Origin of the sequence: Streptantibioticus silvisoli, assembly GCF_027947535.2 — a bacterium.
GTDB classification, from domain to species: domain Bacteria; phylum Actinomycetota; class Actinomycetes; order Streptomycetales; family Streptomycetaceae; genus Streptantibioticus_C; species Streptantibioticus_C silvisoli.
Window position 1 is genome coordinate 1 of sequence record NZ_JAAGKO020000031.1, and the last position, 57238, is coordinate 57238.

The 57238-nt window shown below is 73.3% G+C and carries 50 protein-coding genes and 1 pseudogene (1 of these 51 cut by a window edge); 13 read left to right on the plus strand and 38 right to left on the minus strand.

Going from position 1 to position 57238, the window contains the following annotated elements; all coding sequences use genetic code 11:
- The 4 genes from POF43_RS20615 to POF43_RS20630 all read right to left on the minus strand — a co-directional run.
- Positions 1–1125, minus strand: a 1125-nt coding sequence (locus tag POF43_RS20615; protein ID WP_282704696.1) for a protein kinase, incomplete at its 3' end; no start/stop codon positions are given.
- 418 nt (positions 1126–1543) lie between these two features.
- Positions 1544–3352, minus strand: a complete 1809-nt coding sequence (locus POF43_RS20620; protein WP_271325212.1) for a serine/threonine-protein kinase — start codon at positions 3350–3352, stop codon at positions 1544–1546.
- 384 nt (positions 3353–3736) lie between these two features.
- Positions 3737–5908 carry a serine/threonine-protein kinase gene (locus tag POF43_RS20625; protein ID WP_282704692.1) on the minus strand — a complete coding sequence of 724 codons (2172 nt, stop codon included), beginning with the start codon at positions 5906–5908 and terminating at the stop codon, positions 3737–3739.
- 74 nt (positions 5909–5982) lie between these two features.
- Positions 5983–7689, minus strand: a complete 1707-nt coding sequence (locus POF43_RS20630) for a glycerol-3-phosphate dehydrogenase/oxidase (RefSeq protein ID WP_271318092.1) — start codon at positions 7687–7689, stop codon at positions 5983–5985.
- A gap of 476 nt (positions 7690–8165) precedes the next feature.
- On the opposite strand from POF43_RS20630, the gene POF43_RS20635 reads away from it, so the two are divergent.
- A complete protein-coding gene (locus POF43_RS20635) occupies positions 8166–9425 on the plus strand; it encodes a nucleotide sugar dehydrogenase (protein WP_271317750.1) in 1260 nt (419 codons plus the stop codon).
- A 553-nt stretch (positions 9426–9978) separates the two neighbouring features.
- Here the strand turns inward: POF43_RS20635 and POF43_RS20640 are convergent.
- The 6 genes from POF43_RS20640 to POF43_RS20665 form a co-directional block, all read right to left on the minus strand.
- On the minus strand, positions 9979–13206 hold the full coding sequence (locus POF43_RS20640; protein ID WP_282704693.1) for a DUF6049 family protein: 3228 nt from the start codon (positions 13204–13206) through the stop codon (positions 9979–9981).
- Between the two features lie 140 nt (positions 13207–13346).
- Positions 13347–14639: a rod shape-determining protein gene (locus POF43_RS20645; RefSeq protein ID WP_271314594.1), complete on the minus strand. Its 1293-nt coding sequence runs from the start codon at positions 14637–14639 to the stop codon at positions 13347–13349.
- Between the two features lie 592 nt (positions 14640–15231).
- Positions 15232–16356: a GuaB3 family IMP dehydrogenase-related protein gene (locus tag POF43_RS20650; protein ID WP_271314595.1), complete on the minus strand. Its 1125-nt coding sequence runs from the start codon at positions 16354–16356 to the stop codon at positions 15232–15234.
- 97 nt (positions 16357–16453) lie between these two features.
- Positions 16454–17968 (minus strand): IMP dehydrogenase, encoded by a 1515-nt coding sequence (gene guaB, locus POF43_RS20655; protein ID WP_271314596.1) that lies wholly within the window; start codon positions 17966–17968, stop codon positions 16454–16456.
- A 362-nt stretch (positions 17969–18330) separates the two neighbouring features.
- Entirely contained in the window at positions 18331–18975 is a 645-nt protein-coding gene (locus POF43_RS20660; RefSeq protein WP_271314597.1) for a sigma-70 family RNA polymerase sigma factor, read from the minus strand.
- A 599-nt stretch (positions 18976–19574) separates the two neighbouring features.
- Positions 19575–20186 (minus strand): response regulator transcription factor, encoded by a 612-nt coding sequence (locus POF43_RS20665; protein ID WP_003948568.1) that lies wholly within the window; start codon positions 20184–20186, stop codon positions 19575–19577.
- A gap of 567 nt (positions 20187–20753) precedes the next feature.
- Between POF43_RS20665 and POF43_RS20670 the strand changes: the two genes are divergently transcribed.
- Positions 20754–21059, plus strand: coding sequence for a WhiB family transcriptional regulator (locus POF43_RS20670; protein WP_271314598.1), 306 nt, complete (start codon positions 20754–20756; stop codon positions 21057–21059).
- 338 nt (positions 21060–21397) lie between these two features.
- Here POF43_RS20670 and POF43_RS20675 read toward each other — a convergent pair whose 3' ends face one another.
- Positions 21398–22435, minus strand: a complete 1038-nt coding sequence (locus tag POF43_RS20675) for a LysR family transcriptional regulator (RefSeq protein WP_271323465.1) — start codon at positions 22433–22435, stop codon at positions 21398–21400.
- Positions 22436–22517: 82 nt separating this feature from the next.
- Here POF43_RS20675 and POF43_RS20680 point away from each other — a divergent pair, with 82 nt between their 5' ends.
- From POF43_RS20680 to POF43_RS20695, 4 genes are all read left to right on the plus strand, one after another.
- On the plus strand, positions 22518–23567 hold the full coding sequence (locus POF43_RS20680) for an aminotransferase class V-fold PLP-dependent enzyme (protein WP_271323466.1): 1050 nt from the start codon (positions 22518–22520) through the stop codon (positions 23565–23567).
- A gap of 252 nt (positions 23568–23819) precedes the next feature.
- Complete coding sequence (locus POF43_RS20685) at positions 23820–24395, plus strand: MOSC domain-containing protein (RefSeq protein WP_271314601.1); 576 nt, start codon at positions 23820–23822, stop codon at positions 24393–24395.
- A 210-nt stretch (positions 24396–24605) separates the two neighbouring features.
- Complete coding sequence (locus POF43_RS20690; protein ID WP_271323467.1) at positions 24606–25274, plus strand: MOSC domain-containing protein; 669 nt, start codon at positions 24606–24608, stop codon at positions 25272–25274.
- A gap of 426 nt (positions 25275–25700) precedes the next feature.
- Positions 25701–26474, plus strand: a complete 774-nt coding sequence (locus POF43_RS20695) for an SDR family NAD(P)-dependent oxidoreductase (RefSeq protein ID WP_271318849.1) — start codon at positions 25701–25703, stop codon at positions 26472–26474.
- A 277-nt stretch (positions 26475–26751) separates the two neighbouring features.
- On the opposite strand, the gene groL is transcribed toward POF43_RS20695, so the two are convergent.
- Positions 26752–28377 (minus strand): chaperonin GroEL, encoded by a 1626-nt coding sequence (groL, locus tag POF43_RS20700; RefSeq protein ID WP_271325691.1) that lies wholly within the window; start codon positions 28375–28377, stop codon positions 26752–26754.
- A 148-nt stretch (positions 28378–28525) separates the two neighbouring features.
- Positions 28526–28834 carry a co-chaperone GroES gene (gene groES, locus POF43_RS20705; RefSeq protein ID WP_271318343.1) on the minus strand — a complete coding sequence of 103 codons (309 nt, stop codon included), beginning with the start codon at positions 28832–28834 and terminating at the stop codon, positions 28526–28528.
- A gap of 638 nt (positions 28835–29472) precedes the next feature.
- Between groES and POF43_RS20710 the strand changes: the two genes are divergently transcribed.
- Positions 29473–30672, plus strand: a complete 1200-nt coding sequence (locus POF43_RS20710) for a class I SAM-dependent methyltransferase (protein WP_271316166.1) — start codon at positions 29473–29475, stop codon at positions 30670–30672.
- 21 nt (positions 30673–30693) lie between these two features.
- Here POF43_RS20710 and POF43_RS20715 read toward each other — a convergent pair whose 3' ends face one another.
- The 5 genes from POF43_RS20715 to tsaB all read right to left on the minus strand — a co-directional run bounded on the left by POF43_RS20715 (position 30694) and on the right by tsaB (position 35590).
- Entirely contained in the window at positions 30694–32718 is a 2025-nt protein-coding gene (locus POF43_RS20715; protein ID WP_271324363.1) for a cell wall-binding repeat-containing protein, read from the minus strand.
- Positions 32719–33086: 368 nt separating this feature from the next.
- Positions 33087–33350, minus strand: coding sequence for a hypothetical protein (locus POF43_RS20720; protein ID WP_271324364.1), 264 nt, complete (start codon positions 33348–33350; stop codon positions 33087–33089).
- Entirely contained in the window at positions 33350–34426 is a 1077-nt protein-coding gene (gene tsaD / locus POF43_RS20725; RefSeq protein WP_271324365.1) for a tRNA (adenosine(37)-N6)-threonylcarbamoyltransferase complex transferase subunit TsaD, read from the minus strand. The genes POF43_RS20720 and tsaD overlap by 1 nt, the downstream gene beginning before the upstream one ends.
- Positions 34419–34898 carry a ribosomal protein S18-alanine N-acetyltransferase gene (gene rimI, locus POF43_RS20730; protein WP_271316173.1) on the minus strand — a complete coding sequence of 160 codons (480 nt, stop codon included), beginning with the start codon at positions 34896–34898 and terminating at the stop codon, positions 34419–34421. The genes tsaD and rimI overlap by 8 nt, the downstream gene beginning before the upstream one ends.
- Before the next feature lie 29 nt (positions 34899–34927).
- On the minus strand, positions 34928–35590 hold the full coding sequence (gene tsaB / locus POF43_RS20735; protein WP_271324366.1) for a tRNA (adenosine(37)-N6)-threonylcarbamoyltransferase complex dimerization subunit type 1 TsaB: 663 nt from the start codon (positions 35588–35590) through the stop codon (positions 34928–34930).
- 256 nt (positions 35591–35846) lie between these two features.
- Between tsaB and POF43_RS20740 the strand changes: the two genes are divergently transcribed.
- On the plus strand, positions 35847–36410 hold the full coding sequence (locus tag POF43_RS20740) for a L,D-transpeptidase (protein WP_271316171.1): 564 nt from the start codon (positions 35847–35849) through the stop codon (positions 36408–36410).
- Positions 36411–36555: 145 nt separating this feature from the next.
- Here POF43_RS20740 and POF43_RS20745 read toward each other — a convergent pair whose 3' ends face one another.
- The 5 genes from POF43_RS20745 to POF43_RS20765 form a co-directional block, all read right to left on the minus strand.
- Complete coding sequence (locus tag POF43_RS20745; protein ID WP_271324367.1) at positions 36556–36783, minus strand: hypothetical protein; 228 nt, start codon at positions 36781–36783, stop codon at positions 36556–36558.
- 158 nt (positions 36784–36941) lie between these two features.
- Entirely contained in the window at positions 36942–37457 is a 516-nt protein-coding gene (gene tsaE / locus POF43_RS20750; protein ID WP_372516085.1) for a tRNA (adenosine(37)-N6)-threonylcarbamoyltransferase complex ATPase subunit type 1 TsaE, read from the minus strand.
- 328 nt (positions 37458–37785) lie between these two features.
- Positions 37786–38949: an alpha/beta fold hydrolase gene (locus POF43_RS20755; RefSeq protein WP_271325359.1), complete on the minus strand. Its 1164-nt coding sequence runs from the start codon at positions 38947–38949 to the stop codon at positions 37786–37788.
- Positions 38946–40136 (minus strand): alanine racemase, encoded by a 1191-nt coding sequence (gene alr, locus POF43_RS20760; protein WP_271317851.1) that lies wholly within the window; start codon positions 40134–40136, stop codon positions 38946–38948. Before alr ends, POF43_RS20755 begins: the two co-directional genes overlap by 4 nt.
- Before the next feature lie 212 nt (positions 40137–40348).
- Entirely contained in the window at positions 40349–41068 is a 720-nt protein-coding gene (locus POF43_RS20765) for a peptidoglycan-binding domain-containing protein (RefSeq protein ID WP_271325360.1), read from the minus strand.
- Positions 41069–41578: 510 nt separating this feature from the next.
- Between POF43_RS20765 and POF43_RS20770 the strand changes: the two genes are divergently transcribed.
- The 4 genes from POF43_RS20770 to coaA all read left to right on the plus strand — a co-directional run bounded on the left by POF43_RS20770 (position 41579) and on the right by coaA (position 44828).
- Positions 41579–41710: a hypothetical protein gene (locus tag POF43_RS20770; protein WP_271325752.1), complete on the plus strand. Its 132-nt coding sequence runs from the start codon at positions 41579–41581 to the stop codon at positions 41708–41710.
- Positions 41707–42075, plus strand: coding sequence for a holo-ACP synthase (locus POF43_RS20775; RefSeq protein WP_271325753.1), 369 nt, complete (start codon positions 41707–41709; stop codon positions 42073–42075). The genes POF43_RS20770 and POF43_RS20775 overlap by 4 nt, the downstream gene beginning before the upstream one ends.
- 66 nt (positions 42076–42141) lie before the next feature.
- Positions 42142–43677: an NAD(P)H-hydrate dehydratase gene (locus tag POF43_RS20780; protein ID WP_271325754.1), complete on the plus strand. Its 1536-nt coding sequence runs from the start codon at positions 42142–42144 to the stop codon at positions 43675–43677.
- A gap of 170 nt (positions 43678–43847) precedes the next feature.
- Entirely contained in the window at positions 43848–44828 is a 981-nt protein-coding gene (gene coaA, locus POF43_RS20785; protein ID WP_271324943.1) for a type I pantothenate kinase, read from the plus strand.
- Positions 44829–44920: 92 nt separating this feature from the next.
- Here the strand turns inward: coaA and glmM are convergent, their stop codons facing one another.
- From glmM to POF43_RS35335, 5 genes and pseudogenes are all read right to left on the minus strand, one after another.
- Positions 44921–46279, minus strand: a complete 1359-nt coding sequence (glmM, locus tag POF43_RS20790) for a phosphoglucosamine mutase (RefSeq protein ID WP_271324942.1) — start codon at positions 46277–46279, stop codon at positions 44921–44923.
- A 138-nt stretch (positions 46280–46417) separates the two neighbouring features.
- Positions 46418–46927: a 30S ribosomal protein S9 gene (gene rpsI / locus POF43_RS20795; protein ID WP_271317105.1), complete on the minus strand. Its 510-nt coding sequence runs from the start codon at positions 46925–46927 to the stop codon at positions 46418–46420.
- Positions 46928–46966: 39 nt separating this feature from the next.
- Positions 46967–47413, minus strand: a complete 447-nt coding sequence (rplM, locus tag POF43_RS20800; RefSeq protein WP_271317106.1) for a 50S ribosomal protein L13 — start codon at positions 47411–47413, stop codon at positions 46967–46969.
- Between the two features lie 296 nt (positions 47414–47709).
- Positions 47710–48486 (minus strand): ATP-binding cassette domain-containing protein, encoded by a 777-nt coding sequence (locus POF43_RS35330; protein ID WP_443732107.1) that lies wholly within the window; start codon positions 48484–48486, stop codon positions 47710–47712.
- Positions 48487–48771: 285 nt separating this feature from the next.
- Positions 48772–49275, minus strand: a pseudogene (locus tag POF43_RS35335) (ATP-binding cassette domain-containing protein); the annotation flags it as partial.
- A gap of 432 nt (positions 49276–49707) precedes the next feature.
- Between POF43_RS35335 and POF43_RS20810 the strand changes: the two are divergent.
- Positions 49708–50901: a hypothetical protein gene (locus tag POF43_RS20810; protein WP_282704694.1), complete on the plus strand. Its 1194-nt coding sequence runs from the start codon at positions 49708–49710 to the stop codon at positions 50899–50901.
- Positions 50902–50974: 73 nt separating this feature from the next.
- Here the strand turns inward: POF43_RS20810 and truA are convergent, their stop codons facing one another.
- The 10 genes from truA to POF43_RS20860 all read right to left on the minus strand — a co-directional run.
- Positions 50975–51817, minus strand: coding sequence for a tRNA pseudouridine(38-40) synthase TruA (gene truA / locus POF43_RS20815; protein ID WP_271323676.1), 843 nt, complete (start codon positions 51815–51817; stop codon positions 50975–50977).
- A 75-nt stretch (positions 51818–51892) separates the two neighbouring features.
- Entirely contained in the window at positions 51893–52387 is a 495-nt protein-coding gene (rplQ, locus tag POF43_RS20820; protein WP_271323677.1) for a 50S ribosomal protein L17, read from the minus strand.
- A gap of 127 nt (positions 52388–52514) precedes the next feature.
- Entirely contained in the window at positions 52515–53534 is a 1020-nt protein-coding gene (locus POF43_RS20825) for a DNA-directed RNA polymerase subunit alpha (RefSeq protein WP_271315002.1), read from the minus strand.
- Positions 53535–53662: 128 nt separating this feature from the next.
- A complete protein-coding gene (gene rpsD / locus POF43_RS20830; RefSeq protein WP_271315003.1) occupies positions 53663–54289 on the minus strand; it encodes a 30S ribosomal protein S4 in 627 nt (208 codons plus the stop codon).
- 26 nt (positions 54290–54315) lie between these two features.
- Positions 54316–54720, minus strand: a complete 405-nt coding sequence (rpsK, locus tag POF43_RS20835) for a 30S ribosomal protein S11 (protein ID WP_003948617.1) — start codon at positions 54718–54720, stop codon at positions 54316–54318.
- Positions 54721–54789: 69 nt separating this feature from the next.
- A complete protein-coding gene (gene rpsM / locus POF43_RS20840; RefSeq protein WP_271315004.1) occupies positions 54790–55170 on the minus strand; it encodes a 30S ribosomal protein S13 in 381 nt (126 codons plus the stop codon).
- A 181-nt stretch (positions 55171–55351) separates the two neighbouring features.
- Positions 55352–55465, minus strand: a complete 114-nt coding sequence (gene rpmJ, locus POF43_RS20845; protein WP_003956441.1) for a 50S ribosomal protein L36 — start codon at positions 55463–55465, stop codon at positions 55352–55354.
- 41 nt (positions 55466–55506) lie between these two features.
- Positions 55507–55728: a translation initiation factor IF-1 gene (gene infA, locus POF43_RS20850; RefSeq protein WP_003956442.1), complete on the minus strand. Its 222-nt coding sequence runs from the start codon at positions 55726–55728 to the stop codon at positions 55507–55509.
- A gap of 173 nt (positions 55729–55901) precedes the next feature.
- Positions 55902–56738, minus strand: coding sequence for a type I methionyl aminopeptidase (gene map, locus POF43_RS20855; protein ID WP_271315005.1), 837 nt, complete (start codon positions 56736–56738; stop codon positions 55902–55904).
- Between the two features lie 110 nt (positions 56739–56848).
- Positions 56849–57238, minus strand: the 3' portion of a protein-coding gene (locus POF43_RS20860; protein WP_271315006.1) for an adenylate kinase. Its footprint extends 270 nt past the window's final position; the window shows 390 of its 660 coding nt (coding positions 271–660); its start codon lies off the right edge, out of view; its stop codon occupies positions 56849–56851.

The window sequence follows — 57238 nt, forward strand, 5'->3', positions numbered from 1 at the left end:
GACGAGTTCGCCCTTGCGGCGCACGATCGGCAGCCGCTTGGGGTCGTCGGTGGGCAGCGACACCGCACCGCCCAGGTCGGGTTCGGGTGCGGAGCGCACCAACGACCGCAGCCAGCCGTTGAGTTCCTCGACGCCGGGGCGTTCGGCCGGGTCGGCGCGCAGCAGCGACTCCACGACGGGCCGCAGCGGGCCGCACTCCTCGGCCGGCGCGGCCGGTTCGCAGCAGACCAGGTGGGCGAGTTCGGCGGCGTTGTCCTCGGGGAAGGCGGCGTGGCCCTGGACGCTGCGGAACAGCAGCGCGCCCAGTGCCCACAGGTCGGCCTCCGGGCCGATCGGCGGCGCGAGCTGCCAGTTGCCGCGCACGGGGGTGGCGGCCTGCTCGGGCGCCCAGCGTTCGGTGACCGGGCCGACCACCGACAGCCGGGCCGTGCGGGCGCGTTCACCGGCCAGTGCGGAGTCCGGGCCGCCGGCCCAGCCGCCGGCCGGGGCCTCGTCGGTGCCGCCGGCGCCGGTCAGCACCTCCAGCGGGACCGGGTCGTAGCCGCACAGCGCCTCCTGCGCGGCGCCGAACGCGAGTCCGTCGAGCATGGCGCGGCCGTCGTCGCAGACCAGCACGGTGCTCGCGGTGATGTTGCGGTGCGTCCAGCCGTGGGCGTGCAGGGCGCGCAGTCCGGCGAGCAGGTCGGCGGCGATCTCGGCGGCCCGGTAGGCGGTCAGCGGGGCGAAGCCGGTCATCGCGGCCACCGGCCGTGCGCCGGGCACGAGTTCGGAGACCACCCACAGGCTGCCGTCCTCGACCAGCACGTCGAAGACCTGGACCAGCCGCGGGTGGTCGGGGAGCGCGGCGGCGGCGCGGGCCGCGCGCAGCGCGCGTTCGGCGGCGTCGTCCGCGTGGGCCGGGGCGCGGCCGTACCCGTCGTACCCGTCGGGGTCGCCGTCGGGGTAGCCGTCCGGGTCGCCGTCGAACTCGGCGGGCACGACCTCGGGCAACAGCAGCTGGCGGACCAGGACTTCCTGACCGCTGTAGGTGTCGAAGGCGGGGGTCTCGACGAGTTCGAACTCGTCGGCGGGTGATCGCGGCAGCCGGTAGCGTCCGGCCAGTACCCGCCCGGCGTACTCGTCCACGGTTCCTCCCATGGGCGCGGTCGTCAGACCGTGGTCATCCCGCGGTCAAGCTCGGTCGGTCGCAGTCGGCTGCGGACAGGCCGCGTCCTTTTACGATACGTGCTGAACGTATTTACGATACGTGCTGTTGACCCGCGACAAGGCCGCTTTACCGCCAACGGACGTGAATCAGACGCACGTTCGATGACGTACCGGGCCGCCGGGAACCGCCGTCCGCCCGCACGTCCCGGGTCCGCCGGGCGCCGGCCCGGGCCCGGCGCCGCAAGTCACCCGGGTGGCGGGGCCGCGCCCGGGGCCCGGCCGCGAGCGGTGGGCCGGGCGGGCGCCGGCCGCGCTCACGGCGTCGGTCGTCGGCCATGGTCACGGCGTCGGTCGTCGGCCGTGCTCACCCCGCCGGGCGCCGACCGTGGTCACGCCGTCAGTCGTCGGCCTTGAACGTGGCGAAGAACGTGTGCTCCAGCAGCTGGCAGGCCGATCCGTTCCACTGGGCGGCCGGGCAGCTGAGCATGATGGCGTAGCCGGACTTGTGGTCGGCGAACCCGCGGTTGATGACGTGGACCTGCTCACCGTGGTCGCTGCGGGTGAACTGCCAGTCGGCGGCGGTCACGAACGGCGGGAAGGAGACCGGGTGGATGCCCAGGTTGTGGTAGTCGCTGCTGGTCCGGGCGACCGCGGGCTCCTCGGCACGCCAGAGGGCGGCCGCGTCCTTGCCGGGGGTGGGGCTGTAGTCGACCAGGACCTGCGGGTAGCTCGACGACGACGTGCCGAAGTACGCACCGGAATCCTGGCCGGATATCGCCGTCTGGTGCCAGCCGGCGGGCATCGCCATGGAGAAGTGGAACTTCGCGTCGTGGTGCGTGACGTACCCGGCCGGCACCGCGCCCGAGCCCGGCGCCGGCGCCTTCGCCGAACCGGAGGCCGCCGCGGACGCCGGCCCGGACGCGGACGGCTTCGAGGCGGATGTGCTGGGCGAGGCCGCGCCGGACGCCCGTCCGGTCGTACCGCCGTCGGGCGAACCACCGTGCGGGGAGGCGGACCCGGCGACCGCCGGTGCGGAGGCGTCCGCCTTGCCCTTGCCCTTGCCCCCGCCGCCGCCCGAGGTCAGCACGGCGACGAGCACCGCGACGACGACCACGACGACCACGGCCGCCGCCGCGAGCGCCAGCTTGCGCCGCGAGTTGCCGCCGGCCCGGATCACCCCGGAGGAGGCCATCAAGGTGGCCGCGTTGCCCGGCCCACCGCGCGAACCGCCGGACAGCGGCACGCCGCCGGCGTTCACCGCGCCGGCCGGGCGGGCGGCGGCGCCACCGCTGTCGGCCGGCGGCAGGTCGGTCGGCCGCGGCTGCGGGTCGGCCGGTATGACCATGGCCCGGGTCTGCTCGACCTCCGGTACGTCCGCGGCGTGCAGGGCGCGCGTCAGCAGGTCGCGCACCCCGGCGTCGTCCAGCCGCTCGGCCGGGTCCTTGATCAGCAGTCCGTTGATCGCCTCGGCCAGCGGCCCGGTCACCCCGGGCGGGTCGAACGGCTCGGTCATCACCGCGGTCAGCGTGGCGATCGCCGACCCCTTGTCGTACGGCGGGCGGCCGGTGACCGTCGCGTACAGCAGCACGCCGAGCGACCACAGGTCGGCGGGCGGGCCGGGGCGCTGGCCGCGGGCGCGTTCGGGCGAGATGTAGGAGGGGGCGCCGACCAGCATGCCGGTGGAGGTGACCGACGGGTCGCCCTCGACCTGGGCGATGCCGAAGTCGGTGAGCACCACGCGGCCGTCGGCGGCGATGAGCACGTTGGACGGCTTCACGTCGCGGTGCAGGATGCCCTCGCGGTGCGCGGCGCGCAGCACGTCGATGATGGCCAGGCCCACCTCGGCGGCGCGCCGGGGCGGCAGCGGTCCGTCGGCGCGGATGGCGTCGGACAGCGAGCGGCCCTCGACCAGTTCCATCACGATCCAGGGCCGGTCGTCCTCCTCGACCACGTCGAAGACGGTGACGGCGCCGCTGGTGCGGATGCGGGCGGTCGCCTTGGCCTCGCGCAGGGTGCGGGTCACCAGGCGGCGCTTCTCGTCGTCGTCGACGTCGCCGGGGAAGCGCAGCTCCTTGACGGCGACGGTGCGTCCCAGGGTCTCGTCGACCGCCCGCCACACCGTGCCCATGCCGCCCTTGCCGAGCACTTCGCCGAGGCGGTACCGGTCGGCGAGGAGATGGCCGGTGCTGACTTGCTCCTGGGTCATCGGTGTCCTTCTCGAACTGCTCGATCTCTTCGGACTACGGGAATTCTTCGCACTGCTCGCAACCTTCGAACTGCGCCGCCCGCGCGCCGCGGCCCCGCCGCGGTCCGTCCGCCGCGAGCCGCCGGGCGGACCGGTGCGCCGGAACGCGGTACGGCCGGCCGCGGTACGGCCTGACGGGGCGTGGCCTGAGGCGGTGTGACCTGGTGGTACGACTGCTGCGGTGTGGCGTGCCGCGGCCTGGCCCGAGGTGGTGCGGCCTGCCGTGGTGCGGCGGACCGGCGTTGCGCGGCACGGTGGGTGACGCGCCGTCCGGCACGACCGCGACACGCCCGTACCGGTGTCATTGTCCCCCGAACCGGTACGTCCGCCACGCCCGCCCCCGGGTCAGCCGGCCGGCCGGAAGGTGCGGGTGGCGACCGTGAACACCGGCAGCTCCTGATTCCACTGCTCATCGGGCGCGGACAGGTACAACGCGTACCCGGTGCCGCCCGGTTTGCCGAACCCCAGATCGATGGCGTGATACTTACGGACCGCGCCGTTCCACGTCCACTCCCAGATCGCGCCCTTTTCCGTGCTGTCGCCGACCGTCACGGGCGTGGCGTTCATCCGCAGCTGGTGGTACTGGGGTTCCTGGGGCTCGATGACCTTCTCCAGGTCGATCCAGTGCTGGAGCGCCGGCCCGGCGTAGTCCAGGATGCTGATCTTCAGACCGGACCTGCCGTCCGGGGAGATGTAGTCGGTCTCGTCCGGCGGCTTGGCCTCGCGCTTCCAGTCGGCCGGCACCGCCATGGTGAACCCGGCCGGGTCGTGGACCATGCGGTACCCCGGCGGCGCGGTCGGCGGCGGCGCGGGCGTCGTGCTGCGGCTCGGCTCCGGTGACGGCGAACCACCACCGCCGCCGCCCAGCCTCTGCCACGGCAACGCCCCCTGCTGCGCCAGCAGTACGCCTCCGCCGGTGACCACCGCGACGACGATCACGATGGCCACCGCCCACGGTGCCCGGCTCCCCCGCCGCCCCCGCCCGCGCCCACGCTGCCGCGGCGCGCTGTAGGGGGGCGTGCGGCCGGAGTCGGCCCGGGAAGCGTCGGCGGCGGGGGCGTCGGGGGTTTCGGGGGCGTCGGCGGAGTGCGGGGCGTCGGCTGAGTGCGGGGCGTCGGCTGAGTGCCTGGTGTGGCCGGCGTGGCCGACGTGGCCGGCGTGCGGGTGGCCGGCGGGGTGGACGGTGGTGCCGGTCTGCGGGTCGCCGGGGTCCGCGGACGCGTGCGCGGCGTGCGCGTCCTGCGCGTCGGGGCCGGTGGACTGCCGGGGGAAGCTGGTCGTGGGGCCTTCGAGGAGGGCGTCGTCCCGGACCGCCCAGGAGGGCGCGGACCTGCGGGGGGCGGGTGCGGCGGGGTCGCCGGAGCCGGAGCCCGTGCCGGTGCCGGGGGTGCCGGAGGGGGAGCCGGTGCCGGGGGTGCCGGAGGCTGAGCCGGGGGCGCCGTAGCCGGAAGCGGAGCCCGTACCGGTGCCGGAGCCCGTGCCGGGGGTGCCGTAGCCGGAGCCCGTGCCGTTTGCGCCGCCGGGGCCGGGTGTGCCGTTCGTCTCACCGTCGGCCGCGGGGACGTTCGTCACACCGGTGGTCGGCGCGGCGTTCATCGCACCGGCGGTCGGCGGCCCGTTCACCGCACCGGCGGAACCGGCGTGGGGCCCTGCGGGATCGCGGGTCAGGACCGTCTCGACGGAGGAGACCAGCAGCCGTTCGACCTGCTCGCCGGTCATGCGCTGCTCGGGCTCCTTGGCCAGCAGCGATTCGATGAGCGGCACCAGCGGTCCGGCGTTGCGCATCGGCACGAGCGGTTCGGAGGCGATCGCGTACGCCGTCTCGATCGGCGTGTCGCGGTGGAACGGCGCGACGCCCTCCACCGCCTGATACAGCGTCGCGCCCAGCGCCCACAGGTCGGAGGCCGGGCCGGGGGTGCCGCCGGTGATCCGTTCCGGCGCCAGGTAGTCGAACGATCCGATGAGCTCACCGGTGCGGGTCAGCGTCGAGGTGCCGCTGGCGGAGGCGATGCCGAAGTCGGTCAGCACCACCCGGCCGCCCGGCCAGCCGTCGTCGCCGTGCGGCGCGTCCGTCCCGAGCAGCACGTTGGCCGGCTTGACGTCCCGGTGCAGGACGCCCGCCCGGTGCGCCGCGCGCAGCGCCGCCACCATGCCCCGGCCGATCCGGGCCGCCTCCTTGGGGCTGATCGGCCCCTCGTTCTTCAGAACGTCGGACAACGTGCGCGAACGGACGTACTCCATCACCACGCAGGGCAGGCCGTCGTCCTCGACGACGTCGTGCACCACGACGACGTTCGGATGGGTGATCCGTGCGGCGCTGCGGGCCTCGCGCCGGGTGCGTTCGTACAGCCGTTCGCGCTCGTCGTCCTGAAGCTCCGGGGGCACCCGGAGCTTCTTGACGGCGACCTGACGTCCCAGCAACTCGTCCTCGGCACGCCAGACGGTGCCCATGCCGCCCCGGCCTATGGGCTCGGCCAGCCGATACCGCCCGGCCACCAGCCGCCCCTGGTCGGACACCCTGCGCCCCTCTCGCTCCCCCGGCACGCCCGATGAACGTATGGACGTTCAGAAGTCGCTCGGCCGTTCCGCTTTCAGAGGGGAACGATATCCGGCGCCCCCAGCCTGGCCGCGTCCGCGGTCAGATCATCGGGCTGCAACTGCGATTCGCGCTCCGCCTCCACCCGTTTCTGGTAGTGCTCGACCTCCCGTTCGATCTGTTCCTTGTCCCATCCGAGCACGGGTGCCATCAGTTCCGCCATCTCCCCGGCACTGCGACTTCCGCGATCGAACGTTTCGATGGAGATCCGGGTACGCCGGGTCATCACGTCGTCCAGGTGCCGGGCGCCCTCGTGCGAGGCGGCGTAGACCACCTCGGCGCGCAGGTAGTCGTCGGCGGCGGCCAGCGGCTTGCCGAGCGAGGGGTCCGCCTCGATCAGGTCCAGTACCTCCTGGGTCAGCGACCCGTACCGGTTCAGCAGGTGCTCGACCCGGGCCACGTGCAGTCCGGTGCGCGCTGCCAACCGCGCGCGGGCGTTCCACAGCGCGTGGTAGCCCTCGGCGCCGGCCAGCGCGATCTCCTCCGTGCAGCAGTCGGCGACCCGCCGGTCCAGCCCGTGCACCGCCGCGTCCACCGCGTCCTTGGCCATCACGCGGTACGTCGTGTACTTGCCGCCCGCCACGACCACCAGCCCCGGCGCCGCGTGCGCCACGGTGTGCTCGCGCGACAGCATGCTCGTCGCCTCCGACTCCCCGGCCAGCAACGGCCGCAGGCCCGCGTAGACGCCCTGCACGTCGTCCCTGGTCAACGGCACCGCCAGCACCGAGTTGACATGTTCCAGCACGTAGTCGATGTCGGCGCTGGAGGCCGCCGGGTGCGCCTTGTCCAGGTCCCAGTCGGTGTCCGTCGTGCCGACGATCCAGTGCCGGCCCCACGGGATGACGAACAGCACGCTCTTCTCGGTCCGCAGGATCAGGCCGGTCGAGGAGTGGATGCGGTCCTTCGGCACGACCAGGTGCACGCCCTTGGACGCCCTGACGTGGAACTGGCCGCGCTCCCCGACCATGGCCTGCGTCTCGTCGGTCCACACCCCGGTCGCGTTGACGACCTGGCGGGCCCGGATCAGGTACTCCTCGCCCTGCTCGCCGTCCTGCACCCGGGCGCCGACGACGCGCTCGCCCTCGCGGAGGAACCCCACCACCCTGGCCCGGTTCGCCGCCAGCGCGCCGTACTCGCTCGCGGTGCGCACCAAGGTGGCCACGTAGCGCGCGTCGTCCATCTGGGCGTCGTAGTACTGCAACGCTCCGACCAGCGCGTCCTTCTTCAGACAGGGTGCGATCCGGAGCGCGTGCCGCCGGCTGAGGTGCCGGTGGTGCGGCAGGCCCCGGCTGTTGCCCGACGACATGCTCATGGCGTCGTACATCGCCACGCCCGCCCCGGCGTAGACCCGCTCCCACCCCCGGTGCTGCAACGGGTACAGGAACGGCACCGGCTTGACCAGGTGCGGCGCGAGCCGCTGTATCAGCAGCCCCCGCTCCTTGAGCGCCTCGCGCACCAGCGCGAAGTCCAGCATCTCCAGATAGCGCAGCCCGCCGTGGATCAGCTTGCTGGAGCGGCTCGACGTGCCCGACGCCCAGTCGCGCGCCTCCACGATCCCGGTGAGCAACCCGCGGGTCGCCGCGTCCAGCGCGGTGCCGGCGCCCACCACACCGCCGCCCACCACCAGGACGTCCAGTTCCTGCTCCGCCATCCGGGCCAGCGCGTGCGCGCGCTCCTTCGGCCCAAGCTGTGCCGTTTTCACGTGTGCCTCCCGATCCGGCCCGGTCGCGCAGCCCGTCAGTTCGATGGTGACCGGCTGACGGGACTCGCGCCACACGAGGCGTCCTACGGCCTCAATACTGAATGTCAGTCATATTTCCGCTTAGCCTGAAAAAGATCCATCCGGCCAATTACTTGCCGTCATCGGTCGCCCTTACCCGTCCCCGCGCCCTTTTCCTCTCCCACCGCTGCCCGCCCTCGCCTGTCCCGCGCCCGTCCCGCACCGCTCAACCCGCTGCCCGCCCGGCCACCCGCCGCGAACCGGCCGAATCCCTGTGATCATCACCACGCCCGGCGGCCCCGCCCGCCGCCGGTCCGGCCGGCCTCTGCCACCGCCGGCGACCACTCCGGGCCGACGGATCTTCTTTTAATCGCCTTTTTGATCGCCCTTTTGATCACAGCTGACCATTCCTGATCACCGACGACCCCGTTGCGACACCGGGGAGGGAACTGAACTCCATGCCCGCAGATCTCGCCGTCATCGGACTCCGCCACTTCGGCCTGCCCCTCGCCCACGCCGCCACCGCCGCCGGGATCGGCGTGATCGGCTACGAAACCGACCCCGCCGTCGTCGACGGGCTGAACCACGGCCGCGCCCCCGCCGACGGCCTCACCGCCGCCGAAGTGCGCCGCATGCTGTCCGCCGGCTTCCGGGCCACCGGCGACCCCGCGGTCCTGGGCCGGGCCCGCACCGCGGTGATCTGCGCGCCGACCGCGCTGGGTGAGGACCGCACGCTCGACCTGACGGCCATCGCCGAGGCGGCCCGCACCCTCGCCGCGCACCTCCGTCCGCACACCACGGTCGTCCTCGAATCAACGGCTTACCCAGGAACCACGGAGGAATACCTGCGCCCCATCCTGGAAAGCGGTTCCGGCCTGCGCGCCGGACGTGACTTCCATCTCGCCTACTCCCCGAACCGGGTCGACCCCGGCAACCACCGGCACGGCATCGCCAACACCCCCAAGGTCATCGGCGGCCTCACCCCGGCGTGCACCGAGGCCGCCGCCGCCTTCTACGGCCGCCTCGCCGAACGCGTCGTCCGCGCCCGCGGCCCCCGCGAGGCCGAAGCGGTCAAACTGCTGGAGACCAACTTCCGCCACGTCAACATCGCCCTGGTCAACGAGATGGCCGTCTTCTGCCACGACGCCGGCATCGACCTGTGGGACGTGATCCGCTGCGCCGAGACCAAGCCGTTCGGCTTCCAGCCGTTCCGCCCCGGCCCCGGCGTCGGCGGCCACGACGTCGCCCTCGACCCGAACTACCTCTCCTGCACCTCCCGCACTCTCGGTTACCCCTTGCGCATGGTCGAGCTGGCCCAGGAGGTCAACGCCCGCATGCCCCGCTACGTGGTGCAGCGCTGCGCGACCCTGCTGAACGAGCACGGCAAGTCCGTCCGCGGCGCCCGGGTCCTGCTGCTCGGGGTCACCTACAAGGCCGACCTCAACGACCAGCAGGGCTCCCCCGCCCGGGAGATCGGCTCCCGCCTGATGGAACTCGGCGCGAGCCTGGGCTACCACGACCCCTACGTCCCCGAATGGCGCCTGCACGACCGCCCCATCCCCCGCGCCGACTCCCTCTGGGAAGCCGCCGGCCACGCCGACCTCACCGTCCTCCTCCAGCACCACCACACGTACGACCTCCAGGGGCTGGCCGTGAAGGCGCAACTCCTGCTGGACACCAGAGGAGCGACTCCGGCGGGGGCCGCTGCGCGGCTTTAGGGCGTGTTGGGCGGTGCGGTGCGGTGCGGTGGATGACGGTGGGATCCGGTTGCCGGTGAGGTGGCCGACCGGGCGGTGCGGTGGACGGCGGTGGGATCGGGTTGCCGGCGAGGTGGACCCCCTCAGGGTGCGGTGGGCTGCCGGTGCGGGGGACGGCGGTGGATCCGGTTGCCGGTGAGGTGGCCTCCTTCGGGGTGCGGTGGATGACGGTGCGGTGGGCTGCCGGTGCGGTGGCCGACCCGGCGGTGCGATGGATGACGGTGCGATGAATCTGCGGCCAAGCGGCCTCCACGGGCGTTGAGACGGATGACGGTGAGACGGGCTGCCGGTGCGGCCGACCGGGCGGCGAGGCGGCCTCCCCGGGAGGTGTCTCACGGTGACGGCGCTGACCGGACGTTGACGTGGTCGACCGGACGGTGTCGTGGTCGGGCGGTGTCTGGCCGACCGGGGGCGTGGCAGGCGGACGGTGTCGTGGTTGGCCAAGCGTCGCCCCGGTCCACCGGACATCGTCGTGGCCGACCGGGAGCCGGTGTCCCGGGGAGCGCACGCCCAGCTACCCCCGGCCCCCTGCCGATGCCGCCGGAGGCCTGCCGTCGCGGCGGCGGACGCGGCGGGCCTGGACGGCTCCGGCGAGCAGGACGAGGAAGGCGCCACTGGCGATGACGCCGACGACCAACGGGGACAGCCGGCTGACCTGCACGCGAAAGGTCACCGGGCGCCCCCAGGGGCGGTGGTTGGACGTGGTGTAGAGCTGGGCGGTCATCTCGACCGGCCCGTTGGCGTACGCGCGGACCTTGACCTGCTCGGTGTGGTTGGAGGCCGGCGGCGCCTCCACGAGCGTGGCCGGGTGCGCGAGGGTCACCCGGTTGGGAGCCGAGGAGACGACCTTGAGCTCCAGCCCGCCGAGCGGCTGCTGCAACCCGTTCGACACGGTGATGGGGACGCTCGCGGCGTCACCCGCCAGCGTGACCGTGCCGTGCTTGGGATACAGATGGACGGAAGCGATTGAATTGTCGACATAAGCACGAACACCCCCTGTATAGGACCTCTGGTCGTCGGCGTCACCGCCCACCGCCGCCACCCGCCACCCGGTGGAGACCGCACGAAGCATCGCCCGGTGCACCGCGTCCGTGGTCCGTCCCGGGTCGGACAGCACCCTGCTGAGGGTGCCCAGGTCCGGCTGGATCGCGGCTACCGCGGACAAATCGTCCGCCGAGAGCTCCCCGGCCCGCAACCCCTGTGGATAACTCCTGGTTCGCCCCTCTTTTCCCCCGGTCGATCCTCGCCCCCCGCCCGACACCGCTTCGGGACCGGGACGCTCCGCACGGATGGGCTGCTCTCGGATGCGCTCTTCACGGATGCGCTGCTCACGGAGGCTCTCGACGGCGGCGCCCTCGTCGGTGACGCCCTCGTCAGCGACGCGCTCCCCTGCGACACGGGACCGCCCCGCGGCACGACCCTCCCCCGCAGCACGGACCTCCCCGTTCTTGAAGGCCCCCCCGCCCGAGAAAGCCCCCCTTGCCGAGAAGGCGCCCGTGCGGGCCGCGCCGGTGAGAAAGCCTCCCGGGTGCTCCTCGCCGGTGCGTTCGGCGCCGGTGTCCCCCTCGGTCGGGCCGGCGCCCGTTCCGCGGTGACCGGCCTCCGCTCCGTTCGGGCCGGGCCGGTCCGGGCCGGCCGGGCTCCGCGCTCCCGCCACCGCGGCCACCGTCAGGTCGCCCGACGTCCCCGAGCCGAGGTCGTCCAGGCCGACCAGCCGCACCCAGCCGGCGTCGCGGGCCGACTCCAGGACGGAGGAGAGGACCCGGGCCATCGATCCGGTCATCTGGCGCGGCGGTACGACAAGCAGCCCGCCCCCGCCCGCAGCGCCACCGTCCGTCAGCGCCAAGTCATTCGCGACGGCACCGAAATCCGGGTCACCGAAATCCGTGTCCCCGGAATCGGAGTTCCCGGAATCGGAGTTCCCGGAATCCGTGACACCGCTCCCCTCACCGGCGGCGCCCCAATCACCGGCGGCGCCCGAACCGTCCGCACCACCGGTCCACGCCGCGCCGCTCCCCGACGTTCCCGAGCCGTTCCCCACCGACAGGCGGGCCTTCAGCAGGGCCGCCATCAGACTTTGCCGGGCGGAGAGGAGATCGGAGGCGTCGTCGGACGGGCCGGAGAGGGCGGTGGTGGCGGCGGGGTCGCCCACCAGCGCCGAGGCGCCGCCGCCGAGCGAGACGCGCGACAGCGAGCTGCCGGTGCTCAGACCGCGCCCCGATGCGATGAACACACTGGATCCCATCGACGCGGCGACCCCCGTGATGCCCGCGTCCAGCGCGCCCCCGTACGGCCACACGACGTCGTCCCGCACCCGGCCGCCCAGTGCCGCGGCGGTCGCCGCCCCGCCCCAGCGCACCGACTGGCGCAGGACGGAGGCCAGCGCGCCGTTGAGTGCGCCGGCGCCCGGTCCCGACGCCGCCGAGCCCTCAGCGCCCCCGGCACGCCCACCGCGCCCCACCCCTCCACGAGCCCGGTCCGCATCCGTCAGCCCCGCCCGCTCCACCGGCCCCGCAGCCCTCGCCGGCTCCGCCGATCCCGCAGACCGCGCCGCGCCCGAAGACCTCTCCGGCCCGCCGGCCCTCGTCGATCCCGCTGACCCCGCCGCGCCCCTGGACCCCGTTTCGCCCCTGGAACCCGCCGCGCTCGCTGACCCCGCCCTCACGGACGCCACAGCCCCCGTCCCGCCGCCGCCCCCACCCCGTCCGCTCCGCGTCGCCGCCTCGGCCGTCCAGGTTGCGCTCGTCGTTCCGCTCCGCGCGCCGCTGTGGGCCAGGGCGGCCACGTCGGGGTCGGCGTAGGGGAGCGCGACGACATCCTGGTCCTTGACGGCGGTGCGCAGGGCGCCGAGCCAGCTGGTGGCCGCGGCCCGGCCCGCGCCGGGGCGGCTGAGCTGGGGGTCGCCGGCGTCGCGGACACCGGCCACCCGGTAGCCGCCCGCCATGCTCCGCGCCTCGTCCAGCAGGGCCGGGTCGACGGTCCAGGTCACCGGCAGGCCGTCCGCCGCGTCGACGAGTTCGCGCAGCCTGCCCGCGGTGCCGAACGAACCGGCCAGCGCGTCGTCCCGGAAGACGGGCTGCGCGGAGTCGCCCCAGCCGAGCGAGACCGCCTCGGCGTGCGGTTCGTCGGTGACCGGCCAGAGCACGGCGACGTCGAGCGGGTCACCGTCGACGCCGTCCGGCGCCCACGGGAACCGCGTCGATCCGAGTCCGGAGAGCACGTCGTCAGCGGTCGTCAGAGCGACACCGAACGAGTGAATGCCGGCGTTCCCCAGCCGGAGGTCGCCGGCCGGGACATGCAGGGTGAAGGACCGCTTCTCCCCCGGGCCCAGCGGATCGAGGTCCTGATCGTCGAAGGCCGCGCGGGCCACGCCGTCCACCCGGACGCCCAGCCGCGCGCCCGTGATCCGCTGGGGCGTGGTGTTGACCAGTTGTCCGCGGACCGTCAGCGTGTCGTCGCCCTTGGGCCATAGGGGTGACAACGCCTCCAGCGTGACGCGTACGGGGTACGCGTCGGCGTCCGACGTACCCGAGTCCGTCGTACGGCCCGAAGCCGGCGTGCCGGACGACCGGGCGGACGGCGGGGCAGACGTACTCATACCGGCCGACGTACTCGTACCGGCCGACGTAATACCCGACGACGCGGTGCCCGCCACGTTCCGCGCCCTGGCGTCGTCCCTCGCGTCGTCCCTGGCGTCGGCCGGTACGGCGGCCGCGGCCAGCAGCCCCAGCAGCAGTGTCACCGCCGCCCACCGGTACGACCGCGGCCCGGCCGTCGGTGACGCGTACCGCGGGGAACGCCGCCCGTTCCACCGACGGGTACCCGACCGTGCGGCGCCGCCGCGTTCCCGGCGCATGGGTCAACGCTCCCCGGGGCGCCGCGTCATACCTTGAACGCCAGGTACGAGTGCGGGGTGGCGTCCAGCACCGTGCGCAGCGCCTCGTAGTGCTCGACGCACTTGCCGGTGCCGAGGGCGACGCAGTCCAGTGGCGCGTCGGCGACGATCACCGGGATCTCGAAGGCGCCGCCGATCCGCAGGTCGAGGCCGGGGAGCAGCGCTCCGCCGCCGGTGAGGACGATGCCGCGTTCCATGACGTCGCCGGCGGCCTCGGGCGGGCAGGCGTCGAGGGTCAGCCGGACGGCGCTGATGATCGCTTCCAGGGGGTCGTCGATGGCCCGCCTGACCTCCGAGGCGTCGAGTTCCAGCGTCTTGGGCAGTCCGCTGGCCTGGTCACGGCCCCGGATGCGGCACCGGGGGCCGCTGTCGCCGGTCGGCCCGACGCGGGTGACCAGGCCGACGCCGGCGACCCGATCGCGTTTGCCGGACGGGGACCGGCGCCGTTCGACCGCGGTATCACCGCCGGATTCGGGGCCTCCGTCACCGGCGACGGGCGCGGGACCGGGGTGCGGGGCGTCGTCCGGTGGGGTGCCGTCGCCGGTGGCCTGCTCGGGGCAGTCGCGTTCGAACTCACGGTCCAGGGCGCTGAGCCGGTCGGTCCAGTACCCGGGGGGCGCGGCGGAACCGATGGCGAGTTTGATCTGCTCGGCCGTCTGCTCGCCGATGACCAGTGCGTGTTCGCGGCGGACGTGCTGCGCGATCGCCGCGTCGATGGCGTCGCCGCCGACACGTGCCGATCGTGACGTGACCGTGCCGCCCAGCGAGAGCACCGCCACCTCGGTGGTGCCGCCGCCGATGTCCACCACCATGGAGCCGGTCGGTTCACTGACCGGCAGGCCGGCGCCGATCGCGGCCGCCATCGGTTCCTGGATCAGGTGGACCTCGCGGGCGCCCGCCGTGGTGGCCGCCTCGATGACCGCGCGGCGTTCGACCGACGTGATACTCGACGGTACGCAGATCACCATCCTGGGGCGGGAGGCACGGCGGCCGCCGACCGCCACCTTGCGCAGGAAGTGGGCGATCATGCGTTCGGCCAGCTCGTAGTCGGCGATGACCCCGTCCCGCATCGGGCGCAGTGCCACGACGTGGGACGGGGTCCGGCCCATCGTCGACTTGGCCTCCGTGCCGACGCTGATGACCTCACGGCTCACGGCGTTGACCGCCACCACTGACGGCTCGTTGAGCACGACGCCCTCACCGCGCGCGTACACCAAGGTGTTGGCGGTGCCGAGGTCCATGCCCAGATCACGTCCGGCGAATGACTTCCTGTGCCCCATACATCCCGATTATTGGGTCGGCACGCTCAGGGTGCCCGTCGAGCGGCAAATGGCCGAACCGTGGTCCGCCGACCCGGACGGCGGCCACCGGATCACGGTCCACCACCTGCTGAGGCACTGTCAGCATCCGGCAGCGGCCACGAGACGGAGGCGGGGCTGGGCAGGGGGCAGCGCCGTGGGACTCCATCCGGGGGGCGAGAGGCTGGAGGCGCGATCGACGCGAGGTCCCGTCCGCGGCCGCAGGCGGGCGCTGGAGCCCCCGGGACGGCGGCACGGCCGAGAGGGGGCTTGCCGGCTCCGCAGGCGTCGAGCGGCCCCCAGGAGCCCGGGAACGGCCGCTGAGCGGCCCCGGCCCACCTGCCCCGGGTCTTCGGCCCCGGCTTCAGGGCGGCAGTCCGGCCGCGGCAGTCCGGCCGCGGCAGTCCGGCCGCGGCTGGGCCAGCGACATCGGCTACGGCAGCGGGTTCGGCTACAGCACCGGGACCGGTACGGCTACGGCTAACGGCTACGGCGAACGCGCGGCCGAGGGACGAACGGCAACGGTCCCGGGTTCGCGGGGAACCCGGGACCGTGTGTGCCGTGCGGCGGGACGTCAGTGGTGGACGGCCGTCGGGGCGACGGTGACCTCGACTCGCTGGAACTCCTTGAGGTCGGAGTAGCCCGTGGTGGCCATCGCGCGGCGCAGCGCGCCGAAGAAGTTCATCGAGCCGTCGGGGGCGTGGGAGGGGCCGAGCAGGATCTCCTCGGTGGTGCCGGCCGCGCCGAGGTTCATCCGCTTGCCGCGCGGCAGCTCCTCGTGGACCGCCTCCATGCCCCAGTGGAACCCGCGGCCGGGCGCGTCGGTGGCGCGGGCCAGCGGCGAGCCCATCATCACGGCGTCGGCACCGCAGGCGATGGCCTTGGGCAGGTCGCCGCTGGAGCCGAAGCCGCCGTCCGCGATGACGTGGACGTACCGGCCGCCGGACTCGTCCATGTAGTCGCGGCGGGCGGCCGCCACGTCGGCGACGGCGGTGGCCATCGGGACCTGGATGCCGAGCACGTTGCGCGTGGTGTGCGCGGCGCCGCCGCCGAAGCCGACCAGGACGCCGGCCGCGCCGGTGCGCATCAGGTGCAGGGCGGCGGTGTGCGTGGCGCAGCCGCCGACGATGACGGGCACGTCGAGTTCGTAGATGAACTGCTTGAGGTTCAGCGGCTCGTGCGAGCCGGAGACGTGCTCGGCGGAGACGGTGGTGCCGCGGATGACGAACAGGTCGACACCGGCGTCCACCACGGCCTTGGAGAACTGCGCGGTGCGCTGCGGGGAGAGCGCCGCGGCGGTGACCACTCCCGCGTCGCGCACCTCCTTGATGCGCTGGCCGATGAGTTCCTCACGGATGGGGGCGGCGTAGATCTCCTGGAGGCGCGCGGTCGCGGCGACGTCGTCCAGTTCGGCGATCTCGGCCAGCAGCGGCTCGGGGTCGTCGTAACGGGTCCACAGGCCTTCGAGGTTGAGCACGCCCAGCCCGCCGAAGCGGCCGATGCGGATCGCGGTCTCGGGCGAGACGACGGAGTCCATCGGCGCGGCGAGGAAGGGCAGTTCGAATCGGTAGGCGTCGATCTGCCAGGCGATCGAGACCTCCTTGGGGTCACGGGTGCGCCGGCTCGGGACGACGGCGATGTCGTCGAACGCGTACGCCCTGCGGCCCCGCTTGCCCCGCCCGATCTCGATCTCAGTCACTGTTCGCCTTTCTTGGTGGCCTGCCGCCCAGTATCCCAGGGCGACACGCGGAGGGGTACGCGGCGGTGCGCACCCCTCCCGCGGCCGGCCGGCCCGCTCAGCGCCCGTGGTAGTTGGGCGCCTCGGTGGTCATCTGGACGTCGTGCGGGTGGCTCTCCTTCAGGCCCGCCGAGGTGATGCGGACGAAGCGGCCCTTCTCCTTCAGCTCCGGCACCGTCGCCGAGCCGACGTAGCCCATGGAGGACCGCAGGCCGCCGATGAGCTGGTGGGCGACGGCCGACAGCGGGCCGCGGAACGGGATCTGGCCCTCGATGCCCTCGGGGACCAGCTTGTCCTCGGAGAGCACGTCGTCCTGGAAGTAGCGGTCCTTGGAGTACGACCGGCCCTGGCCGCGGCTCTGCATGGCGGCGAGCGAACCCATGCCGCGGTACGACTTGAACTGCTTGCCGTTGATGAACAGCAGCTCGCCGGGCGACTCCTCGCAGCCGGCCAGCAGGCTGCCGAGCATGACGGCGTCGGCGCCGGCCGCGATGGCCTTGGCGATGTCGCCGGAGTACTGCAGGCCGCCGTCACCGATCAGCGGTACACCGGCCGGGCCGGCCGCGAGCGACGCCTCGTAGATCGCGGTGACCTGCGGGGCGCCGACGCCGGCGACCACGCGGGTGGTGCAGATGGAACCGGGGCCGATGCCGACCTTGATGCCGTCGGCGCCGGCGTCGATCAGCGCCTGGGCGCCGTCACGGGTGGCGATGTTGCCGGCCACGACGTCGACCTTCAGGTTGGCCTTGACCTTGGAGACCATGTCGAGGATGCCGCGGCTGTGGCCGTGCGAGCTGTCGATGACCAGGAAGTCCACGCCGGTCTCCACCAGCGCCTGGGCGCGTACGAACGCCTCGTCGCCGACGCCGACCGCGGCGCCGACCAGCAGGCGGCCCTCGGCGTCCTTGGCGGCGTGCGGGTACTTCTCGGCCTTGACGAAGTCCTTGACGGTGATGAGGCCCTTGAGGCGGCCCTCGCCGTCCACCAGCGGCAGCTTCTCGATCTTGTGCCGGCGCAGCAGTGCCATCGCGTCGTCACCGGAGATGCCGACCGTGCCGGTGATCAGCGGCATGGGGGTCATGACCTCGCGCACCTGGCGGCTGCGGTCCGCCTCGAAGGCCATGTCACGGTTGGTGACGATGCCCAGCAGCTTGCCGGCCGGGTCCGTCACCGGCACGCCGCTGATGCGGAACTTGGCGCACAGCGCGTCCGCCTCGGCGAGCGTGGCGTCCGGGTGCACGGTGATCGGGTCGGTCACCATGCCGGACTCGGAGCGCTTGACCAGGTCCACCTGGTTGACCTGGTCCTCGATGGACAGGTTGCGGTGCAGTACGCCGACGCCGCCCTGCCGGGCCATGGCGATGGCCATGCGGGCCTCGGTGACCTTGTCCATGGCGGCGGAGACCAGGGGGATGTTGACCTTGATGTTGCGGCTGATGCGGGAGGCGGTGTCCACCTGGTTCGGCAGCACGTCCGAGGGGCCCGGCAGCAGCAGGACGTCGTCGTAGGTGAGCCCCAGGAAGCCGAACTTCTCCGCGATCCTCTCGGCCACTCCGTCGGCGTTTGCGGTCATGACATCTTCCCCAATGCTCTTGCCCGGCGTGGCATCCAATGCTACTGGGCCACTCGGACCAACCCTTCGCACCGTCCGCGTGGTCCGGACGTCCGGACGGCACCACCACCTTGCCCACCACGGGCGTTGATGCGGCACCTCGAACAGACGTGACACACACCACCCCAGGGGGAATCACGCCGTACGGGCTGCGGCGTGCGGTGCGGCAGCCACGTTTACGTGACGTGTACGTGCGGCGCCGGCTGTCTTCGTGACGTAGTCCGTGCGGCGCCAACGCGATCGTGACGTACACATGCGGCCGCCGGCGTCATCGTGACGTCCGGATGCCCGCCGCAGCGCAGGAGGCCAGCGGCGGGCTCGCGTCAGGCGGACAGGCCCCGCGCGCCGTCCGCGCGCATGACCTCGGCCTGTTCGGCCAGGGCCCGCAGCCGGCTCAGCGCGCGGTGCTGGGCGACCCGGACGGCGCCGGGTGACATGCCGAGCATCTGGCCGGTCTCCTCGGCGGTGAGGCCGACGGCGACGCGCAGCAGTACGAGTTCGCGCTGGTTGGCCGGGAGGTTGGCCAGCAGGGCCTTGGCCCATTCGGCGTCACTGCTGAGCAGGGCGTGCTCTTCGGGGCCGAGTGAGTCGTCCGGCTTCTCCGGCAGGTCCTCGGACGGCACGGCGGTCGAGCCGGGGCCGCGCATGGCGGAACGCTGGAGGTCGGCCACCTTGTGCGAGGCGATGGCGAAGACGAAGGCCTCGAACGGCCGCCCCTGGTCGCGGTAGCGCGGCAGGGCGCACAGCACGGCGAGGCAGACCTCCTGCGCGAGGTCGTCCACGAAGTGCCGTGCGTCACCGGGCAGCCGCGACAGCCGGGTGCGGCAGTAGCGCAGGGCCAGCGGATGGACGTGCGCCAGCAGATCGTGGGTGGCCCGTTCGTCCCCCTGGGCGGCTCGACGCACCAGGGCGCGGATGGTTCCCGCACCTCCGGCCGCGGCGGACCCCGGCGTCTCGTCGTCGCGCATCGGTCCATGGTGCCCCGTGCCCTCGGAATCCGTCGCACCGCGTCCCGAGTTGTGCACCGAAGCGTTATGGGGTGGAGCGTCGGCCGCCGTCATCTCTGTCCCCCGAAACTTCTCCGTCCCGGTCACTCGCACGGCGTTCGCCGTGGCCGACCCGGCCGCCACCGCCTCTGACGCGGACGCCGCACGGCGCAGCTCTCGTCGTTCCCCGAGGAAGTCCATACCTCAAGCATGCGTCCTCGCGCGGGCATCCGGAACTTCAAGGAGCCGTCCACTCTGCCGCCGTTCCCGTTCGCCACCCGTCCGGCAGGAAGCGCCGAAGACGCAACGGCGACGGGAAGCACATTGAAACGGCAGGTCCGGACCGCTTTCGGCACTGTACGCGTTCCGTGGGCGCCGGACCGAAACGGGTCCGTGTACGTCACGATTCCGATGCGCGATACCGGTGAACGCGGTACGCCGCTCCGGGTGAACGTCCCACGGAGCGGGACGCGGATGCACGCCGGCCGGGGGCGGCGAGGGCCGCGCCCCGACATCGTCGCGCGGTGCGCGGCGGTGAGGCGGTGCGCCGCCGTGACATCGCACAGCGCACCACACGTCCTTCAGCGCACCAGGCCCCAGCGGAAACCGAGCGCGACCGCGTGGGCACGGTCGGAGGCGCCGAGCTTCTTGAACAGGCGTCGCGCGTGGGTCTTGACGGTGTCCTCGGAGAGGAACAGCTCACGCCCGATCTCCGCGTTGGAGCGGCCGTGGCTCATGCCCTCCAGCACCTGGATCTCACGGGCTGTGAGGGTGGGAGCGGCTCCCATCTCGGCGGACCGCAGCCGCCGGGGGGCCAGCCGCCACGTGGGGTCGGCGAGCGCCTGCGTGACCGTCGCCCGCAGTTCGGCGCGCGAGGCGTCCTTGTGCAGGTAACCGCGGGCACCGGCCGCCACCGCGAGGGCGACGCCGTCGAGGTCCTCGGCCACCGTCAGCATGATGATGCGGGCCCCGGGATCGGCGGACAGCAGGCGCCGCACGGTCTCCACCCCGCCGAGTCCGGGCATCCGGACATCCATCAGGATGAGGTCGGAGCGGTCGGCACCCCAGCGGCGGAGGACTTCCTCGCCGTTGGCCGCCGTCGTCACGCGCTCGACGCCGGGCACGGTCGCGACCGCGCGGCGAAGCGCCTCTCGGGCAAGCGGGGAGTCGTCGCATACAAGGACGGATGTCATGACCGCCCTCCGCAGCTGATCCGCGTCACGTTGAGCCTCCAGGCTGGTACGAATCGTCACCGGTGGGGCTGACGGCGTCGGGCCTTCACCCACAGCCACGCCGTACAACCTCCTCCGCACTCACAACGATGCTCACTCGAAAGAGTTACGGAGTCTGGCAGCCGTCGCCGACACTCTACGTGATCACCTCGACACGATTCAGCCACACCGCACCGCCAACTGGTGCATCGCCACTAAACCGGAGCACGACCGGCGCACGAGATCACTTCGGGCATCGCCCCCGGAGCGCCCGCCGGACCGCTCCACGGAGCGCCGGCGCGAACGGCGGCGGCCACCAGCGGGACATCCCGTACGACGTTCACATACGCCGACACCCCGGGCGTGGCATCGATGGATGTCCCTCCTTGAACTATTTGGTCCCTTTTTTCCGCATAGGCGAGTGTTGAGGCTAGATTGGCAATGAGTCATATTTACATCCAGTTACACAAAGAACGGGCGCAACTGCGCCCTCATCCGCTCGCGGTCGGGCGGCCGAACCTCAGGAAGAACCTTTCGAGGGGATGAGCAATGGCAGATTTCTCCCGACTCCCTGGCCCCAACGCCGATCTGTGGGACTGGCAGCTGGTGGCCGCCTGCCGGGGAGTGGACAGCTCGCTGTTCTTCCACCCCGAAGGTGAGCGCGGGGCCGCCCGAAGTTCGCGGGAGGCGGCGGCCAAGGAGGTATGCATGCGATGCCCGGTGCGCGCCGCCTGCGCGGCGCACGCGCTGGCGGTCCGCGAGCCCTACGGCGTGTGGGGCGGCCTGACCGAGGACGAACGCGAGGAGATGATGGGGCGCTCCAGAAACCGGTTGACCGGCACCGCGAGCCCATAGCGCGGACCGTCCGGAACGGTCGAAGAATCGTTTCTTCAGGCGGCGGCCGACGAGGCCGCCGCCCCGCCTTCGCACGGATCGCGAGGCGTCCGGTCGCCGGTGAGCGGCGGTCCGCGCAGGCGGCTGGCGCGACGCGGGCGCGGGCGACGGAACGCGCGTGTCGGCGCTACGCGGGCGCGGCCGATGGAACGCGAGCGCGGCCGGCGCAACGGGAGCGTGCCGGCGCAACGCGGACGCGCTCGGCGCAGCGGGAGCGTGCCGGTCGGCAGCGGAGGCCGAGAGGTGCGCCGACGCCGGGCTCGCCCCGCCTTCGCCTTCACGCCCGTGGCGCGCGGGGCTCAGCCCTGGGCGGCCTCAGCCAGACGGGCCATGAGCTGTTCGACGGCGGGGACCTTCGCCAGGTCCGGCAGCGTCAGCGCGACGACCTCGCGTCGCACGAACGGGTGCACGTCGACCAGCGCGACGTTCCGCAGGCGCAGTGAGCGGACGGCCAGCTCGGGGAGCAGGGCGACGCCGAGGCCCGCTCCGACCAGGCCCGCCACCGCCGGCGAGTCGTCGGTGGCGAAGTCGATGCGCGGGGAGAAGCCCTCCTCGTCGCACACCTGGATGAGATGACGCCGGCAGCGCGGGCACCCGGCGATCCACGCCTCGTCCGCCAGCGAAGCCAGCGGCACCGGCCACGGCGTCCGGCTCTCCCGGGCCACGACCCCCTCGCGCCTCAGGCCCGGCGCGCGCCCGTCGCCCGGGCTGCCGGAGCCGGAGAGGCCGCTGTGCCCGTCGTGGGCGGCGGGAGCGTCCTGCCCGGTGGCGGCGGGCGGGGCGAGCGGGTGGGCCGCCGGGAGCAGGCCGACCAGGCGGTCGGTGAGGAGCGAGGTCACCACGAGGTCGTCCCACTCGGCCAGGTCCACATGCCCGTGCCGACCGACGTAACGAAAGGCGAGAGCGACCTCGCAATCACCCGAACGGAGCAACTCGACCGAACGTGGCGGCTCGGCGTCCTCCAGGAAGACCTGGGTTCCCGGGTTCTCGGCCCGCATTCGGGCGATCGCGACCGGCGCGATCGTCGAACTGCCCGAGGGGAAGGAGACCATCCGCACCTTGCCCGAACGCAGACCGGCGATCGCGGCGACCTCCTCCTCGGCCGCGGTCAGCCCGGCCAGGATCCCGGCGGCGTGCCGGGTCAACGCACGACCGGCCTCGGTCAGCCGGGTGGAGCGGCCCACGCGCACCACCAGCGGCGTGCCGGCGACGTGCTCCAGGGCTTTCATCTGCTGGCTGACGGCCGGCTGCGTGATCCCCAGTTCGCGGGCCGCGGCCGAGAACGACCCCGTGCGGGAAACAGCGCGCAGTACCCGGAGATGGCGTGCTTCGATCATTTCTTAAGTATAAGCAATCCTTAGGGGTGAATACCACTTACCACCCATGGACTTCTGGGTTGCCGAGATGCACGCTGAGTCCATGGACAGTTTGTCGAGCGCCGAGTTCACCCATCCGACCACCTATCTCAACACGGCCTCGTCCGGTCTGCTCCCTGCCCGGACAGCCGCCGCACTGCACCGCGCCGTCGACGAACTCGCGGCCGGGGACTTCTCCGGACCCGAGAGATGGATCGACACCGCGCGAGCCGGCTACGCCCGGCTGGCCGGCGTGTCCGCCGACCGGGTCGCCGTCGGCTCGTCCGCCAGCGTCCACGCCGGACTGATCGCCTCCGGACTGGCTCCGGGAGCCGAAGTCCTCGTCGCGGACGGTGACTTCAGCTCGCTGGTGAACCCCTTCGCGGTGCGCCGGGACCTGAGCCTGCGGATAGTTCCCCTGAAGCGGCTGGCCGAGGAGATACGCGCGCAGACCGCGCTGGTCGCCGTCAGTACGGTGCAGTCCGCCCACGGACGGGTGGCCGACCTCGCCGCGATCCGGGAGGCCGCCACACGGTGCGGAGCACGCGTGTTCCTCGATGCCACCCAGTCGGCCGGGTGGCTGCCGCTGGACGCGGGCGCCTTCGACTACGTGATGTGCGCGCCCTTCAAGTGGATGCTCTGCCCGCGGGGGGCGGCGTTCCTGACGGTGGCCGAATCGGTCGCCGACGCGACGACGCCGGTGTTCGCCGGATGGACCGCCGGGGAGTCCCCCTACGACTCCACCTACGGACCGATCACGCGACTGGCCTCGTCGGCGCGGCGGTTCGACGCCAGTCCGGCCTTCCTGGTCTACGCGGGGGTGATGGCCTCGCTGAGCGTCATCGAGGAGATCGGCGTGGCGACGATCGGCGAGCACAACAAGGCGCTGGCCCGGCGGTTCGAGGAAGGAGTGCGGTCGTTGGGGTACGAGCCCGTGCCGACCGGCGGTTCGGCCATCGTCTCCGTCCCCGGCCTCGACCACGCGGTGCCGGGGCTGGAGAAGGCCGGGATCACGGTGGCCGGCCGCGCGGGAAATCTGCGCGCCGCCTTCCACCTCTACAACTCGTCGTCGGACGTCGACACCCTGCTGGAGGCGCTGCCGGCACGACGGTGAGGTGGACGGAGGCGGAGTGCCGCTCGGCGGCGGGGCGGTGTGCCGCTCGGCGGCGGCGCGGCGAGGTGCGGCGCGACGGGTGTGGTGCCGAGCGGCATGGTGCCGGTGCGGTGCGGTGCGACGGTGCGGTGCGGCGCCGGGCGGCGCGGCGCCGGGCGGTGCGGTGCCGGTGCGGCGCGAAGTGAACGGTGGCAGGGGCGGCGGGCGGTTAATCGATCGCGGCGGGAGCGGGGCGGTCGTACCGTCGGTGGCGTGAAGTTGCTGTCAGTGAACATCGGCGTGCCGCGACCCAACCCGTGGAAGGGGGTCAGCACCACCGGTATCGACAAGCGGCCGGTCGAGGGGCCGGTGGCGGTGAGCGCGCCGGGGCCGAAGGGCACCGGCGCGGTGGGCCTGGCCGGCGACCGGGTGTACGACGTGGACCACCACGGCGGCGACGACCAGGCGGTGTACGCCTACGCGAGGGAGGAACTCGACGATTGGGAACAGGAGTTGGGGCTGAGGCTGGCCAACGGGGCCTTCGGCGAGAACCTGACGACGGCCGGGGTGGACGTCACCGGCGCGGTCATCGGTGAACGCTGGCGGGTGGGACCGGAGGTGGTGCTGGAGGTGACGGCACCGCGGATCCCGTGCGGCACGTTCCGGGGATGGCTGGGGGTGCCGGGGTGGCTGCGGCGGTTCACGCTGGCCGAGCGGCCGGGGGCATACCTGCGGATCGTGACGCCGGGCGAGATCCGGGCGGGCGACGCGATCGAGGTGGTCGCGCGGCCGGCGGACGGGGAAACCGTGGCGGAGGCGTTCCACCGGTTCATGCACCGGGGCGGCTGACCGGCTCGTCGGTGCGGTCGGGGCGGTCGGGGCGCTCGGGGCGGCTGACCGTTTTATCCGCGTGGCTGACTCGGCGGGACAGTTGACGGCGACAACCGCTCGTCGGGACGACCGGCGGGAGCCGACCGGCGGAACGGTGGGCGGATCGCGCAGGGGCGACGGGGACAAAGGTTCTGCGCGGGTGTGCGGGCGGGACGTAGGGTGCCGGGCATGTCACGCATTCTCTCGGTGAACGTGGGCACTTCCATGGTCACCGATTACAGCGACGCCGGCAGCACGGGCATCGACAAACGGCCGGTGGACGGGCCGGTGCGGGTCGAGGCGCCCGGTGAGCGGGCGTTCGGGGAGGTCGGGGGCAGCGGGCTGGCCGGTGACGCGATCAGCGACCGCAGGTTCCACGGCGGGAACGCGCAGGCGGTGTACGCGTACGCGAGGGAGGAACTGGATGGCTGGGAGCGGGAGTTGGGCCGGCCGCTGAGCAACGGGATGTTCGGGGAGAACCTGACGACGTCCGGCGTCGTGGTCTCCGACGCGCTCATCGGTGAGCGGTGGCGGGTCGGCGACGGGCTCGTGCTGGAGGTGACGTCCTGCCGCATTCCGTGCCGGACGTTCGCCGAATGGCTGGGCGAGAGGGGCTGGGTGAAGCGGTTCACGCAGGCCGCGCTTCCCGGTGCGTACCTGCGCGTCATCACTCCCGGCGAGGTGTGCGGGGGCGACGCGGTCGAGGTGGTGAGCCGGCCGGCGCACGACGTCACCGTCAGCGTGCTGTTCCGGGCGATGACCACCGAACCGGCTCTGCTGCGGCGGACGTTGGCGGCGTCCGGCACGCTGAACCCCGACCACCTCGACGCCGTCCTGCGCCGCCTCACCCGCACGTGACCGCCGCACCGCCGACCACCGCACCCTCCACGCATCGAACCGCACCGCCCGCCCACCGCACCGGCCACCCCACCCTCCGGGACCTCCGCGCCGCCCGCCACCGCCCCGTCCGCCTGAACCAACTACACCCCCAGCCACCGCACCCTCCGCACACCAGCCGCACCGCCCACCACCTCACCGCCCGCGTGAACCAGCCGCACCCCCAGCCACCGCACCCTCCGCACACCAGCCGCACCCCCAGCCACCTCACCGCCCGCGTGAACCAGCCGCACCCCCAGCCACCGCACCCTCCGCACACCAGCCGCACCCCCAGCCACCTCACCGCCCGCGTGAACCAGCCGCACCCCCAGCCCACCGCACCGCCCGCGTGAACCAGCCGCACCGCCCGCCCCATCACCCCCTCCCCGTCGGCAATAGGCTGCGCGCATGACGACTTCACTGATCACGGGGGCGACGGCGGGGCTGGGGGCGGCGTTCGCGCGGCGGTTGGCGGGTGACGGGCACGCGTTGGTGCTGGTGGCCCGGGACGAGCGGCGGCTGGAGTCGTGCGCGGCGGAGCTGGGCCGGCGTTACGGGGTTCCGGTGGAGGTGCTGGCGGCGGATCTGTCGGCGCAGGACGGGATCGCGGCGGTCGAGGCGCGGCTGGCGGACGCGGACCGGCCGGTGGACGTGCTGGTGAACAACGCCGGGTTCGGCAACCGGGGCACGTTCCTGAACGTGCCGGTGGCCGACGAGTTGACGATGCTCACGCTGCACTGCGAGGCGGTGCTGCGGCTGACGTCGGCCGCGGCGGCGGCGATGCGCGAGCGGGGACGCGGGTTCGTGGTGAACGTGGCGTCGGTGGCGGCGTTCGTGCCGCGCGGGACCTACGCGGCGAGCAAGTCGTGGGTGCTGCGGTTCTCCGAGGGGGTGGCGCTGGAGCTGGCCGGGACCGGGGTGCGGGTGATGGCGCTGTGCCCGGGGTTCGTGCGCACGGAGTTCCACGGGCGCGCGGGGATGGACGTCAGCGGGTTGCCCGGTTTCGCCTGGCTGGACGCCGACAAGGTGGTGGCCGCGGCGATCCGGGATCTGGCGGTCGGCAAGACGGTGAGCGTGCCGGACGTGCGGTACAAGGTCGCGGTGGCGCTCGCGCGGGCAGTGCCGAGCAATGCCTTCGGCCGGCTGTCCTCCGGTCTCGGCCGCAAGTACGGACCGCGCTGACCAGCTGACCGTAGGAAGAAAAGACCCTGGGACGATACGACCGCCCCACCCCGGCCGACGCCCGGCCCCGGTCAACGCCCACCCGGCCGACGACCACCCCGGTCAACGCCCACCCCGTCACCCCCCGGGGGGAAAACGCCGGTGAGGCCCGGCTCCGCTGTTCGCGGTGCCGGGCCTCACCCGTGGGGCGTCGTCGGATGCCGTGCGGCAGCCTCGGAACCCCGTGGGGCGTCGTCAGTTGCCGTGCGGCAGCCCCGGACGCCCCGGACGCGTCGCGTCAGTGCGAGTGGCCGTGGCTGTGACCGCCGGCGGCGGGCTCCTCCTCGGCCGGCTTCTCGACGACCAGGGTCTCGGTCGTGAGGAGCAGGGAGGCGATGGAGGCCGCGTTCTCCAGGGCGGAGCGGGTGACCTTGACCGGGTCGATGACGCCGGCCTTGACCAGGTCGCCGTACTCGCCGGTGGCGGCGTTGAAGCCCTGGCCCTTGTCCAGCTCGGCGACCTTGGAGGTGATGACGTAGCCCTCCAGGCCGGCGTTCTCGGCGATCCAGCGCAGCGGCTCGACGGCGGCGCGGCGGACGACCGCGACACCGGTGGCCTCGTCGCCGGTCTTGCCCAGGTCGCCCTCGAGCACCTTGACCGCGTGCACGAGCGCGGAGCCGCCGCCGGAGACGATGCCTTCCTCGACCGCGGCGCGGGTCGCGGAGATGGCGTCCTCCAGACGGTGCTTCTTCTCCTTCAGCTCGACCTCGGTGGCCGCGCCGACCTTGATGACGCAGACGCCGCCGGCGAGCTTCGCCAGTCGCTCCTGGAGCTTCTCGCGGTCCCAGTCGGAGTCGGTGGAGGTGATCTCCGCCTTGATCTGGGCGATGCGGCCGTTGAGCTCGGCCTTGTCACCGGAACCGTCGACGATGGTGGTGTCGTCCTTGGTGACGGTCACGCGGCGGGCGCTGCCGAGCACGTCCAGGCCGACCTGGTCGAGCTTGAGGCCGACCTCCTCGGCGACGACGGTGGCACCGGTGAGGGTGGCCATGTCGCCGAGCATCGCCTTGCGGCGGTCGCCGAAGCCGGGGGCCTTGACCGCGACCGCGTTGAAGGTGCCGCGGATCTTGTTGACGACGAGGGTGGAGAGCGCCTCGCCCTCGACGTCCTCGGCGATGATGAGCAGCGGCTTGCTGGCGCCGGCCTGGATGACCTTCTCCAGCAGCGGCAGCATGTCCGCGATGGCGGAGATCTTGCCCTGGTGGATGAGGATGTAGGGGTCCTCCAGGACCGCTTCCATCCGCTCCTGGTCAGTGACGAAGTACGGGGACAGGTAGCCCTTGTCGAAGGCCATGCCCTCGGTGAAGTCCAGCTCCAGACCGAAGGTGTTGGACTCCTCGACGGTGATGACGCCGTCCTTGCCGACCTTGTCCATCGCCTCGGCGATCAGCTCGCCGACCTGCTTGTCCTGGGCGGACAGCCCGGCGACGGCGGCGATGTCGTCCTTGGAGTCGATCGGACGCGCGGTGGCGATCAGCTCTTCGGAGACGGCCTTGACCGCGGCGTCGATGCCCTTCTTCAGGGCGGCCGGGGAAGCGCCGGCGGCGACGTTGCGCAGACCCTCGCGGACCAGCGCCTGGGCCAGCACGGTCGCGGTGGTGGTGCCGTCACCCGCGATGTCGTTGGTCTTGGTCGCCACCTCCTTGACGAGCTGGGCGCCCATGTTCTCGAACGGGTCGTCGACCTCGACCTCACGGGCGATGGTGACACCGTCGTTGGTGATGGTCGGGGCGCCGAACTTCTTGTCGATGACGACGTTGCGGCCCTTGGGGCCGATCGTCACCTTGACGGTGTCGGCGAGCTTGTTGACACCGCGCTCCAGGGCGCGACGGGCATCCTCGTCGAACTTCAGGATCTTGGCCATGCCTGCGTGCTACCTCGTCATTCCTCGTCAAAGACCGCCGCCCCGGTCTTCCCCGGGTCCGTAGGACGCGGAAAGCCGGGGCGGGGGCGCGGCTACATGTGTGGAGCCGGTGGTCCGATCCCCGCCGGAGCGGGGAACGCGCCGTGTGTTACTTCTCGACGATCGCGAGAACGTCGCGGGCCGAGAGGACGAGGTACTCCTCGCCGTTGTACTTGACCTCGGTGCCGCCGTACTTGCTGTAGAGCACGACGTCACCGACCTTGACGTCGAGCGGAAGACGGTTGCCGTCCTCGAAGCGACCCGGACCGACGGCGAGGATGACGCCCTCCTGGGGCTTCTCCTTCGCGGTGTCCGGGATGACCAGGCCCGAGGCCGTGGTCTGCTCGGCCTCGAGCGGCTGGACCACAACGCGGTCCTCAAGCGGCTTGATGGCAACCTTGGTGCTGGCGGTCGTCACGATCCGACCTCCCCCTTCGGAGAGCTGACGGGAGTAAATGTCTTGGGTGGCGACCTGGTAGGCCCGTCGTCGCGGGTGCCGGACCTGCCCGTCGCTGTGCTGGCACTCCCTGGCGGAGAGTGCCAACGCCGAGACTAGGACGGTCTTAGCACTCGGTCAAGCGGAGTGCCAGCGCGCCGCGATCGGGATCCGGCGCGAAGGCGCACTCGACCGCCCGCCGCACGCCCCCCACGAGCGCCCGCCGGCCCCCTCGGCGAGACCCCCGCCGACCCCGCGCGCAGCCCCCTGTTGACCCCTCGGCACGCCCCCGCGAGCCCTTCCGTGCGGCCCCACGGGCCGCCTTCGCACGGTCCCGTCAGCCACCTTCGCACGGTCCCGTCAGCATCCTCCGTACGGCCCCGCCAGCCCGGCCGTACGGCGCCGTCAGCCCCTCTGTACGGCGCCGTCGGCCCATCCGCGCGCCCCCGAGGCCCCGTTGGCGCCGGACGCGCCGGCCCCTCAGCAACGCCCCTGGGCAACGCCTCTCAGCAACGCCCCTGGGCAACGCTCCTCGGCACCGCCCCTCCGCTCGGCCGCGCCCGGCGGACCCCGCCCCGGCCGGCGGCCCCCGCCCCGGTTTCCGCTGACACAATGGCCGGGTGAGCACCGCACCCCGGGACGACGTGCCCGACGACGACGCGTTCGGGTTTCTGCTGACGGCTGAAGGCACGGAACTGCTCGCGTCGTTGCGGGACTTCACGCCCGAGCAGGAGCTGGCGACGGCGACGCGGCTGCGGCGCGGCTATCCGGCGCCGGTGGTGTCGGAGGCGGTCGGGCAGGCGGGGCTGCGGCGGCGGGCGGTGGCGAAGTTCGGGGACGACGCCTGGCGGATGTTCTTCACCCCGGACGGCGTCGAGCAGGCGACCCGGGCCGGCGTGGCGGAGCACCGGGCGCGGCGGCTGGCGGGGCTGGGGGTGCGGCGGCTGGCGGACCTGTGCGGCGGGATCGGCGGCGACGCGATCGCGCTGGCCCGCGCCGGGATCGAGGTGCTGGCGGTCGACCGTTCACCGCGTACCTGCGCGGTCGCGGCGGCCAACGCGGCGGCGCTGGGGCTGGCGGACCGGATCACCGTGCGGTGCCAGGACGTGGCCGCGGTGCCGCTCGACGGGTTCGACGCGGTCTTCGTGGACCCGGCCCGGCGTGGCGGGCGCGGCCGGATCTTCGACCCGGAGGCGTACTCGCCGCCGCTGTCGTGGGCGGTGCGGGCGGCCCGTTCGGCGCCGCACGCCGCGCTGAAGGTGGCGCCGGGCATCCCGCACGAGGCGGTGCCGCACGACGCGGAGGCGGAGTGGGTCTCGCAGGGCGGCGACGTCAAGGAGGCGGTGCTGTGGTTCGGTACGCGGCCGGGCGCCCGGTGCGCGACGCTGCTGCCGGCCGGGGTGACGCTGACCGGTGCCGGGCTGCCCGATCCGCCGGCCGGGCCGGTGCGGCGGTACCTGTACGAGCCGGACGGCGCGGTGATCCGGGCGCATCTGGTGGCCGAGGTGGCCCGGGAGACCGGCGGCACGCTGATCGACCCGACGATCGCCTACGTCACCTCGGACCGGCTGGTGGCGACGCCGTACGCGAGCGCCTACGAGATCACCGACGTGCTGCCGTTCAACCTCAAGCGGCTCAAGGCGCTGCTGCGCGAGCGCGAGGTGGGCACGCTGACGGTGAAGAAGCGCGGTTCGGCGGTGGAGCCGGAGGAGGTGCGCCGCCGCGTCCGCCCGAGCGGGCCGAACGCGGCGACGGTGCTGCTGACCCGGGTGGCCGGGGCGCCGGCCATGCTGATCGGCGCCCCGGCCGCCGCGGAGTGATCCGGCGTTACCGGCGGACCGTCAGCGGACGATGCCGACCGGCGAGCCCAGGGCGTGCGCCTGCGGGCCGGCGGTGCCGCCGTGCGACGCGGCGGTGGCCGCGCGGCGGGTGGTGAACGCCTCCGGCGTCCGCGCCGGCTTGATCGGGGTCGCGCTGGCGCCGTTGAGGAACGTGTCGTAGACCCAGTTGCCGGACACCGCCAGGGAGTTGGCCAGGCCGTCGAAGGCGTTGGTCGTGACGTTGGAGGTGCCGCTGAAGGTGACGATGTCCTGCACGGAGGCCGACTCGTCCTTGAGGTAGGTCTCGTCGACCGCGTCGGCCGCGGTGGGCGTGACCCACATGACCGGGCCCCAGCCGGCCATCGAGGAGTAGCCGTCCAGGCCGTCATGCCAGTTGTCGTCGTCGACGAAGGTGGCGGTGTACGGGCCGCCGGCCCACCACATGCGGGCCAGCGCCACCGAGGTGCCGGTGTTGCCGCTGCCGGAGACCGGGTAGGCGTAGACCGTGCTGCCCCAGTTGGACAGGTGGCCGGCCCTGACCGCGCCGGCCAGCGCGGTGGACGCGCTGCCGATCGGGATCAGTACGGTGCTGGGCGACAGCGAGTCGAGGTACTGGTAGACCGAGGCGGTCATGGTGGAGCCGTCGGTGTAGACCGCGGTGGCGTTGCTGTCGGCGCCGGCGGAGCCCGCGGCGGCCTCGGCCTCCAGGATGGAGTGGTAGTCGCCGCCGGTGGCGAGGAAGACGTAACCGGGGGCGCTCGCGGTGGCCTTGGCGATGTCGACCGAGGTGACGTAGCGCGAACTGCCGGAGATCCGCACGGCCTTGTAGCCGAGCGAGGTCACCTTGGTGGAGACCGCGGAGCTGAGGACGCTGGTGCCGCCGACCAGGTAGACCGTCCTGCCCTGCGGCAGCACCCGCTGGAGTTCTGCCTGCACCGCGCTGTCGAGCGAGGTGGCGGTGGTCATCAGCGCCGGGCCGTTCTTCTTGGCGGCCAGCGCCGGGACCAGGCCGGCGTCGGTCTGGTCGCCGCTGGCCACCAGGACCGCGGAGTCGGCGGTCTGCAGGCCGGGTGCCGACTGCCCGGCGGTGTTCCAGTTCCAGCGGGACGCGGCGATGTTGGTGGCCGCCGCGCTGCTTCCGTAGACCCGGCCGGCGTGCACGGCGTTGTCCGGCTGCCAGGCCAGGTAGCCGGCGCTGCGCCCGACGTCGGTGACCGTCGGGGTGGACGCGGTCAGGTCGATGCTGACCTCGGTGTGCGTGGAGCCGCTGGTGGCGACCGCCAGGACGGTACCGCCGTCCGGCGCCCAGGTGTACGACCCGTAGGTGCGGCCGTCGCTGGTGAGCTGCTGGGCGTTGCCGCCGTCGGAGTCGGCCAGGTAGGCCTGCCCGTCGGATCCGGTGTAGACGAGCTGGTCGCCGGCCTGCGACTGCACGGCGTCGGAGCCGGCCGCGATGACCTGGCTGACGTCGTAGGTCTGCTCGTCGTACCGCCACACCGACAGGTTGTGGCCGCAGCCGCCGCTGGACCGGGTGAAGTACACGGAGTCGCCGCCGGCCGAGGCCGACGCCTGGGTGTCGCAGTTGCCGCTGGACATCTGGGCGGCGCTCAGCAGGTTCTGCGGGCCGGTGGCACCGTCGGCCGGGGCGATCTGGAGCTTGCCGGCCGCGGTGTAGACGACGGACCGGCCGCCGAAGGCGAAGGCCGGGCCGGTCGGCGCCCCGGTGCTGGCGGCGGTGGTGTGCACGGTGTGCAGGCCGCTGCCGTCGTACCGCTGGGTGACGACGCTGTTGCCGGTGATCGACACGAGGCGGGCGCCGGTCGGCGACCAGGCCGGCTGGGTGCCGGAACCGGTCAGGGTGCGCACGGTGGCACCGGCGGCCGTCACCTCGGTGACGGTGCCGGAGGTGCCGCTGCTGGCGATGACGGTGCCGGCCGAGGTGCTGCCGGCGTAGGCGGACGACGGCAGGGCCGCCAGGACCGTGCCCGCGGCGACCGCGATCGCCACGGAGAGCGCCGCGGAGGTGCGGCGGGTGGAACTGTTCACTTGTGCCCCCACGAAAGGTGTGCGCGGCCGTCGCGTCCTCCCCTTGAGTCCCCCGGCGTCGGCGCACGCGGATTCCCCACGCGTGGCCGGCTGGTGCGACGGCAGCCGGGTCACTGTAACGCGCGGAAGGTGTGATGGGAATGTGAAATATCTCCATCCGCTTCACAGCCGCCACCGGGCGCCCGGCAGCGTTTTCCGCGGGTTCGCGGCACCCGCCGGCGCGTCATCCGGCCCGCCGGCACACCGTCCTCCGGCCACGGCACGCTGTCACCGGCTCGACGGCACGCCGTCATCCGGTCCGACGGCACACCGCAAGCCGGACCGCCGGCACGCCCCCACCCGGTCGCCGTGGCGGGGCGGTTGAGCGGTCAGGCCGCGCCGCCGGCCTGGACGAACCGCCAGCGGTGCACCGGACGGGCGATCAACTCCCCCGGCGGGTCCGGCAGTTCGGGTACGTCGGCGTCGTAGCCGCCGGGCCACCAGGTGATGACCAGCACCCGGTCGCCGGGCGCGGTCAGCGTCTCGCGGCGCGACGGTTCGGCGCCCAGCGTGCACTCGCGCGTCCAGGCCAGCAGGTCGGCGCCGCGGCCGTCGGCGGCGCGGGCCTCCCACATCAGCGCGACGGTGGCCATCAGTGGTGGTGGCCGGGCGCGGTGGCCGGGGTGCGGCCGGGGACGTGCGGTTCGGTGACCGGCAGCGAGGAGTCGGCCGGCAGGTCCCAGTCGGAGGCGGACCGGCCGCGGGCCACCATCTCGGCGCCGAGAGCGGCCACCATCGCGCCGTTGTCGGTGCACAGCTTCGGCCGCGGCACGCGCAGTTCGATGCCGGCGTCGGCGCAACGCCGCTGGGCCATCGCGCGCAGGCGGGAGTTGGCGGCGACGCCGCCGCCGATCATCAGGTGCTCGACGCCGTGGTCCTTGCAGGCCCGGATCGCCTTGCGGGTCAGCACGTCGGTGACGGCCTCCTGGAAGGACGCGGCGACATCGGCGATCGGCACGTCCGCGCCCTCACGGCGGCGTTCCTCCACCCAGCGGGCGACGGCGGTCTTCAGGCCGGAGAAGGAGAAGTCGTAGACCGGGTCGCGCGGTCCGGTCAGCCCGCGCGGGAAGCGGATCGCCTTGGGGTCGCCGTCGCGCGCGTACCGGTCGACGGCGGGGCCGCCGGGGAAGCCGAGCCCGAGCACCCGGGCCACCTTGTCGAACGCCTCACCGGCCGCGTCGTCGATGGTCGAGCCCAGCGGCCGCACGTCGGAGGTGATGTCGGTGGTCAGCAGCAGGGAGGAGTGGCCGCCGGAGACCAGCAGCGCCATCGTCGGCTCCGGCAGCGCGCCGTGCTCCAGCTGGTCCACGCAGATGTGCGACGCGAGGTGGTTGACGCCGTAGAGCGGCTTGCCGAGCGCGTACGCGTACGCCTTGGCCGCCGACACCCCGACCAGCAGCGCGCCGGCCAGGCCGGGGCCGGCGGTGACGGCGATGCCGTCGAGGTCGGACGCGGCGACCCCGGCGTCCTTCAGGGCGCGCCGGATGGTGGGGACCATGGCCTCCAGGTGGGCGCGGCTGGCGACCTCGGGCACCACGCCGCCGAACCGGGCGTGTTCCTCGACGCTGGAGGCGACCGCGTCGGCGAGCAGGGTGTGGCCGCGCACGATGCCGACGCCGGTCTCGTCGCAGGAGGTCTCGATGCCGAGGACGAGGGGTTCGTCAGCCATGGTGCAGTCCTTGGTCCGGAACGGAGGTGGGGTCGGTCAGTCGCATCACGAGGGCGTCGACGTCTCCGGGCTGGTAGTAGCCGCGCCGCACCCCGATCGGCTCGAACCCGAAGCGCCCGTAGAGGCGCTGGGCCGGCGCGTTGTCCACCCGGACCTCCAGCAGGACCTCGTGGCACTCGAACGCGGTGGCCTGCCGCAGCAGTTCGGTCAGCAGCCGGGCGCCGAGGCCGGTGCCCTGGTGGCCGGCGGTGACGCCGATGGTGGTGACGTCGCCGGTGCCGGCGATCGCCGACAGGCCGGCGTACCCCGCCAGGCGGCCGTCGTTGCCGTCCTCGGCGACCACGTAGTACCGGTTGGCGCCCGGGTGGCGGGCGTTGGCCAGCTCCGACCAGAACATCCCGCGCGACCAGGCGTCGTCGGGGAACAGTTCGGCCTCCAGGTCCATCACCTGGTCCAGGTCCCACCAGCGCATCTCGCGCAGCGCCGGGGCGGTCGGCGCGGTCACTTCGGCAGGACCTGCTTGTAGCCGGCCGGCACCTGGGCGTCCGGCCGGCGCAGGTAGAGCGGCAGCGCGGGCGGGAACTCCTCGCCGCGCGCCAGCTTCCCGGCGGCCAGCGCGGCCAGCGCGGCGGCGTCCTGGTGGGCGGGCGGCCGTACGTCGGGGAAGACCTCCGGGTACAGCGCGGCGCCGGCCCCGACCGCGGGCGCCCCGGCCACCTGCGCTGCGATGTCGGCGGGCCGGTCGACGGCCGGTTCGGTGACCCGGGCGCCGGCGTCGTCGTACCGGGCCCAGTAGACCTCCTTGCGGCGCGCGTCGGTGGCCACGGTGAACGGTCCGGTCAGACCGCCGTCGCGGGCCGCGTACGCCAGGCCGTCCAGCGTGCACAGGCCGTGCACCGGCACGCCGAGGGCGTCGCCCAGCGACGCCGCGGTGACCAGTCCGACCCGCAGCCCGGTGTACGGCCCCGGCCCGACGCCGACCACGATCCCGGTCAGGTCCCCCACCACCGCCCCGGCCCGCGTCAGCACCCGGTCGACGGCGGGCAGCAGCAACTCGCCGTGCCGCCGGGCGTCCACGACGGTGGAGTGCGCGACAGCGTCCCTCCCGTCGTGCAGCGCGACGGTGACGGCGGGGGTGGCGGTGTCCAACGCGAGCAGCAACACGGGGTCAGCCTAACGGCGCCGCTCATCCGGCGTTCGCCGGTCCTTGCGGGCGTTCGCCGGCTCTTACGTGCGTACGCCCGCCGCCGGGCGGACGTCACCGGGTGCGCCGGTCCTTGCGGGCGTTCGCCGGCTCCTCCGTGCGTACGCCCGCCGCCGGGCGGACGTCACCGGGTGCGCCGCCGCCGGACGTTCCTCCGCGATCGCGGGCACCGGTGGCGATCCGAAGGACAGACAAACACCTACTAGTCTTATCGCCATGGCCAAGGTCAGCTCCGCAAGCATCGTCACCGCTCTCACCACGGCGGCGCTCGCCGCTGTCGGCGTGCTGGCGTGGCAGGCGTCGGCCGCCCCGGACCATGCCGGTTCCGCGCCGCGGCCGAGCGCGTCGGCGAGCCGGCACAGCGCGCCGCCCGGACCGTCGGCGGCGCAGAAGAAGGCCCTCGCGCTGCCCGCGGCGTCCGGCACCGGCAAGCGGGTCGTCTACTCGCCCGGCCGGCACCGGGTCTGGCTGGTGGCGGCCGACGGCACGGTGGCGCGGACCTACGCGGTCGCGCCGGGCACGGTCTCGCCGGTGGCGGGCACGTACAAGGTGACCGGCCACAGCGCGCTCATCACCGGCAGCGACGGCGTACCGGTCAACCACATCGTGTACTTCGCGGTCTTCCAGTCGGTCTCGATCGCCTTCGACGCGGCGTCCGACGGCTCGTTCCCGACACCGGACCCGGCCAAGCGCACCGGTGCGATCCGGGAACACGTGGCGGACGCGGGCGCGATGTGGTCGTTCGCACCGGTCGGCACGAAGGTCGTCGTCGTCGCCTGACGCGGGCGCTCGGACCGCCTGACGCGGGTGCTCGGCGTGGCGTGGCGCCGTGGGACTTCACCGTGGAACGTTGCCGTGGCACCCCCTCGGCGTGGCACCGGCGTCACGCTGACGTGCCGCAGGTTCAGCCGATCGGGCTACCCGCTCAGGCGGCGTCGCGTTGACCGCCGGGACGCCGGCGGGCGGAACGGTGGTCCGCGTCGGGCTGGTCCGCGCGGTTGTCGCCCCGGCGGTCGGGGCCGGGGCGGTCCGCGTCCGGGCGGTCCTCGTCGGGGACGGCCGGCGGGGTGGACAGCACGCGGGCGGCGTCGCAGGCCGCCAGGAGAACGCGCATCGGGGGCGTCGGCGGCAGGGTGCCGCGGTCGTCGGCCATCCTCGCCTCCTGGGCTCGGCGGTCCGGCCGGGTCGGGCGACGCGGCCGCAGGATCGAAGTTAGGTAGCCCTAACCATCCTCTGACCTCCAGCACACCACGCCCGGCGCCCCGCGCGCAACACTTTACCGACAGCCTGTCGGAACCTCGCCCCGGACGTTCACCCGCAGGCCACCGACAGCCCGGACAGCCCGGCCGACCTCCAGCGCGCGCCGACACCGGTGACCACCACCTGCCGCACGTCGTCCGCCGCAGTGCCGGTGCCGCGGTGGATCGCGATGTGCAGCCGGTCCTCCGCCAGTTCCTCCACCTTGCCGTCGCCCCACTCGACGACCACCACCGACTCGGTCAGCGACACGTCGAGGTCGAGGTCCTCCATCTCGTCCAGGCCGCCGCCGAGCCGGTAGGCGTCCACGTGGACCAGCGCGGGGCCGTCGCCGAGCGGCGGGTGCACCCGGGCGATGACGAACGTCGGCGACGTCACCGCCCCGCGCACGCCGAGCGCCTCACCGAGCCCCCGGGTCAGCGTCGTCTTGCCGGCGCCCAGCTCACCGCTGAGCAGCACCAGGTCCCCCGGCCGCAGCAGCCCCGCCAGCCGCCCGCCCAGCTCCCGCATGGCCTGCGCGGTCTCCACCGTCAGCCGCACCCGTACGTCCAGGTCATCCATCGCACCCATGCCTGTGGATGCTACGCGGACGACGCACCGCCCGGCCCCGGCGACCGGGCGAGCGGCGCGGTTCCCGCGCGGGAGCGGGGCGGGCGGGGGCCACGCGGGGGGCGGGACGGAGGCCGGGATCGGGGTGCCGCCCGCCGGGGGCCGTGACCGGAGCCGGAGCCCCGGCCGCGACAAGCCGCCGGACCCGAAGCCGACGCCGGAGCACAGGCCGAAGCCGGGACCGGTGCCGCCCGTAAGGCCGAAGCCGGCACCGGAGCACAGGCCGCAGCCCGGACCGGAGCCGCACAGCCCGCCGTCGATCCTCCGGCAGCGCGCCGCCGGTCCTCCGTCAGTCCTCGGGCGCCAGCCGCGGAGCGGGCTCTCCGGAGGCCACGGCGCGTACCGCCGGAGGCAGCGGCACGCCGGCCCGGTCGGCGGCGCGGACCAGCAGGGCGGCGAACCGGGCGTTGACCACGTCGGGGTACTCCAGCAGCACCAGGTGGCCGGCCTGCGGGACGATGACCAGTTCGGCGCCCGGCAGGTGGTCGGCGATGTCCGCGCTGTGGTCCGACGGCGTGAGCAGGTCCTTGTCGCCGGTGAGCACCAGGGCGGGCAGGCCGTCGAAGACCGCCAGCGACTCGCCCTTGTCGTGCGTGGTGAACGCCGGGTAGAACTCGGCGACCACGTCGATCGGCGTGGACTCGATCATCCGTTCGGCGAGCCGGGCGACGGCCGGGTCCACCTCGGAGGCGAACGAGTAGTGCTTGACGATGCCGGCGAACAGGTCCGCGGTCACCCGCCGGCCGCGTTCCACCAGGCCGGCCTGCGCGCCCATCGCCTTCAGCACGCCGGGCGCCAGCACCCGGAACGCCTTGGCGCCCATCGTCGGCAGCCCCAGCGTCACCGCCGCCAGCTTGCCCGCCGAGGTGCCGGTCAGGAACACCCCGGCCACCCGCTCGGCCACCAGCTGCGGGAACTGCTCGGCGAACGCCATCACCGTCATGCCGCCCATCGAGTGGCCGGCCAGCACCAGCGGGCCGTCGGGGGCCGCCGCGTCGATGACCGCCCGCAGGTCACGGCCCAGCTGGTCGATGGTGGCCGGCTCGCCGGCCGCCTGGTCGCGGCCGTGCTCGGAGCGGCCGTGCGAGCGCTGGTCCCAGTAGACGGCGCGGACCGCGCCGCGCAGCAGCGCCCGCTGGAAGTGCCAGGAGTCCTGGTTGAGGCAGTAGCCGTGGCTGAAGACCACCGTCAGCCCCGGCGTGGTGCCGTCCGCGAGTTCCTCGACCTCGTAGGCCAGTTCGGTGCCGTCCGCGGCCACCGCGGTGCCCGGTTCGCCGCGCAGCGTGCCGAAGGGGCCCGCCGCGTCCAGCGCCTGGCGGGCCTTGCGGCGCATTCCACGTCCCACGGTCATCCGTTCTATCGCGACCCCGGCCGCCGCGCCCGCCGCCAGCACGCCGATGGCGGCGCCGACCAGCCCGGCGGTGCGGCCGACGGACGTGCCGCCCGCGCTCATCCGGTACCCGCCGCGTCGTCCGCGTAGACCCGGGGCACCCGGGCGCCGATCCGGGTGACGATCTCGTACGCGATCGTGCCGCACGCCGACGCCCAGTCCTCCGCGGTCGGCTCGCCGTGCTCGCCGGTGCCGAACAGCACCGCCTCGTCGCCGGCCCGGGCGGTGTCGCCGCCGAGGTCGACCACGAACTGGTCCATCGCCACCCGTCCCGCGACGGTGCGCCACTTGCCGGCCACCAGCACCGGCCCGGTCCCGGAGGCGTGTCGCGGCACGCCGTCCGCGTAGCCGGCCGGGACGAGGGCGAGGGTGGTCTCGCCGGGCGTCGTGTAGTGGTGGCCGTAGGAGACGCCGTGCCCGCCGGGCACCCGCTTGACGTTGGCCAGCGTGGCGCTGAGCGTCATGACCGGGCGCAGCCCGAAGTCGGCCGGCCCGCCGAGCTGCGGCACCGGGGAGACCCCGTACATCGCGATGCCGGTGCGCACCAGGTCGAAGCGGGCCTCCGGCAGGGTCAAGGTGGCCGGCGAGTTGGCGATGTGCCGGACCTCCGGGCGGACGCCGGCCGCCTCGGCGACGGCCAACACGCTGTGGAACTCGGCAAGTTGGGCCGCGATCGACGGGTGGCCGGGCTCGTCGGCGCAGGCGAAGTGCGACCACAGGCCGGTCACCTTCAGCAGGCCGTCCGCCTCGGCGGCCATCGCGGCGGCCACCAGGTCGGGCCAGTCGGCGGCCGGCGCGCCGTTGCGGCCCAGGCCGGTGTCGGCCTTGAGCTGGACGCGGGCCGGGCGGCGGGCGGCGCGGGCGGCGCCGATGACCTCGCGCAACGCCCACATGCCGCTGACCGTCACGTCGACGTCGGCCTCGACCGCCTCGCGCCAGGGGCCGCCCGGCGTCCACAGCCAGCACAGCACCGGTCCCCCGATCCCGGCGGCGCGCAGCGTCAGCGCCTCCTGCGGGGTCGCGGTGCCCAGCCAGGCGGCGCCGGCCTCCCGGGCGGCGCGGGCGCAGGGGACCATGCCGTGGCCGTAGGCGTCGGCCTTGACCACGGCCATCACACCGGCGTCGCCGGCGCGTTCGCGCAGGGCCCGGACGTTCGCGCGCAGGGCGGCGAGGTCGATCCGGGCCCGGACACGGTCTGCCGCGCCGGTGGTGACCGGTGCGGCGCTCGGGGCTGTCTCGTTCTCAGGCATCACCGACAGTCTCTCAGCACGGACCCGGTGCCGGAGGCGATCGCGGGGACCGGCCGGGGACGCCGGGAAGCCCCGCGGTCACCGCCCCCGCGGCTGTACCGGTAGCGGTCCCCGCGGCCGAACCCGCATCCGTACCTGTACCCGTACCCGTACCCGTGGCCGTCCCCGCACCCCTACTCGTGGCCGTGGCCGCCCCCGCGGTCGCCGTCGGGTCAGTCGCTCCTGGTGGGCGAGGACGGTCCGGACGCCTGCGGCCGGGCGTGCGGCCCGTCGTCGCGCATCGCGGCCCAGGTGACCGGGCCGGCGAAGCCGATGGCGGGCTGGATGCCGTGGTCGCGCTGGTAGCGGCGGATCGCCGCGCAGCTGACCGGCGTCTGGCGGGCCGGTCCGCCGGCCTGCGGTGGCAGGCGCAGGAAGCGGGCGACCTGTTCCTGGTACGGGCCGGTGTGCCGGGAGCAGAAACCGCGCACCGGGCGCAGCAGCGGCGTGCGGTCGAGCGCGCGGACGGCGTCGGCGTCGTCGGCGGGCACGAACTCGGTGCGGGTGGCGGACCGCGCGGCGGTGGCGCCCGGCGGGCGCGGCGCGGTCGCCGGGTCCGGGGTGTCCGCGGTGCCGTCCGGCAGCGGCGGCCCGGGCACCAGCGCGTCCAACGGCACCGGCTGACCGGCGTCCACCCCGACGGGCCCGGGGGCGGGCGCGCCGGTGGCGGGTGCCGCCGCGAGGTCACCACCGGTGCCACCGGCCGCGTCCGACGCCGCCATGCCGACCGGGGCGACGGCGCCGACCGGGACCGCGCCGACCACGCCGGCCGGAGCGGGCGGGGCCGGCGCCGGGCCGGTCGCCGCCGCGGTTCCCGCGCCCAGCAGCAGCGGCAGCACGCTCACCGCCACGAGCAGCCCGGCCCGCGCCCTCGTCCTCACCACACCCGCCATGGCAGCAGTCCTCCTGGAAAAGGTCACGGGCGCCGGCCGCACTCCGACGGGACGCAACGAGACGGAACGAGACCGAACGAGACGCGACGGGACAGAACAGGAACGGAAGCAGGAACAGAACACGGCACGAGCAGAACGAGCCGGACAGCGAAACGGAAACGGTGAACGGTGAGTCGAAACCAGCCATACGCCCGCGCCCGGCGCACGTCCGGCGACCCGGCGGCCGACCACCCCCATGACCGGCAGCGATTCCCCCTGAAGGCCCACGGCCCCGGCCCCGCCACCTCCGCGCACCGGCCCGCACGCCGACCGCGTCCCCGGCTCAAGCACCACCGCGCGCACCGGCCCGCGCCGCGTTCCGCCCCGCCCCCGGGCAACCGGCCCCGCGGCGCACCGCCCCCGCCCGGCCCGCGCCCACCTCCAGCGGCCGTTCACCGCCTCCTTCCCCCGCACCTGCCGAAGGCCCCGCGCCCGCCGAAGGCCCCGTACCGCCCGCCTAAGCTGGCCCCCGTGTACGGAATCGTGAGGTATACGGCCGTCCGGAACGCCCCCGACGTGGTCGGCGCCCGCCGCGGCGCACCGCTGGTCGTCGGCGTCGTCGACCGGCCGCGCGACCTGGCGAGGCCGGTGACCGCCGCATGATCGTCGGGACCGGCATCGACGTGGCCGGGATCGAACGGTTCGCGGCGGCGCTGGAGCGGACGCCGGGGCTGCGGGACCGGCTGTTCGTGGCCGCCGAGACCACCCGGCCGGACGGCACGGCGCGGTCCGCGGAGTCGCTGGCCGCCCGGTTCGCGGCGAAGGAGGCGATCGCCAAGGCACTCGGCGCCCCCGGCGGCCTGGCGTGGACCGACGCGGAGATCACCACCGGCGCGGACGGCCGCCCCGGCATCGTGGTCACCGGCACGGTGGCGGCCCGCGCGGCGCAGCTGGGGGTGCGGTCCTGGCACGTCTCCCTCAGCCACGACGCGGGGATCGCCACGGCGGTCGTGATCGCGGAGGGCTGAGCGGGTAGACGTCTGCCAGGGACCGCCGGCGGAGCGCGCCCGCGACGAGGGGCCGAGGGAGCGAGCATGCGGTACGCGCACAGCGTGGAGGCAGTCCGGGCGGCGGAACGGGAGCTGATGGCCCGGGTCCCGGAGGGCACCTTGATGCGGCGGGCCGCCGGCGGGCTGGCGGCGGCGTGCGCCGGGATGCTGGGCCGGGTCTACGGCCGCCGGGTCGTCGCGCTGGCCGGCAGCGGCGACAACGGCGGCGACGCGCTGTACGCCCTCGCCCTGCTGGCCCGGCGCGGCGCGGGCGTCACCGCGGTGCTGCTCGCGCCGGACCGGGCGCACGCCGGGGGCCTGGCGGCGGTACGGGCCGCGGGCGGCCGGGTGATCGACGCCGGCGCGGGCGGTGGCGCGGGCGGCGGCTCGGACGGCGGCTCGGGCGGTGACGCGGCTGATGGGTCGGAGGGCGGCGCGGCCGGTGTTTCCGCCGGTGACGCGGCCGGTGCGGCGATCGCGCGGGCCGACCTCGTGCTGGACGGGATCGTCGGGATCGGCGGCAGGGGCGGGCTGCGCCCGGACGCGGTCCGGCTGGCGGCTGCGGTACGCGCGTCGGGCGCGGCGGTGGTCGCCGTCGACCTGCCCAGCGGCGTGGACGCGGAGACCGGCGAGACGGCGGGCGAGGCGGTCCGCGCGGACGCCACGGTGACGTTCGGCACGTACAAGCCCGGTCTGCTGATCGACCCGGCGGCCCAGTACGCCGGGGCGCCGCGCCTGGTCGACATCGGTATCGGCCCGTACCTGCCGGCGCCGGTGGCGGAGGCGTTGCAGGACGCGGACGTGGCGGCGCTGCTGCCGGCGCCGACCGGGGAGAGCGACAAGTACCGGCGCGGGGTGGTCGGCGTGGTGGCCGGTTCCGCGCGGTATCCGGGCGCGGCGGTGCTGGCGGTCTCCGGCGCACTGCGCGGCGGCAGCGGTGCCGTGCGGTACGTGGGGTCGGCGGGCGACGCGGTGATCGCCCGGTTCCCGGAGGCGCTGGTGTCGGCCGGGCGGCCGTCGCAGGCGGGCCGGGTGCAGGCGTGGGTGGCCGGGCCGGGGCTGGGCCGCGAGGAGGACGCCCGCGCGGTGGTCGCCGAGGTGCTGGCGGCGGACGTGCCGGTGCTGGTGGACGCCGACGGCCTGGCGGTGGCGGACCGGGAGGCGATCCGGGCGCGCCGGGCGCCGACCGTGCTGACCCCGCACGCCGGGGAGGCCGCCGCGCTGCTGGGCGTCGACCGGGCGGACGTGGAGGCGCGGCGGCTGGAGCACGTGCGGCGGCTGGCCCGCGAACTGGACGCGGTCGTCCTGCTGAAGGGCTCGACGACGCTGATCGCGGCGCCGGACGGACCGGTGCGGATCAACTCCACCGGTACCGCGTGGCTGTCGACGGCCGGCAGCGGCGACGTGCTGTCGGGGCTGATCGGTTCCCTGCTGGCGGCGGGCCTGGGCGGCCGCGACGCGGCGTCGGTCGGCGCGTATCTGCACGGCCTGGCCGGCCGGGCGGCCCCGGTGCCGTTCGGCGCGCACGAACTGGCCGACCGGATTCCGCTGGTGCGACCGGAGGGAACGGGCGGACGCTGAGGGGGCGGACGCCGCGGGGGCGCCCACCCCCTCAGGACCCGCCCCGGAAGCCCCCGTCCCCGCCGGAGGCCACCACCCCCGCCGGAGGCCCTCGCGCCGTGAGGTGATCTCCACCGCACCCGGCGGTACTTCCGTAGGAGGATCGGATCTTCGGCATCACAATGGGCGGCGTGCCTGTGCCGACCGAACCGCGGCGCCGCGAGGCGACCCCGTACGTGGATCTGACCCGAGCCGAGTGGAGCGCCCTGCGCGAGCGCACCCCGCTGCCGCTGACCGCCGGGGAGGTGGAAGGGCTGCGCGGTCTGGGCGACCAGATGGACCTCGACGAGGTGCGGGACGTCTACCTGCCGCTGTCGCGCCTGCTGAACCTCTACGTCGGCGCCACGACCGGGCTGCGCGGCGCGCTCAACACCTTCCTGGGCGACGCGGGCGGCGGCCACGGTGCCCAGAGCGGGACGCCGTTCGTCATCGGGGTGGCCGGCAGCGTCGCGGTCGGCAAGTCGACCACCGCCCGGGTGCTCAAGGCGCTGCTGGCCCGCTGGCCGGAGCACCCGCGGGTCGAGCTGGTCACCACCGACGGCTTCCTGTACCCCAACGCCGAGCTGGCCCGGCGCGGCCTGATGGCCCGCAAGGGCTTCCCCGAGTCCTACGACCGCCGGGCGCTGACCCGGTTCGTCGCCGACGTCAAGGCCGGCAAGGACGAGGTCGGCGCGCCGGTCTACTCCCACCTGATCTACGACATCGTGCCGGGCGAGCGCCTCGTGGTGCGCCGCCCGGACATCCTCATCGTCGAGGGCCTCAACGTGCTCCAGCCGGCGCTGCCCGGCACCGACGGCCGCACCCGGGTGGGGCTGGCCGACTACTTCGACTTCAGCGTCTACGTCGACGCGCGCGGCGAGGACATCCAGCGCTGGTACCTCAACCGTTTCCGCATGCTGCGCGAGACGGCGTTCCACAACCCGGACTCCTACTTCCGCAAGTACACCCAGGTCTCCGAGGACGAGGCGCTGGACTACGCCCGCACCCTGTGGCGGACCATCAACCAGCCGAACCTGGAGGAGAACGTGGCCCCCACCCGCGGCCGGGCCACCCTCGTGCTGCGCAAGGGCGCCGACCACACCGTGCAGAAGCTGTCGCTGCGCAAGCTGTGAGCCGGCCGGGACGGGCCCACGGCCCGCGCGGCGGGCGGCGCCGCGCGGGTGGCGGCCGGGGCGGGCGGCCGCTACCCGCGTAGCGCGGGGAGTCAGCCCAAGGTGGTCTTGACGACGTCGGCCAGCCGGCCGGCGACGGTGCGGGCGTGTTCGATGTCGGCGGCCTCGACCATGACGCGTACCAGCGGCTCGGTGCCGGACGGGCGCAGCAGGACGCGGCCGGTGGTGCCGAGTTCCTCCTCGGCGTCGCAGACGGCGCGCTGGAGGCGGGGTTCGCTGGCGACCCGGCTGCGGTCGACGTCGGAGACGTTGACCATGACCTGCGGCAGGCGTTCCATGACGCCGGCCAGGTCGGCCAGCGGGCGCCCGGTGGCGGCGACCCGGGCGGCGAGCAGCAGGCCGGCGAGGGTGCCGTCGCCGGTGGTGGCGTGGTCCAGCACGATGACGTGGCCGGACTGCTCGCCGCCGAGGGCGAAGCCGTGGACCTTCATCGCCTCCAGCACGTAACGGTCGCCGACCGCGGTCTGCACCATTTCGATGCCCTCGCGTTCCATGGCGAGCTTGAAGCCGAGGTTGGACATGACGGTGACCGCCACGGTGTCCTGCCGCAGGGTGCCGGCCTCGCGCATGGCCAGCGCCAGGATCGCCAGGATCTGGTCGCCGTCGACCTCCGCGCCGGTGGCGTCCACCGCGAGGCAGCGGTCGGCGTCGCCGTCGTGCGCCACGCCGAGGTCGGCGCCGTGCTCGACAACGGCGGCGCGCAGCGGGCCCAGGTGGGTGGAGCCGCAGCCGTCGTTGATGTTGAGGCCGTCGGGGTCGCCGCCGATGGTGATCACCTCGGCGCCGGCCCGGATGAAGGCCTCCGGGGAGACCCGGGAGGCGGCGCCGTGCGCGGCGTCGACGACGATCTTGAGGCCGTCGAGGCGGTTGGGCAGCACGCCGACGAGGTGGGCGACGTAGGTGTCGAGCCCTTCGGCGTAGTCGCGCACCCGGCCCACGCCGGCGCCGGTCGGCCGGTCCCACGGCTGGCCGGCGGCGTGGCCGTGGTAGGTCTTCTCGATGCGGTCCTCCAGCTCGTCGGCGAGCTTGTGGCCGCCGCGGGCGAAGAACTTCACGCCGTTGTCGGGCATCGGGTTGTGGCTGGCGGAGAGCATGACCCCGAGGTCGGCGCCCAGCGCGCCGGTGAGATACGCCACCGCGGGGGTGGGCAGCACACCGACTCGCAGGACGTCCACTCCGGCGCTGGCCAGCCCGGCGACCACCGCGGCCTCCAGGAACTCCCCCGAGGCCCGCGGATCGCGGCCCACCACCGCCACCGGCCGGTGCCCTTCGAACGTTCCCACTTCGGCCAGCACGTGCGCGGCGGCCACCGACAGGCCCAGCGCCAGTTCAGCGGTCAGGTCCGCGTTCGCCACGCCGCGCACGCCATCAGTGCCGAAGAGTCGTCCCACTGTGGTTCCTCCGAAAGTACGAGGTGAAGAGGTTACGAAAAGGTGATGACCCCCGTTGGCGCGACTGATGCCGCTACTCGCAAAACAACGCCCCGGAGGCGCACATCGTGCCTCCGGGGCGTTGCCAAAAAAGCAAGGTCAGCGCTTGCTGTACTGCGGTGCCTTACGGGCCTTCTTCAGACCGGCCTTCTTGCGCTCGATCTCGCGGGAGTCGCGGGTGAGGAAGCCGGCCTTCTTCAGGGCGGCGCGGTTGTTGTCCTCGTCCGCCAGGTTGAGGGCACGGGCCACGCCGAGGCGCAGGGCGCCGGCCTGACCGGAGATGCCGCCACCCGCGATGCGGGCCACGACGTCGTAGCGGCCGTCGAGCTCAAGGATCTTGAACGGCTCGTTGACTTCCTGCTGGTGCACCTTGTTGGGGAAGTACCCCTCCAGGGTGCGACCGTTGATCTTCCACTTGCCGGTGCCCGGAACGATCCGGACCCGGGCCACCGACTCCTTGCGGCGGCCGGTGCCGCCCGCGGGCTGCGGGTCGCCGAACCGGCCGGCGAGCGACTCGGTCGTGTACTCCTCGACCGCGTCCGACTCGGAGGTGTACTCGGTGAATTCGCCGTCCTCGGCGAGGGGGGCCTCAGGGGTGGTCTCAGCCACGATTCTCCTCAGATGCTTTCTGCTGGTAGGTGGCCGGGACTAGCCCTGCGAAACCTGCGTGATCTCGAACGGAACAGGCTGCTGAGCGCTGTGCGGGTGCTCGGTGCCCGCGTACACCTTCAGCTTGCTCAGCATCTGACGGCCCAGGGTGTTCTTGGGCAGCATGCCCTTGATGGCCTTCTCGACGGCCTTCTCGGGGGCCTTCGCCATCAGCTCGTCATAGCGCATGGAGCGCAGACCGCCCGGGTAACCGGAGTGGCGGTAGGCCATCTTCTGAGTGCGCTTGTTGCCGGACAGGTGCACCTTGTCCGCGTTGACGATGATGACGAAGTCACCGGTGTCGACGTGGGGGGCGTACACCGGCTTGTGCTTGCCCCTCAGGAGGGACGCGACCTGAGAGGCCAGACGGCCCAGGACAACGTCCTGCGCGTCAATGACGTGCCACTGGCGCTGGACGTCGCCGGGCTTGGGGCTGTACGTACGCACGGTCGTATGCCTTCGCTTCTGCAGTGAGTGGGTCCTGACGGGACCACCTGGCCGGCCACAGCGTGTGACGCCCGTGGGCGACGCAACCCGTAAGGCGAACGCTGATCAACGACCCGGTGGACCGGCGTAACGGCCTCTCACGTGAGAACGAGCAAGCCAATACGCATGAGTCTATGTTTCAACGCGAAAGTCTAGCCGCCGTCCGCCAGCAGGGTCAAAACGGGGGCGCCGCGGGGACGCGCCGGTGCCCCGCGGCGGACGGCCGGCCGCCGTCGCGCGGCGCCGTCCGGGCCGTCTCAGCGGGCCCGGCGCACCCGTTCCTCGTCCCACACCGGCTCCGGCACCTCGCGCACCACGCCGTCGGAGCCGAAGAGCAGGAAGCGGTCGAAGGTGCGGGCGAACCAGCGGTCGTGGGTGACGGCCAGGACGGTGCCGTCGAACGCCTCCAGGCCGGTCTGGAGCGCGTCGGCGCTCTCCAGGTCCAGGTTGTCCGTCGGCTCGTCCAGCAGCAGCGCCGTGGCGCCGGACAGCTCCAGCAGCAGGATCTGGAAGCGGGCCTGCTGGCCGCCGGACAGGTGGTCGAAGCGCTGGTCGCCCTGCCGGTCGAGTTCGTAGCGGCGCAGCGCGCTCATCGCCTTGCCGCGGTCGCGGGCGTACTCGGTCCACAGGATGTCGGTGAGCGGACGGCCCTGGAGTTCGGGGTGGGCGTGGGTCTGGGCGAAGTGGCCGGGGACCACCCGGGCGCCGAGCCGCCACTCACCGGTGTGGCCGACGTCGTCGCCGGCCAGCAGGCGCAGGAAGTGCGACTTGCCGGAGCCGTTGGAGCCCAGGACGGCGACCCGTTCGCCGTAGAAGACCTCCAGGTCGAACGGCTTCATCAGGCCGGTCAGCTCCAGGCCCTTGACGGTGACCGCGCGCAGCCCGGTGCGGCCGCCGCGCAGCCGCATGCGGATGTCCTGCTCGCGCGGCGGCTCCTGCGGCGGGCCGGCCTCCTCGAAGCGGCGCAGCCGGGTGGTGGACGCCTGGAGGCGGGAGGCCATGTCGGAGTTGAAGGCGGCCTTCTGCCGGTACATCAGCACGAGCTGCTTGAGCTGGGCGTGCTGCTCGTCCCAGCGCCGGCGCAGCTCCTCGAAGCGGGCGAACCGCTCCTTGCGCGCCTGGTGGTACGTGGCGAAGCCGGCGCCGTGCACCCACACGTCGCTGCCCGCCGGGCCCGGCTCGACGCTGATGATCCGGTCGGCGGCCCGGGCCAGCAGCTCGCGGTCGTGGCTGACGAAGAGCACGGTCTTGCGGGTCAGGCCCAGCTGCTCCTCCAGCCAGCGCTTGCCGGGCACGTCGAGGTAGTTGTCCGGCTCGTCGAGCAGCAGCACCTCGTCGTTGCCGCGCAGCAGCGCCTCCAGCACCAGGCGCTTCTGCTCGCCGCCGGACAGCGTGCGCACCTCGCGCCACTGGGCGCGGTCGTAGGGCACGCCGAGCGCGGCCGAGGTGCACATGTCCCACACGGTCTCGGCCTCGTAGCCGCCGGCCTCCGCCCAGTCGCTGAGCGCCTGCGCGTACGCCATCTGGGCGGGTTCGTCGTCCTGGGCCATGATGGCCAGCTCGGCGGTGTCGACCGCGGCGGCGGCCTGCCGGATGCGCGGGCGGGCGACGGAGACCAGCAGGTCGCGCACGGTACGGTCGTCGCGCACCGAGCCGACGAACTGCCGCATGACGCCGAGCCCGCCGCCCACGGTCACCGTGCCGGCGTCCGGTTTCAGGTCGCCGGCGATCATCCGCAGCAGTGTCGTCTTGCCGGCGCCGTTCGCCCCGACCAGGGCCACCGCCGCGCCCTCGCCGATGCGGAACGACACGTCGTTCAGCAGCGCCCGGCCGTCCGGCAGGCAGTACTCCAGGTGCGCGGCTTCCACGTGTCCCATGCGGAGGATTGTCACCCGGCCCCGGCAGCCGTCCAAACGGCTTTTCCACAGCCGGCGGGTTTTCCACAGGCCGCGGCGGTGGCGCCGGGGGCGCTGCGGGGGCGGGGAGGGGGCCTGCGGGGGCCTGCGGGGGCGGCGGCGGGTCAGGCGGTCGGGGAGACGGGCCTGGCGGTGCGGGGGCGGCGGGTCAGGCGGTCGGGGTCTGGCGGTGCGGAGAGGCGGCCGGTCGTGGCGGAGGCGGTGCGGCCGGTCAGGGCGGAGGCACCTCGGCGAGGCGGCCGGTCGTGGCGGAGGCGGTGCGGCCGGTCAGGGCGGAGGCACCTGGCCGGTGCGGCCGGTGCGTAGAACGTCCGACAACCCTCACATAAGATGCGCGGCATGACGGATGGACCGCAGCAGCACGAGGAACACCCCGGCGCCGACGACGAGTTCGCGCCGAAACCGGGTCAGCCCACGATGCCGTTCCGCGCCGTCATCCCGCCCGCCGAGCAGTGGCCCGGGGCGCGGCAGGACCAGCCGCAGGAACCCGGGTACGGCTACCCGGGGCAGCCGCAGCAGGACCGGCCGGCGCAGCCGCTGCCGCACCCCGGGTACGGCTACCCGCCGCAGGACCCCGCCGCCGCCCCGCAGCCCCAGCAGCCCGGGTACGGGTTCCCGCCGCAGTCCCCGCCGCCGGCCGGTCGGCAGCCCGGGTACGGGTTCCCTCAGCAGCCCTCCCAGCCGTCCGGCCACGGCTTCCCCCAGCAGCCCGGCGCCGCCTGGACGCCGCCGGCCGCCCCCATCGGCACGGCACGCCCCGGCGGCGAACCCGACTGGTCCGCGCTCGCCGAACGCCGCGCGCACGAGGGCACCAAACGCCGCAAGCTGTTCCTGATCGGCGGCGGCGCGCTGGCCGTCGTGGTGATCGGCGCCATCGTGGCCACCGCCGTCGTGGTCACCGGTCACAAGAAGCCGGTCACCTCGCCCACCGCGGCCCCCACCGATCCGGCCATCCCCGTGCCGTCGCCCACCTTCTCCGACGCCAGCCCGACCCCGCCGCCCAGCGCCCTGACGGTCATCTCCAACGCCGCCACCGACAAGGCGCCGGTCACCGCGGCCGGGCTCTTCCCCGGCGACCGTTTCACCTTCTCCGGCCGCGCCTACGCCAAGACCGCGCTGGCGTCGACCACCTACTGCGCCGGCGCGGGCGCCGCCGGGCTGCCCGCCGTGCTGGCCCGCTACGGCTGCCACCAGATGGTCCGCGCCACCTACACCCGCGACGGCATCGCGGTCACCGTCGGCGTCGCCGTCTTCGACAACGCCACCGAGGCCCAGCACGTGAAGCAGGCCGCCGGCCCCTACGTGCTGCCGCTGGCCGGCGGCGGCATCGGCCACGCCTTCTGCCACTCCACCCCGTGCCGGAGCAGCACGAACGCGGTCGGCCGCTACGCCTACTTCACCATCGCCGGCCGGGTCGACGGCGGCGCCGTCACCGCCACCGACACCGCCACCGGGAACGCGGCCGACGACATCGGCACCCTCACCTTCCGCCGGCTGCTCGCCCGCGGTCAGCAGCCCACCGGCGGCCAGTGACCGCACCCCCGGCCGTACCGCCCCGACGCCGACGCCGACCGGCCGCACCGGGCCGCCCGCACCGCCCGCCCGCTCAACCCGCCGGCAGCGTCCGGCGGTTGCGGGCCTCGACGGCGCGGGCGGCCAGCGCGTCGTCGGCCGGGTAGCCGACCTCCTCCAGGGTCAGCCCGTGCGGGCGCACCACGTTGACCGCCGAGTCGCGCACCCGGCCGGCCAGCACCCGGGCCGGGAAGTCCACCGGGCGGTGCCCGTCGCCGACCAGGATCATCGCGCCCACCAGCGCGCGCACCATGTTGTGGCAGAACGCGTCCGCCCGCACCGTCGCCTCGGCGACCCCGTCGGCGGTCCGCGTCCAGCGCAGCAGTTGCAGGGTGCGGATGGTGGTCGCCCCCTCCCGCTTCTTGCAGTACGCCGCGAAGTCGTGCTCACCCAGCAGCAGTTCCGCCGCCCGGTTCATCAACTCCACGTCCACCGGCCGGTCGTGCCACAGCACGTGCCCGCGCAGCAGCGGGTCGACGCCGCCGGGGTGGTCGCCGACCCGGTAGGCGTAGCGGCGCCACACGGCGGAGAACCGCGCGTTGAAGCCCTCGGGGGCCGCCGCGACCCGCCGCACCCGTACGTCCTGCGGCAGCCGGCCCGCCAGCCGCCGCAGCAGCTTGTCCGCCTCGCGCTGCCACACCTCGCCGGGCAGGTCCACGTGCGCCACCTGGCCGCGCGCGTGCACCCCCGCGTCGGTGCGGCCGGCCACCGTCAGCTCGACCGGCTCCGCCAGCCGCAGCACCGTGCCGATCGCCGCCTCCAGCTCCCCCTGCACGGTGCGCCGCTCGGTCTGCCGGGCCCAGCCCGAGAAGTCCTTGCCGTCGTAACTCAGGTCCAGCCGTACCCGCACCCGTCCCGGTGCCACCTCGTCGCTCACCCGTGGATCCTCTCAAAACGGGAACGGGCCCGCCCCCAGCAGGGGGCGGGCCCGTCCTCGGACGTGCTGAGGCGATCAGGCCTTGTCGGACTTCGCGTCCTCGACGACCTCGGCCTCGTCGGCCTTGTCGGCCTTCTTGGCCTTCGTGGTGTCTTCCTTGACCGCACGCTTGGTGGCGGCCTCGGCCTCACCGGTGGCCTGCTGGGCCACGGTCAGCGCCTCGACCAGCTCGATGACCGCCATCGGGGCGTTGTCGCCGCGACGGCCGCCGATCTTGGTGATGCGGGTGTAGCCACCGGGGCGGTTCTCGTAGCGGGGAGCGATCTCCGAGAACAGGCGGTAGACGTCGTCACGGTTGTTGAAGACCGACAGGACCAGGCGACGGTTGTGCAGGTCGCCCTTCTTCGCCTTCGTGATCAGCTTCTCCGCGACCGGGCGCAGCCGGCGCGCCTTGGCCTCGGTGGTGGTGATCCGGCCGTGCTCGAAGAGCTGCCGCGCGAGGTTGGTGAGAAGGATCTTCTCGTGCGCGGCGGAACCGCCCAGGCGGGCACCCTTGGCGGGCTTCGGCATGGTTTTCTCCTTCATTCCTGCACCGGCCGTACCAGGTACCGGTGTCAGTACCCCCGGGGCGGTCGCCCCGGCGGGGGGACGCGGCGGCCGGGGTGCCCTTACGGGCGCGGGCCGCCGCGTCGGTGGATCAGTACTGCTCGGTCTCGACGAAACCGGTGTCGTCGTCGTCGGCGCCGAAGGCGTCCGCGGCGGCGGTCGGGTCGAATCCGGGCGGGCTGTCCTTGAGCGCCAGGCCCATGCCGGCCAGCTTCGCCTTGACCTCGTCGATCGACTTCGCACCGAAGTTGCGGATGTCGAGCAGGTCCGCCTCGGACCGCGCGACGAGTTCACCCACCGAGTGGATGCCCTCACGCTTGAGGCAGTTGTAGGAGCGGACGGTGAGTTCCAGCTCCTCGATCGGCAGCGCCAGATCGGCGGCCAGCGCGGCGTCGGTGGGCGAGGGGCCCATGTCGATGCCCTCGGCGTCCACGTTCAGCTCGCGGGCCAGGCCGAACAGCTCGACCAGGGTCTTGCCGGCCGACGCCATGGCGTCCCGCGGCCGCATGGCCTGCTTGGTCTCGACGTCGACGATCAGCTTGTCGAAGTCGGTGCGCTGCTCGACACGGGTCGCCTCGACCTTGTAGGTGACCTTGAGCACCGGGCTGTAGATGGAGTCGACCGGGATGCGGCCGATCTCCTGGCCCTGCTGCTTGTTCTGGACCGCGGAGACGTAGCCGCGACCGCGCTCGACGGTCAGCTCCATCTCCAGCTTGCCCTTGCCGTTGAGCGTGGCGAGGACCAGGTCCGGGTTGTGCACCTCGACGCCGGCCGGCGGCGCGATGTCCGCGGCGGTGACGACACCCGGGCCCTGCTTGCGCAGGTACATCACGACCGGCTCGTCGTGCTCCGAGGAGACGACCAGCTGCTTGATGTTGAGGATGAGGTCGGTCACGTCCTCCTTGACGCCCGGCACGGTGGTGAACTCGTGCAGGACGCCGTCGACCCGGATGCTGGTGACAGCGGCACCGGGGATCGAGGACAGCAGGGTGCGGCGCAGGGAGTTGCCGAGGGTGTAGCCGAAACCGGGCTCCAGCGGCTCGATGACGAACCGGGAGCGGTACTCGTCGACGACCTCTTCGGTCAGCGACGGGCGCTGAGCGATCAGCATGTGTTGTCCTTCAGTCGAGGGCGCCCGCTATTTGACGCCCGCTGTACTGACGATGGTACGGGCGGCACGGCACAAACGCGCCGTACCGCCCGTATCGCCTGACTACCCACGGTAATGCCCCGAAGGGATTACTTGGAGTAGAGCTCGACGATCAGCTGCTCCTGCACCTGGGTGTCGATCACCTGGCGCTCGGGCAGGGAGTGCACGAGGATCCGCAGCTTCGCCGGGCTGGACTCCAGCCACGCCGGAACCGTCTTGTCGCCGGCCTCGGCGGCAGCGACCACGAAAGGGGTCATCTGACGCGAGGAGGCACGGACCTCGATGATGTCGTTCGGGGCGACCCGAGCCGACGGGATGTCCGTCTTGCGGCCGTTCACGGTGATGTGACCGTGCCGGACCAGCTGACGGGCGTGGTCGCGGGACTTGGCGAAGCCGGCCCGGTAGACCACGTTGTCGAGGCGGGACTCGAGGATGCGAAGAAGGTTCTCACCGGTCTTGCCGGACTTCTTGTTCGCCTCTTCGTAGTATCCGCGGAACTGCTTCTCCAGGACACCGTAGATGCGCGCGCACTTCTGCTTCTCGCGCTTCTGCAGCAGGTACTCGCTGTCCTTGGTGCGCCCGCGACCGTGCTCACCCGGGGGGTAAGGACGGATCTCGATCGGGCACTTCGCGCTCTCGCACTTGCTCCCCTTGAGGAAGAGCTTCTGCTTCTCCCGACGGCATCGCTTGCAGTCGGCCCCGGTGTAACGCGCCATTGTCTAAGTTCTCCTACTTCAGCTGGTCAGACGCGGCGGCGCTTCGGCGGGCGGCAGCCGTTGTGCGGGGTCGGGGTGACGTCCTGGATCGAGCCGACCTCGAGGCCGGTGGCCTGGAGGGAGCGGATCGCGGTCTCACGGCCGGAGCCGGGACCCTTGACGAACACGTCGACCTTGCGCATTCCGTGCTCCTGCGCCCGGCGGGCGGCCGACTCGGCGGCCATCTGCGCGGCGAACGGGGTGGACTTGCGCGAGCCCTTGAAGCCGACATGGCCGGCGGAGGCCCAGCTGATCACGTTCCCGGTCGGGTCGGTGATCGAGACGATCGTGTTGTTGAACGTGCTCTTGATGTGGGCGTGCCCGTGAGCGACGTTCTTCTTTTCCTTGCGGCGCACCTTCTTGGCGGCGCCTTGACGGCCCTTCGGAGGCATAAGTCTGTGAACTCCAATGGAGGTGGTCGGTCCTACAGCGAAGACCGTGGACAGTCAGTCCGCTGAGGACTACTTCTTGCCCGGCTTCTTCTTGCCGGCGATCGCGCGACGCGGGCCCTTGCGGGTGCGGGCGTTCGTGTGGGTGCGCTGACCGTGGACCGGCAGGCCGCGACGGTGACGCAGACCCTGGTAGCAGCCGATCTCGACCTTGCGCCGGATGTCCGCCTGGATCTCGCGGCGGAGGTCACCCTCGCACTTGTAGTTCTCGTCCACCCACTTGTTGATCGCGACGAGGTCTTCCTCGGCGAGATCGCGCACGCGGATGTCGGGGTTCACACCGGTGTTCTTCAGGGTCTCCTGGGCACGGGTGCGACCGATGCCGAAGACGTAGGTCAGAGCGACCTCGATGCGCTTTTCGCGCGGGAGGTCAACGCCTGCGAGGCGTGCCATGAATCTGGCTCCTGTGGATGAGTCGGAGGTCTTCCGCAGCACCGTTCCCGTAGGTCATACGAGCCGGGTCCCCGGCCTCCACCGGGGGTATCGTCCCCGCGCTTGCGCGAGGGGTCGGGTGTCTGCGTATTACGTGGTGCGCGTCGCGCGAAGAGCTGCGAAAAGTGCAGGTGCTCGTGCGTCAGCCCTGGCGCTGCTTGTGGCGCAGGTTGTCGCAGATGACCATGACCCGGCCGTGACGGCGGATCACCTTGCACTTGTCGCAGATCTTCTTGACGCTCGGCTTGACCTTCATGAGGCTCAGGTTCTCCGGGTCGTGAGAGATCTACTGTTCCGCTACTTGTACCGGTAGACGATCCGTCCGCGCGTCAGGTCGTAGGGAGACAGCTCCACGACGACCCGGTCATCGGGCAGGATCCGGATGTAGTGCATCCGCATCTTGCCGCTGATGTGCGCGAGGACCTTGTGACCGTTCTGCAGCTCCACCTTGAACATCGCGTTCGGCAGAGACTCGATCACGGTGCCTTCGATTTCGATGGCGCCTTGCTTCTTGGCCATGTCCTGCTTTCGGGATCGGCTACCTTGATCGGCTCCGCACTACGATCAGGCGAGTTCAGGCAAACCTGATAGCACACGTGAGCCGACGTGTCAGTCTACGTCAGCCCGGTTGGAAACCCTAATTCGGGGGTAACGAACCGAAACCCCCAGGTCAAACCGGGTGGGAAAGTGAATCAGCCGAGCGGGTCCGGCGCGGCGGTGATACCGAGTGCGGCGAGTTTCGCCTTGCCGCCGTCGACCGCGGTGAGCACCAGCGGACCGCGTTCGGTCAGCGCGATGGAGTGCTCCCAGTGCGAGGACCAGGACCCGTCGTCGGTCTTGACCGTCCAGTCGTCGCGCAGCACGTGGGTGGCCGGGTTGCCCAGCGCCACCATCGGCTCGATCGCCAGGCACAGCCCCGGCACCAGCTTGATGCCCCGGCCGCGCTTGCGGGAGACGTAGTTCAGCAGGTGCGGGTCCATGTGCATCTGGCTGCCGATGCCGTGGCCGCCGTAGTCCTCGATGATCCCGTACCGGCCGGCGGCGGGGCGCGGCTGGCGGCGGATGTAGGACTCGATGGCCCGGGAGATGTCCACCAGCCGGTCGCCGGTGCGGAACGCGGCGATGCCGGCCCACATCGACTCCTCCGTCACCCGGCTCAGCTCGATCTGCTCCGCGGTGTGGCCGGTGCCGACCAGCACGGTGATCGCCGCGTCGCCGTGCCAGCCGTCGATGATCGCGCCGGCGTCGATCGACAGCAGGTCGCCGGACTTCAGCACCGTCGCGCGGTCCGGGATGCCGTGCACGACGACGTCGTTGACCGAGGTGCAGATGTTGCCGGGGAAGCCGCCGTAGCCGAGGAAGTTGGGCTTGGCGTTGTGCTCGGCGAGCGTCCTGGCGGCCACCTCGTCGAGGTCCTGGGTGGAGGCGCCCGGCACGGCGGCCTCCCGGCACGCCCGGTGGATCGCCGCGACGACCAGCCCCGCCTCGCGCATCTTCGCGATCTGCTCCGGGGTCTTGATCTCCACCATGGCCTTGCGCCTTCCTGTGTGCTGCTCTGCTCGGCGGTGTGCGCCCTCAACGGTACGGCCGCGACGCCCTGGGGCGCCGCGGCCGGTGTGCCTACCGGGTACGGGGTCGGTCAGGCGGCCTCGGAGACGCCCAGCGCCTCCATGGCCCGCGCGGTGACCTCGTCGACCGGGCCGAGCGCCGAGATCGTCACGACCAGGTTCTGCGCCCGGTAGTAGTCGATGATCGGCTCGGTCTCGCGGTGGTAGACCTCGATCCGGGTGCGGACCGTGTCCTCGCTGTCGTCCGGGCGCTGGTACAGCTCGCCGCCGCAGACGTCGCAGACGCCCTCGCGGGCCGGCTGGTTGTAGCTCTCGTGGAAGACGTGGCTGCTGTCGCGCCGGCAGACCCGGCGCCCCGCGATCCGCTTGACGATCTCGTCCTCGGGGACCTCCAGGTCCAGCACGCCGTCCAGCGCGATGCCCTGCTCGGCCAGGAACGCGTCCAGCGCCTCGGCCTGGGC

Coding starts and splice junctions, on each gene's coding strand:
- map (WP_271315005.1), bottom strand. CDS start 56,738: ATGGTGGAGATCAAGACCCCGGAGCAGATCGCGAAGATGCGCGAGGCG.
- POF43_RS20620 (WP_271325212.1), bottom strand. CDS start 3,352: ATGACCCAGGAGCAAGTCAGCACCGGCCATCTCCTCGCCGACCGGTAC.
- POF43_RS20825 (WP_271315002.1), bottom strand. CDS start 53,534: ATGCTGATCGCTCAGCGCCCGTCGCTGACCGAAGAGGTCGTCGACGAG.
- rpmJ (WP_003956441.1), bottom strand. CDS start 55,465: ATGAAGGTCAAGCCGAGCGTCAAGAAGATCTGCGACAAGTGCAAGGTG.
- POF43_RS20775 (WP_271325753.1), top strand. CDS start 41,707: ATGATCGTCGGGACCGGCATCGACGTGGCCGGGATCGAACGGTTCGCG.
- rpsD (WP_271315003.1), bottom strand. CDS start 54,289: ATGGCGCGTTACACCGGGGCCGACTGCAAGCGATGCCGTCGGGAGAAG.
- POF43_RS35330 (WP_443732107.1), bottom strand. CDS start 48,486: ATGTACCGGCAGAAGGCCGCCTTCAACTCCGACATGGCCTCCCGCCTC.
- POF43_RS20645 (WP_271314594.1), bottom strand. CDS start 14,639: ATGGGGCACAGGAAGTCATTCGCCGGACGTGATCTGGGCATGGACCTC.
- POF43_RS20670 (WP_271314598.1), top strand. CDS start 20,754: ATGGCAGATTTCTCCCGACTCCCTGGCCCCAACGCCGATCTGTGGGAC.
- POF43_RS20780 (WP_271325754.1), top strand. CDS start 42,142: ATGCGGTACGCGCACAGCGTGGAGGCAGTCCGGGCGGCGGAACGGGAG.
- POF43_RS20695 (WP_271318849.1), top strand. CDS start 25,701: ATGACGACTTCACTGATCACGGGGGCGACGGCGGGGCTGGGGGCGGCG.
- tsaE (WP_372516085.1), bottom strand. CDS start 37,457: ATGGGTGCGATGGATGACCTGGACGTACGGGTGCGGCTGACGGTGGAG.
- POF43_RS20755 (WP_271325359.1), bottom strand. CDS start 38,949: ATGAGCGCGGGCGGCACGTCCGTCGGCCGCACCGCCGGGCTGGTCGGC.
- POF43_RS20635 (WP_271317750.1), top strand. CDS start 8,166: ATGCCCGCAGATCTCGCCGTCATCGGACTCCGCCACTTCGGCCTGCCC.
- POF43_RS20740 (WP_271316171.1), top strand. CDS start 35,847: ATGGCCAAGGTCAGCTCCGCAAGCATCGTCACCGCTCTCACCACGGCG.
- POF43_RS20665 (WP_003948568.1), bottom strand. CDS start 20,186: ATGACATCCGTCCTTGTATGCGACGACTCCCCGCTTGCCCGAGAGGCG.
- POF43_RS20660 (WP_271314597.1), bottom strand. CDS start 18,975: ATGCGCGACGACGAGACGCCGGGGTCCGCCGCGGCCGGAGGTGCGGGA.
- POF43_RS20745 (WP_271324367.1), bottom strand. CDS start 36,783: ATGGCCGACGACCGCGGCACCCTGCCGCCGACGCCCCCGATGCGCGTT.
- POF43_RS20765 (WP_271325360.1), bottom strand. CDS start 41,068: ATGGCGGGTGTGGTGAGGACGAGGGCGCGGGCCGGGCTGCTCGTGGCG.
- POF43_RS20680 (WP_271323466.1), top strand. CDS start 22,518: ATGGACAGTTTGTCGAGCGCCGAGTTCACCCATCCGACCACCTATCTC.
- rimI (WP_271316173.1), bottom strand. CDS start 34,898: ATGCGCTGGTGGGACCTGGACCAGGTGATGGACCTGGAGGCCGAACTG.
- rplQ (WP_271323677.1), bottom strand. CDS start 52,387: ATGCCGAAGCCCGCCAAGGGTGCCCGCCTGGGCGGTTCCGCCGCGCAC.
- alr (WP_271317851.1), bottom strand. CDS start 40,136: ATGCCTGAGAACGAGACAGCCCCGAGCGCCGCACCGGTCACCACCGGC.
- groL (WP_271325691.1), bottom strand. CDS start 28,377: ATGGCCAAGATCCTGAAGTTCGACGAGGATGCCCGTCGCGCCCTGGAG.
- tsaD (WP_271324365.1), bottom strand. CDS start 34,426: ATGGCTGACGAACCCCTCGTCCTCGGCATCGAGACCTCCTGCGACGAG.
- POF43_RS20720 (WP_271324364.1), bottom strand. CDS start 33,350: ATGGCCACCGTCGCGCTGATGTGGGAGGCCCGCGCCGCCGACGGCCGC.
- infA (WP_003956442.1), bottom strand. CDS start 55,728: ATGGCCAAGAAGCAAGGCGCCATCGAAATCGAAGGCACCGTGATCGAG.
- POF43_RS20675 (WP_271323465.1), bottom strand. CDS start 22,435: ATGATCGAAGCACGCCATCTCCGGGTACTGCGCGCTGTTTCCCGCACG.
- guaB (WP_271314596.1), bottom strand. CDS start 17,968: ATGACCGCAAACGCCGACGGAGTGGCCGAGAGGATCGCGGAGAAGTTC.
- POF43_RS20810 (WP_282704694.1), top strand. CDS start 49,708: ATGACGGATGGACCGCAGCAGCACGAGGAACACCCCGGCGCCGACGAC.
- POF43_RS20690 (WP_271323467.1), top strand. CDS start 24,606: ATGTCACGCATTCTCTCGGTGAACGTGGGCACTTCCATGGTCACCGAT.
- rpsK (WP_003948617.1), bottom strand. CDS start 54,720: ATGCCTCCGAAGGGCCGTCAAGGCGCCGCCAAGAAGGTGCGCCGCAAG.
- rpsM (WP_271315004.1), bottom strand. CDS start 55,170: ATGGCACGCCTCGCAGGCGTTGACCTCCCGCGCGAAAAGCGCATCGAG.